A 57,326-nucleotide genomic window follows, 5' to 3' on the forward strand; every position below is an offset into this window, starting at 1 on the left:
ATTGGATGATCGGCCAGTGGCTATTGTGGAGAGTGAGAAAACCGCAATCATTGCCTCACAATATTTAACTCAGTTCACCTGGATGGCTTCAGGCCAGCTAAATGGTATCAATGAATATAAGATGCAACCGCTCAAAGGCCGAAAGGTTGTTTTGTTTCCAGATATCGGTTGTTTCAATCAGTGGAATGATAAGGCTCTGGAGCTGGCTCACATGGCTGATATAAGCGTTTCCACTCTATTGGAAGAGAATGCACCGGATCAGCACAAAGGATATGATATTGCTGATTATTTGATTGAGTACGATCTGAGAGATTTTTCACCCCATGGCTGGAATCCGTTCACTGGAGAGATCTTTGATGATAGAGGCTATCCAAAAAGCTGGGATGATGTGTAAGGATAGAGAAACATATCTGAAATGCCTTCAGAATGAGATCAATCGAGCTGAGAGGGCTTCAGTTGAAACTGGCCTTATATCACCTTTATTGGCTCTAAAAAAAGAATATAGACGAGTTTCACTAACACTAACAAAGCACCACACCAATGACAGAAAAAAAACTGGCTGATATTGCCAAATTCATACGAATGAGAAAGCAAGCAATCGAACATGAAACCGACTTCAACAAAGGTATGAACCATGCCTATCAGGATATTCTCTTTTTAGTGGAAGATATGCTGGCAGATCCTGAGTTCCCTATTGATAAAGTTTTAGACTAAACCCCAAGACCATGACCGCAAATAAACGACTCCCCGAACTTGAAACAATCATACTGGCACTGTTTGCCACATTAATTTTAATCGCAATAATCATTTAAAAACATAAAATCAGATGAATCTAACGGAAACCGAACAGTACAAAAGACTATCAAATTTACCGCAAAAAATCAGTTCTCTTGAATCCAAGCTGAAGAAAACACGAACTGAATATAACGAAGCTCTGAACGCAAAGGATGAAGCCAATCGGGATTTAGATAAGGCATACAAAGCAGGAAACAGCTCTGAAATTGACGAAGCAAAAAAGGCGGCACGTAATGCCACCAATACCGTTGAAGCCCTTCAGGAGCAAATACAGGACGCAAATAAGGAACTCGAAGAGGCAAACAAACAGCTTCAAGAAGTATCTGCCGATTATCGGAAAATTGTTGTCAAACAGGCGAACAAGGTATTAAAAAAGTTCCTTCCGGTTGTCGAAGAAATGGACGAACTCAATGCAGAGCTAAAAGAGATGTGTAAATGTGTTTCGTTTGGAAGCCTTAGTAAAAAACACCGTGTTGCACCCCCTGTTCCGTCTTTGAGTATTAGTAAGCAAACCGAAAAATTAAAAAAGAAAATACAATCATGGGATTCTGCTACCGGAAAATAACATTCAAGGAGTTACCGGAACCGATACGCACACCGCTTTTATTAGCTGTTGCGGAACTACCGGACTATGAAAAACTGCCGTTGATGCTCTTAGTTGAAGCGACACCGGATAACGCCACAATGACGAAGCAAAGCCGTGTAAATGGATTCTGTACACTGTCAGAACCTTATCTGATTGCCGTTGTTGTCAGACAGTTGAGCAAGACAATAAACACCCTATACCATGAATATGAACATTACGCTGTTCATCGTATGGCATTGAAAAAAATGGGATGGGATGAAATCACAAACGGCCATATTAAATTTGCTGAATCTATACTGGAACCCGACAGCGACAGAGCCGGAAAGCAAGGAATAGAAGCCTTTAAAAGCAAATATCCAGACCTGTTTAATGAAGGTGAAGCGTGTTCAATTCAATGGATGAAACAGAACGGATTCAGTGATTATAACGAAAACCAAACGAATCCGGCAGACTTTCTATCTGAACTGGATGAAAGTATTTCAATAATGAAAACCATAAACAAATCATAAAATGATGACACGAGAAAAATTTGAACAAACAAAATCAGAACTCCGATCAGGACTGGAGCAGATAGCGGATTCTGTTCGCAAAGGTGAACTAACCAAAGAGCAGGCGAAGCCATTTCGCAAAAACATTATTGATCTTTGGATGATGGAAGAACTCGGATATGAACATTACAAGATGTATGCCGGTATGCAGAGCCAGCTTGTCGAAATGGATCTACAAACAGCACAGGCACGGCAGGAGGCTTTAAATCTGCAAATTGAGATGCTACAAGCTGAACTGGCTGAAGTCAGGCGACATATTGAAGCAAGGCGACACTTAGGATAACCCCCATAAAATGGGCTATAAATAGTAATTACAATTATTTAAATAAATTTGTAATGGCAGATAAACGAAGCAGAAAGCGCAAAGCGTACACAGTAGACCAGGTTCTTTTGATAGGCTCTCACGCTCTTCAGGAGATGGAGCGGATACTTTTATCTGATGCAGATAATAACGAAAAGATCCGTTCAGCTAATGCAATCAGTACGCTTATAAACAGCTATCGAAGGTTAGTAGAAACTTCTGAAATTGTGGAGCGGATCGAAGCTCTCGAAAACAGACAGCTCAAAAAAGTAAGCTGATGAAATTTGATAAACGACTCGATAAGCTGGAAGCCATTGCACCGGATAGAGAATATCCTACTTATGGCGAATTGTTAAAGCTGGAAGCCACGTCAGGAACGAAGGAGAATAAGGAATTTTTGAACCTATACAATGAAAACCGATATGATGAATCTGAATAAAAGAATATCTGAACTTGAAGAGCTTCACGCACCAAAAAAGGATCTGCCTACTGCATGGATCGCCATTGCTGAAGGCGATGGATCTGTGAGCGCTTCACATATCAAACATGGAAAACATGAATTTGATAACGTTGATGACTTTGAAGCATTCAGAAAAGAAAAGGGAATTATTGAAGGCGACTTTATCGAAGTTGTTATCGTGAATGCTAAGGATTGCAAAGGAGAACCCCCGAAAGAGCTATAAATCATTATTTCATCTGGAGCCTCTCAGTTGGTAGCTGAGGGGCTTTTTTATTAGACCTATACCATTGCACCGGATGAGATCGAAGCTCTCAGGCCAAATATGAAAGCCGTTTCTGAGCCGTGAGGGGCATTTTTGCGAATATTGGTAATAGAGAGGCATATCCAAAAAAAATGAGCCAGCACCTTCACCACAAAGGAAACTGGCTCTCGAACAATTAACACTTTATTGATGTAGCACCACACCACAATCAATATAGTGAATATTGATAGGTGATATAAACCACCGTATCAATTCCTTTCAGGTTCATGGTAAAAATGGTAAAAATGGTAGTTCAACAAAACATATTATTTTTGCACTTACTGAAATCATGGTATTAATGGTAAAAATGGCGTTTCAACAAAACATTTAATTTTTCACCTTCACCACTCAGAACCGTTGATTTTGCTCACTTTTCAGTAACAAAAATGGTAACGCAAAAACTAAACCATTGAACACCAATGACTTACAGTTTTGATTGTGGGTTCAGGCAGATTCGAACTGCCGACCTCATCGATGTCAACGATGCGCTCTAACCAACTGAGCTATGAACCCAAGAATCCAAATATACAATACTCCGCATTTGAATAGCAAAAGAAATCACACCCAAATCTTTCGGCTGAGTGTAAAGCTTTGTATTTTTCAAGTCTTTGAAAATTTATAAACAAGTATGTCGAACAGAAGAGCAGCACGGGAATCAGCACTAAAATCCATTTATGCGGTAGAGGTAGGCAGCAGCCGCACGCAGGATGTTACTAAAAATATCATCAAGGCTGAATTGAAAGATGACACTGATTCCATCAAATTTGCAGAAAAATTACTCCTGGTTACAGTAGATCATGCACATGAGTACGATGAAATTATTCAGAATCATATCAACAATTGGAAAGTTAATCGCTTGGCCACGCTTGATAAACTCATATTAAGAATGGCCATTTCCGAGTTTTTATACTTCGAAGATATCCCCACAAAAGTGACCATAAATGAAGCTATTGAATTGGCAAAAGATTATTCAACCCGAAAAAGCGGTAATTTTGTTAACGGAATATTAGATGCTGTTCTCAACCAATTCAAAAAAGAAGGTAAAATTAAAAAGTCCGGAAGAGGTTTAATCGAAACCTCATAATTTATGAGTCAACAACTAATCGCAATTGGCGACATTCACGGATGCGTGGAATCCCTGAAGGCTCTTTGGAAAAAGCTTGAGTCTTATCCGGACGCCAAAATTATATTTATCGGAGATTATATTGATCGGGGGCCGGACTCTAAAGGGGTTGTAGACTTTCTTCTTCATGTAAAAAATGATCGTGATTGTGTATTTCTGAGAGGGAATCATGAGCAGATGCTGTTGGACTCTTTCAAATCAAAAAAAGATTACAACTGGATCATGAATGGCGGTAGCTCCACATTAGACTCCTACGGAGTGAATGACGCGGTGGATATCCCTGAAGCACATCTGGACTTTTACAGACAAACGGAACTCTATTACGATACTGAGGAGTACTTTTTTGTACATGCCGGTGTCCCGTCTCATCAACCAATACGAGAAACTCTTAAAACAGATGAGTTTAACGATTTCTTTTTATGGGGAAGGGAACATGTCGACTCTTTTGAGACGCCGTGGGAAAAAACTGTCGTGTTTGGGCACACACCGCGGCCGTATCCAATTCAGAAAAAGAAAATGATCGGTATTGACACCGGGTGTGTCTACGAAAAATTGGGTTATGGAAAATTAACTGCTGTTCTGCTACCCGAACGAACTTTTATACAACAAACTTCACTCGATATTTAGGTAAGGAATTTATGAATTTAAAATGTGGTATTGTCGGACTCCCAAACGTTGGAAAGTCCACACTTTTTAATGCGCTCAGTAATGCAGGAGCAGAATCCGCAAACTTTCCATTTTGTACGATTGATCCGAATGTGGGTTTGGTTACTGTTCCTGATGATCGCCTTGATAAATTGTCAGAATTGATTCAACCAAAACAGACGCTGCCTGCAACAATTGAGTTTGTTGATATTGCGGGGCTTGTTAAAGGAGCATCCGAAGGAAAAGGAAAGGGGAATGCATTTCTCTCTCATATTCGCGAGGTAGACCTGATTGTTCATGTTGTTCGATGTTTTGAAGACGATGACATTATCCACGTTGAAGGATCTGTAGATCCGGAGCGCGATATTCATATCATTGAAGACGAATTGATCCTGAAAGATCTTGAGTCTGTAGAGAAGCGTGTAGAAAATCTCAAAAAACAGTCGAAAAGTGGGGACAAGAAAATTGTAGCCGAGCTAGATATCGTTCAAAGACTGGCAAACCATCTGGAAGAAGGGAACAGTGCCCGTACCTTTGATGCAGATGAAGAGGATAGAAAAGCTTTCCGTGATCTCTCCCTGCTATCCGACAAACCGGTTCTCTACGCCTGCAATGTATCAGAAGATGAGATCAACACTGGAAATGATTATGTAGAGACGGTTCGATCCATAGCTTCTAAATTTGATGATGAGGTGGTGACATTTTGCGCAAAGATTGAAGCTGAAATTGCAGAGTTGGATGAAACTGAAAAAGAGATGTTTTTGGAAGAACTTGGTGTCGACTCCGCCGGTCTCGACCGTTTAATTCAGGCTGCATTCAAGAATCTTGGACTCATTACTTATTTCACGGCCGGAGAGAAAGAGGTTCGTGCCTGGACGATTAAAAAGGGTACAAAAGCTCCTCAGGCAGCCGGAGTGATTCACACCGATTTTGAAAAAGGATTTATCCGGGCTGAAACAATAGCTTATGACGATTATGTCTCTCTCGGGTCAGAGAAAGCCGCAAAAGAGGCCGGTAAAATGAGGCAGGAAGGGAAAGAGTATGTCGTTCAGGATGGCGATGTGATGCTCTTCCGTTTTAATGTGTAGATAAACTTACTAAATACAAATCCCGACTCTTTGTTGAGTTGGGATTTTTTGTATCAATCTACGATTACTTGCTCCGGTTCATCTTCAGTGATCTCAATCTCCAGAAACCTGAATCTGGTCGTATCCGCCGGAACTCTTTCAGGCTCAATCCGGTCGTGAACGATCCAGGCTTCCGGGTAATCTTCCTTAATCAGGCGTGAAAATTCAATTGCTTTCTCTCGATTTGAAAAGTCTCCGGCACGAACCCTATAATAAGGTTGACGGAAATGCACATACGCGTTGGGTTTATACCCATCAATGGTGCTATCTGCCCATGCAACAAAATGATCCCGGGTGGTATCGGCATGGACCACATCCCTGGTGGAGAGTATCTGCACTCGATATCCTGCATATCGATCCACCTGCTGCTCTTCAAATGTTACCTCGCGGGTAAACTGTTCCGGTAGATCGTGTTGTATCGTTGAAAACTGATCCGTTAATCGATTTCTGTTTAAGTAGAGCTGCTGTTCAAATTCATCCAGTTCCTCCAGGACAAACTCTTCAACCACCTCATTATCAATTTTCAGGTAGGGTGATCGTTCACCTCCGGCCGAGTCATCCGAATCAGAAACCGTTTCAGTCGTGGCGCAACTGACGGCGATCATCATTGCCAATAGTACGAGTCCAATATTTTTCATAATGCTAAATTCCGGCTGGGTGCCAGGTTGTCTTTTGCTCCTGAAACTCCAAAATCAAATATGGATTTTCATGGGTGTCATCACTCCAGTCATCAACAGGGTAGTGGTGAACTCTTTTAACGCTTATAGACGCATTTTCGTCAATAAGTTTCCGGATTTCTTTGTCCGTTATACAGTTTAACACTGCATTTACATCCATGTGTTTGGTCAGATGATCTAACATTTCTTTCCGGTAACCGGTTAAGATGTTCACTACGCCTCCGGGTACATCCGAAGAGTGCAGAACCTCTCCGAAGCTGACTGCAGAAAGTGGATAGCTTTCAGAAGCCAAAACCACACATGTGTTTCCACCTGCAATAACCGGTGCTATCAATGAAACAATAGATAAAAGTGGAGATTCGTCGGAAGAAATAACCGCAACAACACCTGTAGGTTCCGGGGAAGTGAAGTTAAAATGTTGACTTGCTACCGGATTAATACTGCCAAAAACCTGAGGATACTTATCCGTCCAGCCGGCAAAGTAGATTAATCTGTCTATTGATAATTCAACTTCTTTTTCTGCAGTTTTGGTCTTCATTCCACCTCTCTGAAGCTCATTCACAAACTGATCTTTGCGACCTTCCAGCATTTCGGCAATCCGATAGAGAATTTGTCCGCGGTTATAAGCCGATTTTTCGCTCCAGCCAGAAAATGCCGTACGTGCCGGAATCACTGCATCACGTACATCTTTCCGGGTGCAGCGACATGCGTTGGCAATGATATGATCATCAACATCTCGAATGGGATAAGTTCTCCCGGATTCACTCCTTGGAAACTTCCCGCCAACGTATGTTTTATAGGTTTTTAGTATTTCAATTCTGTCAGACATAGTAATATTTATTAAAAACTTATCGGTTGGCTGATAGACGAACATATGGGTAGAGGCCATGAAGGCCACCTTCTCGGCCAATTCCACTCTCTTTATATCCGCCAAATGGTGATGTTGGATCAAATTTGTTGTAGGTATTCGCCCAAACAACCCCAGAACGAATTTGTTGGCTCACTTTGAAAATCTTGGAACCTTTGTCAGTCCAAATACCTCCGGCAAGCCCATAAGGAGTATTATTTGCTTTCTCAACAGCTTCTTCAGGAGTTCGAAACGTTTGGATTGTAAGAACAGGTCCAAAGATCTCTTCCTGCACAATTCGATTACTTTGACCCACTCCTGTAAAAATAGTTGGTTTACAGAAAAATCCTTTCTCTGGCATTTCACAACTGCTTTGATGAATCGTGGCACCTTCCTGAACGCCAACCTCAAGATACTCTTGGATTTTGTTGTATTGCATGCGAGAGTTGATCGCCCCGATGTCTGTATTCTTGTCGAGTGGATCACCAACAATTAAGGTTTCCATTCTCTGTTTCAGTTTTGAAATCAATTTTTCTGAGATTCCTTCTTGCACCAGCAGGCGAGAACCGGCACAGCAAACATGCCCTTGGTTGAAAAAGATGGCATTAATAATTCCTTCTACAGCCTGATCAATTGAGGCATCCTCAAAAACAATATTCGGGCCTTTCCCGCCCAATTCGAGAGTAAATTTTTTGTCTGAACCGGCCAAAGATTTTTGAATTATCTTCCCAACCTCGGTAGAGCCCGTGAAAGCAATTTTACTCACATCGGGATGATCAACCAAAGCGGCACCTGTTGGACCTGCACCCGTGATTATGTTCACCACACCATCCGGTAAGCCTGCGTCCTTACAGATTTCGGCAAACTTCAATGCTGTCAACGGTGTGGTTTCAGCCGGTTTTAACACCACGGTGTTTCCTGCTGCAAGGGCAGGGGCAATTTTCCAGGATAGCATCAACAGCGGGAAATTCCATGGGATAATTTGACCGCAAACGCCTAACGGTTCGGCTTTGCGTCCCGGAAATGCATAATCAAGTTTATCTGCCCACCCTGCGTAATAGAAGAAATATGCTGCAGCAAGGGGAATATCTACATCGCGAGATTCCCGAATCGGCTTCCCGCCATCCATCGATTCAATAATGGCTAAATCCTTGGCGTGTTCTTGTATCATTCGGGCAATACGGAAAATGTATTTACCTCGATCTTTACCCGAAAGCTTACTCCAGGTCTTCTCATAAGCTCTATTGGCAGCTTTAACGGCACTATCCACATCTTCGGATGTGGCCTCTGTAAATTCAGCCAGCACCTCTTCCGTTGCAGGGTTGATGGTTTTCATCATCCGGCCTTTTTTTCCGGGCACAAACGCTCCATCAATAAAGAGATCATATCTCTCTTTCAGTTCTATATGATCGCTACTTTCCGGTGCAGGGCTGTATTGCCAGAACTCACTAAATTCCATTTTCAAATCTGCGTTTGGAGAGGTTGGTTTTTTCTCTCCATTCGAAGCATTCTCTGTTGTTTTCCGGTCCATTTCAAAAAAATTAATTTAAATTCTGATACGACTTAATCCGTTACAGTGTAATAAGATAGATCAATCAGTTGAGAAGTAATATGAGCTCTGATATACGCCTGTTTCCTGCTTTACAATTTGCATTAACAGATCGTTAGTCAGAGAGCTGGCCCCAAAACGGAACCACTCGGGTGTTAGCCATTTTGCTCCCAATGTTTCCTTAACCAATACAAGATATTGAAGCGCCTGTTTAGCTTTACGAATACCGCCGGCAGGTTTCATTCCGATCATTTTTCCGGTTGCTTGATAGTAATCCCGTATGGCTTCCAGCATAACGAGCGTTACCGGCTGTGTAGCGGCAGGTGAGATCTTACCTGTTGAGGTTTTAATGAAGTCGGCTCCTGCATACATGGCAATATCACTCGCTTTTCGAACATTTTCGTACGTTTCAAGTTCTCCTGTTTCAAGGATGACTTTCAGGTGCGCATCTCCGCAAGCATCTTTGATTGCCGCAATTTCATCAAAAATTAAATTGTAGTTGCCCTTCAAAAACTCGCCGCGTGAGATGACCATATCGATCTCATCAGCTCCCTCTTCTACAGCATATTTTGTGTCATCGAGCTTCACCTGTAACGGAGCCATACCGCTTGGAAACGCAGTGGCCACACTGGCTACATTAATTTCAGTTCCTTGTAGTGCTTTTTTAGCTGTAGAAACCATGTTTGGATAGACGCATATCGCTGCAACTGAAGGCAGTTCAGGCATTGGGGCATACGGAACCCGTGCTTTTCGGCAAAGTTGAACGACTTTCCCCTCTGAGTCTTTTCCCTCAAGCGTGGTGAGGTCAATCATACTCAATGCCAGCTTTAAAGCCTGCATTTTCGACTCTTTTTTTATACTTCTTTTATTGAGCCGGCTCACACGCTCTTCGACGCCTACTTTGTCGATGGAAACCGTTGTGTTAAAATCCGGAATAGTGTTTGTACTCATCAATTCATCATTCAATTCTTACAAAAATATCAGGATGTAAATGTAAGGATATTCAAGTCTGTCTGAAAGTAGAGGAGAAGAGTTCTTCCGGAAATAAAAAAACCCGGACTGAACAAAACAGTACCGGGTTTTAACGTGAATTCAGAAATCCATCAGATATTGGGGCCGGCTTGAAGAATCTCTTCGCTGGCCTGTTTGGCAAATTTTCTGAAATTATCCTTGAACATCTTCGCGAGCTCATTCGCCTTCTTGTCGTATGCTGCCTTATCCTTCCACGTCTCTTTAGGATTTAACACTTTATCAGGAACTCCCTCGATGTGAGTAGGAATTTGCAGCCCAAATACCGGTTCAGTAACAAAATCAACTCCATCAAGGTTACCTTCGAGTGCTTCGTTAAGCATCTTACGTGTATGAGAAAGTTTCATTCTGCTGCCTACACCATACATACCTCCGGTCCAACCGGTATTGACCAGCCAAACATTGGAGTCGTGCTTTCTGATTTTATCAGCAAGCAGTTCAGCATATACCGTTGCGTGAAGAGGTAAGAAAGGAGCTCCAAAACATGCAGAAAAAGTAGCCTGTGGTTCAGTTACCCCTCTTTCAGTGCCGGCAACTTTTGCCGTATATCCACTGATGAAGTGATACATTGCCTGTTCAGGTGTCAATTTCGAGATGGGAGGGAGTACTCCGAAAGCATCAGCAGTGAGAAATACAACATTTTTGGGATGTCCGCCTCTGCCGGTTTCACTTGAATTTGGAATAAAGCTTATCGGGTATGCACAACGTGTATTTTGTGTTAGGCTGTCGTCCGTAAAATCGGGGACCCGATTTTCATCTAAAACAACATTCTCCAGAATGGTACCGGGCATCTGGGTAGTTTGGTAGATTTCCGGCTCACCCTCTGGGGAGAGATTGATCGTCTTTGCATAACAGCCGCCCTCAATGTTAAAAACACCGTTATCACTCCAGCCATGTTCATCATCACCGATAAGGGTTTTGCTTGCATCAGCTGACAGAGTGGTTTTCCCGGTGCCTGACAATCCAAAAAATACCGTAGTATTTCCATTGTCATCCACATTAGCAGAACAGTGCATTGCCATGACGTTTTTCTTGGGCAATAAATAGTTCATGACAGCAAAAATTCCTTTTTTCACCTCGCCCGAGTAGAGAGTACCTCCAATTAATATCATCTTCTTCTCGAAATTGCAGAGAATAAAGGTACTGGATCGGGTTCCGTCAATTTCCGGGTCAGCGTGAAAGTTTGGAGCGGCTAAAACGGTGAATTCAGGTTCATGCGATTTTAGCTCCTCTTCAGAAGGATTGATAAACATATTGTGCGCAAACAATCCGTGATATGCAGCTTCACTTACTACTCGAACATTTAAACGGTATTCCGGGTCTGCTCCTGCAAAGAGGTCTTTTACATATAATTTTTTGCCGTCCAGATATTCAACCACTTTTTTGTGGAGGTTGTCAAAAATTTCTTCTGATATCGGCTGATTTACGGGCCCCCAGTCGATATCATCATTTATAGATGGCTGCTCAACCAGAAATTTATCTTTTGGTGAGCGGCCTGTATACTTACCGGTTTGCACCTGAAGTACCATTTTGTCGGTAAGTTGTGCCTCTCCGTTCGAAATTGCCTGCTCATACAGTTCAGATGGGTTCAAGTTCCACAGAGCCTGATCTGTATTTTTCAGCCCAAGATAGTCGAGTCCTACCTTGCTTTTAGGCTGCTTTTTGTAGTCAATGTTCATTTGAATGCTTTTTCTTTTAAAGATTTAGTACTTATTAAGAATTCGTTAGCAATTTGCAGCAATATATCTTCGATATAGCAGATCGCATGTCATGGTGCATAAAGGTAGGACTTTCCCCCCGTTTTTTGAAAAGAAAAGCGCTTCCAAAATCTATTTATAGAAAATCATCTGCTGAACTTAAATGGGTATTTCTATCGATTTCCTTACATTCATTTTTAAACAGTTATTCCAAACCTTTTTAAAACATTTATCAGGCCAACGTGAAATTTTCAGCCATTCAATTCAGTTGCACAGAAGAACCATCGCGTAACATTCAAAAAGCCGAAGAGATGATACGCAAAGCGGCTCATAATGGATCGGGTCTGATTGCACTTCAGGAGCTTTTCCATACAACCTACTTTTGCAGAGAAATTGATCAAGATTTTTTTTCCTGGGCTGAAGAGATTCCCGGCCCCATAACCCACAGATTCTCAAAATTAGCTAAAGAGCTGGGTGTTGTACTTTTAGTTCCGATGTTTGAAAAAAAAGCACCGGGCGTCTATTTCAACAGCATGGTTGTATTGGAAAAGGATGGGAGCATATTCGATTTGTATCGAAAAATGCACATTCCCGATGACCCGGGCTTTTACGAAAAATATTATTTCACACCGGGTGATAAAGGTTTTAAGGTAGTTGATACATCAGCCGGTAAGATTGGAACATTGATCTGCTGGGATCAATGGTTTCCGGAAGCAGCGAGACTGGCTTCAATGGCCGGGGCCGAATTATTGGTCTATCCAACTGCAATAGGAACACTTCCCGAAGAGAGTGATACAGACAAACAGGAGTTTATGGATGCCTGGCTTACGGTTCAAAGAAGTCATGCTATTGCAAATGGTTGTTATGTGGCCGGAATCAATCGGGTTGGAGTTGAGGGAGGGACCAAATTCTGGGGTAACTCCTTTGTGGCCGGCCCTTTTGGGCAGATCATTGCTCAAGCCGGAGAAGAGGAGGAGATACTAACGGTAGAGATAGATTTTGATGAAATTGAAAAACAGCGACAAACCTGGCCATTCTTCAGGGATAGAAGAATTGATGCTTATGGGGATCTTACTAAACGCTTTCTTTAAAAATTGAATGAGGTTTCCTGCCAGTCGGGCATGACCCTGTCCATTTTATTCTTTATCTTTTGAAGCTATTCAAATCGTTGAACAACGAACTGTAAACGTAATTAATCAGATTTAATGAGCTCATACGACCCCTCCGCAGTAGAAACACGCTGGCAACAATATTGGAAAGAGAACAAAACATTTAAAACACCGGAAGACCACGACAAACCCAAATATTATATTCTGGATATGTTTCCCTATCCAAGCGGTTCGGGCCTGCACGTTGGGCATCCGGAGGGATACACTGCTACTGATATTTTAGCTCGTTACAAAAGAATGAAGGGGTTTAATGTGTTACATCCAATTGGTTGGGACGCATTCGGTTTACCGGCTGAGCAGTATGCCATAAAAACCGGCACGCATCCGAGAGAAACCACCGAGAAAAATATCAACCGTTTCAGGGAACAGCTTCAAATGCTCGGTTTCTCCTACGACTGGGATCGGGAAGTAAATACAACTGATCCGGATTATTACAAATGGACTCAGTGGATTTTCTTGCAGCTCTATAATAAAGGGCTGGCGTATGAAGATGAAGTTCCGGTCAACTGGTGTCCTGAACTGGGTACGGTACTGGCCAACGAAGAGGTGATTGATGGGAAAAGTGAAGTGGGTGGGTTTCCGGTTATTCGGAAACCTATGCGGCAGTGGGTTCTGAAAATTACGGAGTATGCCGAACGTTTACTGGATGATCTGGATGATCTTGAGTGGCCCGATTCAACCAAAGAGATGCAGAGAAACTGGATCGGAAAATCAATTGGAGCTGAGATTGATTTTCAGATAAAGGAGTATGATGATAAAATTCGCGTATTTACTACTCGGCCTGATACAATATTTGGCGCCACTTACATGGTGCTGGCTCCGGAACACCACCTGGTGAATAAAATAACAACCGATGAACAACGCAAAGAGATCGATCAATACGTAGAAGAGGCTGCAAACAAATCGGATCTTGAGCGACAGGAAGTGAAAAACAAAACCGGCGTCTTTACCGGAGCGTATGCCATAAATCCTGTGAACGGTAAAGAGATTCCTATATGGGTGGCCGATTACGTGCTGGCCCACTATGGAACCGGAGCAATTATGGCCGTTCCGGCTCAGGATGAGCGGGATTGGGAATTTGCTGAAAAATTTGATCTGCCGATCATTCGAACCGTACAGCCGCCTGAAGATTTTGATGGAACAGCCTATACCGGAGAAGGTCCTGCAATAAACAGTGATTTCCTTAACGGAATGGAAATTGCAGAAGCAAAAGAGAAAATTACCGCATGGCTCGAAGAAAACGGTGTCGGTAAAAAAAGTGTGAATTTTAAATTGCGAGACTGGCTTTTTTCCCGCCAGCGGTATTGGGGCGAACCGTTTCCAATTATTCATGTGGATGGTAAACACAAGCCTCTGCCGGAATCTGAATTACCGGTAACTCTGCCCGAAGTGGATGATTTCCAACCGACAAAATCGGGTGAGCCTCCATTGGCACGTGCCAAGGATTGGGTTAAAACAACCGACCCGGAAACCGGTAAAGAAGCAATTCGTGAAACGAACACCATGCCTCAGTGGGCCGGATCCTGCTGGTACTACCTTCGCTACATTAGCCCCGAATTTGATGGTGGTCCGGTTGAAGAGAATGAAGAGAAGTACTGGATGCCGGTTGACCTCTATGTAGGAGGTGCCGAACACTCCGTTCTTCATCTACTCTATGCAAGGTTCTGGCACAAGGTGCTTTATGATTGCGGAGTCGTCTCCACGAAAGAACCATTTAAAAAATTGGTACACCAGGGGATGATTTTGGGAGAAATGGAGTACACCGCATTTGAGAAAGACGGAAAAACCATCTCTGCCGATGATGCCGAGGGGCTCGACGAGGTGTTACGTATTCCTTTATCAGAATCGGATGTGGAGAAGAGAGGTGACCGCTTTGTGATGAAGGGTACTGAGATTACAGTTGAAGCGCGTGCCCACAAAATGTCAAAATCCCGCGGTAATGTTATCAACCCGGATGATGTAGTGGACCAATACGGAGCGGACTCACTCAGGCTTTATGAGATGTTTATGGGTCCACTTGAACAGGTGAAACCCTGGAGTACAAAAGGAGTTGAGGGCGTCAATCGTTTCCTAAACCGATCATGGAGACTGTTTCTTGGTGAAGGGGAAGTGGAACAGCTGAACATAACGGATGTAGAACCGACTCTTGATCAGCTCAAAACTCTTCACGAAGCGATTAAAAAAGTGACTGAAGATATTGAGGCTATGCGTTTCAATACGGCCATTTCGGCTTTGATGATTTTCGTAAATGAAGCAAATCAATGGGATTCTGTTCCAAAGAGCATTGCGGAAGCTTACGTTCTCTTGTTATCTCCGTTTGCACCGCATATTGCAGAAGAGTTGTGGAGTAAGCTGGGACATAAAGAGAGCCTGGCATACGCTGAGTGGCCTGAACTTAATGAAGAGTACCTCAAAAGCGATACGATTGATTATCCCGTTCAGGTAAACGGTAAAGTTCGCGAACAGATTCAGGTGCCTGCAGATAAAGCCAAGGATAAAGAATTTGTGATTGGACTGGCCAAGCAGCAGGAGAAAGTTCAGAAATACCTGGACGGCTCCACTATAGTGAAAGAGATCTTCGTTCCGGGACGAATTGTGAACCTCGTTGTAAAACCAAACTAATATTGTGGAGAATCTCACCTGGGATCAATTTGAGCAAGTTGAGTTTCGAGTTGGAACGATTCTCAAAGCGGAGAATTTCCCCGAAGCTCATAAACCTGCCTATCTTCTCCAGGTTGATTTTGGGCCCGATATCGGAGTTAAAAAATCGAGTGCACAAATTACAGATTTATATAGCACTCAGGAACTGATTGGCAAACAGGTGATTGCTGTTGTAAACTTTCCACCCAAACAGATCGGCCCTGTCATGTCGGAGTGTCTGGTAACCGGTTTTTATCGAGAGGACGGAAGTGTGGTATTAGCTGTTCCTGATAAACATGTTGAAAAAGGTGCACGTTTGGGTTAATCCGCCTAAACATGTTTTTTACATACGATCATTTTTGATAGTTTAAGGTATGAAAAAGTTCGTACTCTCAGGCGAAGATCTTAATCCCGCCGATTATACCATCGATTATGAAAATCTGCTAAATAGAGCTCAAAATGAAGCTGTCATGCATGATAGTGGCCCGGCTCTTTTGGTAGCAGGAGCGGGTACCGGTAAAACAAGGACGTTGGTATATCGTGTTGCCAGACTCGTAGAGAGTGGAGTGGATCCATCCGAAATACTTCTTCTTACCTTTACAAGACGATCTGCAAATGAAATGCTGCGTAGAGCTAGCCAAATTCTGGATGAGAGATGTCAAAGGGTAGAGGGAGGGACATTTCATCACTATTGCAGTAAGTTATTGCATCAATATTCAGAGGCAATAGGGTACCCCGAAAATTTTACAATTATCGATACATCGGACGCTATGGATGCTATTCATATGGTACGAAGCCGCATGGACCTCTCTGTGGGAAAAAAGAGATTTCCTAAAAAGTCGACGCTCTACGCTATGATCAGTAGTTCGATCAATAAACAGAGATCCATCAGAGAAACTGTGGAAGATGAATATCCTCAGTTTTCAAGTTATATAGAAAAAATTGAAGAAGTATCTTCTAACTACCATGTCTACAAGGAGATAAACTTCGTCATGGACTTCGATGATCTCCTCGTTAAGACCCGAGATCTGTTGAAAAACAATCAGGATCTTCGCCAAAGAATCTCATCTAAAAATCGCCATGTAATGGTGGATGAGTATCAGGACACCAACGCACTTCAGGCAGAGTTAACTCAGTTATTTAGCAGTTATCATAACAATGTAATGGCCGTTGGGGATGATGCTCAAAGTATCTATTCGTTTAGAGGCGCCGATCATAAAAATATGATGCGTTTTCCTGAACTTTTTGGAGGTACAAAAGTCATCAAGCTTGAGGAGAATTATCGCTCCACACAGAAAATTCTGGACGTTGCCAATCGCGTATTGGAGGAGGCAAAAGAGAAGTTTGAGAAAAAACTCTTCACAAAAAATGAAGAAGGGGATCTGCCGGGGCTTGTGAAAGCGGCAAACATGAATGATCAAAGCCGGTTTTTGACTCAAATGATCCTGAATTTGCGCGAACAAGCTCATGAATTGAGTGACATTGCCGTTCTGTTCAGGAATGGGCGGGATTCATTTGACCTTGAGGTAATGCTGAACAAAAAAGAGATTCCATACATCAAATATGGCGGGCAAAAATTCACGGAGGCGGCACATGTTAAAGATGTATTGGCACACCTGAGAGTCCTTCTCAATCCTAAAGATTCGATTTCCTGGAACCGGATATTAATGCTGATTGATGGGATTGGGCCAAAAACTGCAGAGGAGCTCTTTTCGTGGTCAAACCGATCTGAGAATCCATTCCGCCCGGAGAACGCACCGAACATTAGTGAGCGATACCTGACACAGCTAAAAGCCCTCGGGGATCTATTTGCAAAGTTAAAGCAGTTGTCCGGTTCGGTTCCCGAACAACTTCAGGCAGTAGTCGACTACTACGCAATTTTTTGCAAAAAACGATTTGACGATCATCCTAAACGAATGAAAGACCTGGAAACATTTGTGGATATTTCGGGGACCTACAGAAACCTGGAAACGATGATTGAAGAGATCGCTCTTGATCCAATTGAAGCAACAGCTATTGAAACGGAAGCTGCTCAAAAAGATGAAAGTCCTTTGATTTTAAGTACTATTCATTCAGCAAAAGGACTCGAGTGGAAGACCGTTTTTCTAATTCAGTGCCTTGACGGAATTCTCCCATCCGGTTATGCATTGGATGATGATGAGCAGCTCGATGAAGAAGTTCGCCTGCTCTATGTTGCAGTTACTCGGGCTAAAGAGAATCTATTCATAACATATCCCGCACTGTTTCAAAGCAGATACGGGGATTACTTTTCCAATCCATCCCGTTTTATTGAAAACATTTCGGATGATTTAATGGAGCCGTGGCTCCTTGTTGAGGAGCAAAACTCTGTTCAAAAGCAGATAGAAGAGGAGGGAGCTCAATTAGAGAATTAAAGCTTCTTCAGTTGTTTTCGCTGCTTGTTAATGTCGGCAATCAACCATAATACAGGGTAAACCGGAACAAAAACAGCCAAAGAAAAAAAGATGATTTGCCTGTGTGCAGGTCGCTTTACTGAACAAATTCCGGCTACTCCGGCCATCCAGAAAACGAAGAACAGAAATGAAATAAACGCGACAATAATGGAGCCGACAAAACCGAATGTATTGTATAAAGTTTCAAGCATTAGCTTACGATAAAAATCCTTAACTTTCGTTGCGTTAAAATAAACAATTAATACAGAATATGAACCCGACAGTTTCAATCGTTGGCCGCCCCAATGTAGGAAAATCTACACTATTTAACCGTTTGATCGGGAGAAGAAAAGCCATTGTGCATGATGACTATGGTGTAACCCGCGACAGACACTATGGAGAGAGTTTTTGGAACGGACGAAATTTCACCGTCGTCGACACAGGCGGGTATTTACCCAACGAAGATGATGTAATAACAGCCGGAATTCGCGAACAGGTGCACCTTGCAATGGACGAATCGGATGTGATTCTCTTTGTTGTAGACACAGAAAGTGGCATTAGTTCGCTGGACCAATCTGTTGCCTCCATGCTTCGAAAACAGGAAAAACCGGTATTTCTTGTCGTCAACAAGGCAGATAATGAACAGAAGATGATGGAAGCCTACGAGTTTTACAGCTTGGGGTTCGATGAAATTTACCCGGTATCTGCAATTAGCGGAACCGGAACCGGAGATTTGCTCGACAAAGTAGTAGAGCAGCTGCCTCCTGAAGAGACCGAAAGTAAAGAGCCGGACTTTCCAAAAATTGCATTTGTCGGTCGGCCAAATGTTGGGAAAAGCAGCCTGATGAACTCTCTGCTAAAAAGTGATCGTTGCCTGGTGACGGACATACCCGGGACTACCCGCGACTCCATCAACAGCAAACTGGAATACGATGGAAAGAACTACATCATTGTCGATACTGCCGGCCTTCGTAAAAAAGCTAAGGTGAAAGAGAACGTAGAGTTTTACAGTACAGTTCGTACAAATAGAGCCATAAAAGAAGCAGATGTAGTAGTGCTTATGCTGGATGCAACTCAAGGATTTGATGACCAGGATAAGCGAATTCTGAGGGAGGCTGAAAACTTTAACAAAGGAATTGTAATCGCTCTCAATAAATGGGATATCGTTCCTGATAAGGATACAAACGTTCTTAAGGAGTTTCAGCAGTACATTTACAGCAAAGTTCCAACGATGAAGTATGTTCCTATCATCTCTATATCAGCCTTAACAGGTCAGCGGATTGAGCGCGTTATCAAAACGGCAGAAAAGGTGATAGAGGAACGGAGAAAACAAATCTCCACTCCACAACTGAACGATTTTATAGAAGCAATGTTGAAGGAGAGAGCCTTGCCCGTTAAGCGTGGGAGAAAGCTCAAAATTCAATATGCCGTTCAGGTGAAAAGTAACCCTCCGGTATTTAAATTTTTCATGAACAATCCGCAGGAGTTACCACCAAACTACAGACGTTTTATTGAGAGTAAATTACGTGAAGAGTATGGGTTTGAGGGAGTGCCGATTACGATGGTATTTCGTCAAAAATAACCCTTATATTTAATCAATAATCTTTTGAACTCGATTGCTCAAAGGCTTATTTTCAGTTCAAAATTAGTATCAGAAATTCATAAACGTGCATTGACATGCAGAAAAATCTTGATCAACCGGCAGCAAACCCGTTAACGGACGATTTTAAGCGCGAAAGAAAGCTTTCATTTTTGGAGAAGCTCTACATTCCGGAAATTTTGAAAGGGTTGAAGTATTCGTTCAAACAGATGTTTGCTCCAACATTTACGATGAAATACCCTGAAGAAAAATGGAATCCGCCAGCATCATTCAGAGGTCGTCCCGTTTTGGTTGAAGATAACGGAAGAGAACGCTGCGTAGCCTGCGGACTCTGTGCACGGGCTTGTCCGCCGTTGGCCATCAGCATGCAGGCAAATGAAGATGCCGAAGATCCAAAAGAGCGCTATCCCGATTTCTTTGAAATAAACATGCTTCGCTGCATCTACTGTGGATATTGTGAAGAAGTTTGCCCGGAAGAGGCGATTGTAATGAGTAAGGATTATGATATTGTTTTCGAATCACGTGAAGATGCTGTTTATGATAAAGAACGTCTGCTGGTTGCTAAAGAAGACCTGGAAGACCGGTTAGAATTCCTTCGCAATTATAAAAACAGACAGTTTGGACAGTTCTGGGATTTCCAGGAAGAGAACAACATTCACTCTGTTCGAGATCGTGATACAGACTGGAACACTGGACTCTCTTTAGTGGATATGCTCGAACAACAGAAGAAAAATGACGCTACGGAAGCATCCAAAAACTGGTCTGTTTAGTTTTCTCACTTATGATGACTGATCAGGAAGTAACCCAGAAACAGTACGAAAAGCTGCTTGAAGATGTAGGTTATCTCGGAGATGAGGCCGAAGCACTTCAATATGTTATAGACAGAGTACCGCATTCTGAAGACCCGCCTGAAGGAAGATCTATCTATTCTACGCTAAAACTGATAGATCATGCACAGGTAAATTACTTTCGTCCGATTATTGAACAGATTTTTGCCCAAAATAGACTTCTCGATCTTTCCGAATTAGAAGAGTACGAAGATACGTTTGAAGAGGAGGACAAAGAAGAGAGAGACATACAAAAAGCTCTCAGAAAAATCGTTAAACATCGGGCAGCACTGTTAAATGTAGTCAAGAAAATTCCTCTGATCGACTGGGAGCGCGGCGTTAAAAATAGACAGGGCCATATCATTACACTCTACGATTTTGTACAAGGTATGATTCGTGAAGAGAGGAAACACCTGAAAGAAATTGCCGACCTGATTCTCGTGTATCAGAATGAAAAGATGGCACAAAAGGAGATTAACGCGAAAGCAAATCAACGAAAATCGAACTGAGAGGGATTGTGTGGAGTGATATTTTACTGATCCTTGCATCAGCATTTTGCGCCACCTACGCAACGTTTTCAATCAGAGATCGCCATCGTGATGTACGAAATGTTTTTATTATTTCATTTACCTCTGTAATACTTTATCAGATACACCTCTTTATAGACTATCAATATATTACTGTTGTAAACGAACTCTTACTTCTGACCGTCTTTACCTCTCTCTTAAGTATTCTTTTATTGACAATACGAAAGTTAAAGCCGGCCTTTGCCAGGTACCCTTATGTCATCTCATTTTTCCCATTTATAATTGTATTACTCTATCCGCTTATAGCAGGGGAGATCGCCATCATATACCTTGTTATACAGCTATTACAGGCTGCAGCACTGATTTCTCTGCTTTTGATCATCATTAGCCATATGGATACCAATCAGGCAAAAATGCTTACCATAATAACATTTTTCCTTTTACTGGCATCCGGTATTTTTTATTGGTTTAAAGAAATGGTTGCCGTTGATAAATGGTTGTGGCAAACATTAACTGCTATAGCTATGAGTACTGGTATTTATGCATTCTCTCATTTCTATAAAGACAATGAACAAATGAAAAATTATGACCCCAATTACTAAAACAATAGCTACAAATTTTACTTTACAGGACACAAACGGTGAAAAAGTAGAATTAAAGGAACTAACAAAAGACGGTAAAGTATTGCTCTTATTTTTCCCACTGGCTTTTTCGAATACCTGTACGGATGAACTGTGCCAGATAAGGGACAACATGAAAATGTATAACTCTTTGGATGCAAATGTAGTGGGAATAAGTGTAGACAGTTTCTTTACACTTAAAGAATTCAAAAAAGCAAACAATCTGAACTTTACTCTGCTCAGTGATTTTAATAAAGTGGTCTCGCAAAGTTACGACTGTCTGTATGAAGATTTTTACGGTATGAAGGGCGTTTCAAAAAGGGGAGCGTTTGTCATTAATCGTGATATGGAAATTGAATATGCAGAAGTTCTCGATGACGCTTCAGATCTTCCTGATTTCAAAAGTATAAGCCAAGTATTAAAATAGATATAAGTAACTTTACGATCGAATCAAAAGAGCCATCTTTAAAAGGGTGGCTATTTTTGTAGGAGAGAGTATCAATACATAAGATGAAGGCTTAATTGCATTAACTTTACATAATATATATTATACGACAATGCATATATTCCAATATCGTAATCATTTATTTTTTACCTTAAATCTCGTTAAAATCTTTGCCTACACCTTACTACTGCTATGAAGATATTCATTGTTGAAGATGACCGGGTTCTCCAACTGATGCTAAAAAAAATGGTTGAACGGTTAGGACATTCCATCTCCGGCACAGCTATATCAGGATCGGATGCAATTGAAAGTATCCTCACATCAAAACCCGACCTCATTCTCATGGATATTCAGCTAAAACATGGATATTCAGCTAAAAGATGAAATCGATGGTATTCAGGTTATTGATGAAGTTTATAAAACTGTTGAGATCCCTGTTATCTACATCACGGGGAATTCAGATCAGAAATATAAAATACGTGCTCAGCAATTTGGTTTTATCGACTATCTGATCAAACCTGTTTCTTTCGAAGTCCTTACAGAGTCAATTTCGAAAGCAAACAATTAGTCCAGAACAATATCTACATCAAAACTTCCGTCTTTCTCGCAGCTAATGCGAATTTTATCTAAAACAGCATCTACCGGTATTGCATCCTCAAAACGCACCTCACCATCTACCTCTTTAGGCCTTTTCTCCATCCTGGAGATATCGATAATGATCAGAAATAGATTTTTTCGTCCTGAGAACTTACTGTTTAGGATTTCATTGACCTCACCGGCCTTAAAAAGATGAATGTAATTTTTTTCTTTCAACTCATCGGGGACAAATTTACCCGCTGATATTAATGAGGGCCATTTTCTTGCCGATACGATATAAAATAAAAGATCTGATTTCATAATGAGTCGTCTGTTTTTGCGATGTGTAAAATTGCGTCTCCTTTGTGAACTACGGGATTATAATTTAACCCAATAACTCTGCCTTCGAACTTACTGATAACCTTAACGGATTCATTTCCATAAGGATCAGTGATTCTGCCAAGCAACTGACGTTTTGTTATATGTTCACCCAAGATGATTTTAGGTTGAAAAAGCCCGGCAATTCGAGCTCTTACCCAGCTTGATTTCTGATAAATTTCAAATTTCTGAGGAGCAGGTGCTTTACTTATCATACCCAAATGTTTCATAAGGCGCTGCGTCCCCTGGATCGCCTCGTTTACACCAAATTCGTCTATTCGCAATGACTCCCCGGTCTCAAATACAAGAATCTGTTTCCCTTTTTTGTAGGCAGCTTTCCGAAAAGATTTATCGATTAAACTTGAATGAAGTATTACAGGTGGTGAAAAAGCTTTGGCTAGTTCAACATTTTCATCTATTTCAAAAGAGCATCGAATCTGAGGGAAATTGGAACGACTTGCTCCACCCGTATGAAAATCAATTCCATAATCAATTTTAGGAATGATCTCATTCATAATATTATAAGCCACCAAATTTGCAAGCGAACCTCCTTTTGAACCGGGAAAGCTTCGGTTGATATCTTTCCCGTCAGGAACTCCACGAACATTTTGTATAAATCCGTAAACATTCATCAATGGAATGGCAATCACAGAACCGGCTTCCGGTTTTAACAGGTTTTTGGTGAGCATTCGCCTGACAATCTCAATACCATTGATTTCATCCCCGTGTAAACCTCCTGAAATCAGTAACGTCGGGCCTTTTTGTTCTCCCCTGATGACTCTTACAGGCAAATCTATACTGGTGTATGTGGGAAGCTTTGCAATGGACAGATTTATAAGTTTATCCTCTCCCCTTGCAATTTTTGTCCCGTTAATTTCAATAATATCAGACATCTGAATTGTATTTTTTGCTCTTACGCCTTTTTGACTGCTCAATTCGCTTAACAACAAAGTTGATCACTTCTGTGGCTATATCTTTATTTGTGGTTTTTTCAATTCCTTCCAGCCCCGGTGATGAGTTAACCTCAAGCACTAAAGGACCTCGCTCGGATTGAAGCATATCAACTCCTGCAATTGAGAGTCCCATTGCTTTAGCTGCTGTTAAGGCAACCTTTCGCTCCTCCTTTGTCAGTTTGATGAGTGTTCCTGTTCCACCTTGATGTAAATTGGATCGGAACTCTCCCTCTTTACCCTGCCGTTTCATCGCCCCAACAACCTTGTTGTCTATCACAAACGCGCGTAAATCTGCACCTTTTGCCTCTTCTATAAACTCCTGAACTATCACACGAGCCTTCATGCTATGAAAAGCTTCAATAATCGATTCCGCTGCTTTTTTTGTCGGTGCAAGCACCACACCGTACCCTTGAGTTCCCTCCAATAGTTTTACGATAAGAGGAGCTCCGCCAACACTGTCTATAATTTTCTTGACCTCTTTACTGTAATTCGTAAAAACAGTTTTAGGCATACCGATATCTGCCCGGGCAAGTATCTGTAAACTTCTCAATTTATCCCTGGATCGAACAAGTGCCTGCGATTCCACCGCAGTCGGAACGTTCATCATCTCAAATTGACGAACAACCGCTGCACCGTAAAAAGTTACAGAAGCTCCGATTCGAGGAATAACCGCGTCCACATTTTTTACTCTTTCACCTTTATAATAGATCGATGGTTTATCCTGTTCAATAACAATGTCACACTTCAAGTGATCCAGAATAACGGCTTCGTGCCCTTTATTCTCGATCGCCTCCACTAATCGTTTTGTTGAATAGAGTGAGCGGTTTCTTGAAAGAATGACAATTTTATAAATCGGGTGCTGCATGGGAACCTAAGCCTCTTTTGGTGTGAGATAAATTTTAGATACATCGACTAAAAATTTGTCGGTAAGGAATTTACGACCAATTAATACAGGGAATTTCATCTCTGAACGATCGGTTAATGTCAACTCCATTATTCGTAGTTTACCAAAGAATTTCACTTTCCTTTTAATCGTGTATCTCCTTTCGATTTGACCATTTGAACTTTTTACACTTCTGATAGAATGGATTGGGCAACTGTACGGAGAGTCCTCATATTCAGGATGGTTGGGGTCCAAAACATTAAATCGAACCCACTGACTATCATTCTTGTCAAACGTTTCTATATGATGACAGTGCAAACTAGATGTATAAGCACCGGTATCAATTTTTGCATCGAGATTGTAGATAGAGAACTCCGGAAAGTCGATTTTCTCTATTCTGCCAATGATCGGTTTTGTGCGATTATTTTTCAATATTTTCCTTTTTTTGGTGGACCAAAAATAAGACCTTTTAACCTGTATTGCATTCTTATTTTATACTCATAATAACCCTCAACTGAACATCCTTTTTGAATGAAATTGAAACCATCTCTCATTCTCGACCCCAATCGTTGTAAAAGTAATATTGCCAGAATTACACAGAAAGCGAAAGATCACGGTTTGGATTTTCGCCCCCATTTTAAAACACACCAATCGAAAGAAGTGGGCCGATGGTTTAGAAATGAAGGAATTAACGGAATTACTGTATCCTCCGTTGATATGGCGAAATATTTTACGGAGGATGGCTGGAGTGATATAACTATTGCCTTTCCATTCTATTCCGGGATGATTGAAGGACTAAAAGAGCTTGAATCAACAACCAAACTAAGGCTTTTTCTAAATGATGAACAGGATATTCAACGACTCAATAGAGAACTAAATAATCCATTCAAAATATACATTGAGATAGATGCCGGTTATGGTCGAAGCGGAGTTTCTCATAACGATTATGGAAAAATAGAATATCTGATGAAAGCTGCAGAGGAAGGTGAGCTTTCCAAGTTCCACGGCTTTTATATTCACGATGGCGGAACATATAAAGCACGAAGTATTGAAGAAATAAAATCACTCATACTAGACTCTCACTCTGCATTAAAAACGTTGAAAGAGAGATACCCCGATGCAGCAACATCACTTGGCGACACCCCTTCTGCCAGTGTTTTAAAGAGTTTTGAGGGAATTGATGAAATCACACCGGGTAATTTAGTCTTTTACGACTGGATGCAGGTTCAGATTGGAAGCTGCCGTGCAGATGATGTAGCCGTTTGGGTTGAAGTACCCTTTGCTCAAGAGATTTCCGGCAATAAAGCAATTGTACACAGCGGAGCTGTACACTTTTCTAAAGATTATATTCTCTATAATGAGCGGAAAAATTTCGGCCAGGTTGTCCATCCCGACTCAGAAAAATTAATTCCCAAGGAAAACTGTTTTCTCTCTGCCCTATCCCAAGAGCATGGAACCGTGTCCGGATTTAGCAAAGAGTCTATCCAAGAGAACGGCTCCATACGGGTTCTGCCGATTCACTCCTGTCTGACAGCAAACCTTTTTGACAAATACATCACCCCCGACGGAAAAACGATCGAGAAAAGAGTGTTATCATGATGAATGAGCTTGAAATAGAGGAGAAATACTCAAAATTTTGGCCACTGGTCGCAACCATCAGCGGCTTGGTAGCTATTGTGCTTTTTACCTTCTATCTGACTGTAGACGAAGTATTGATAGAGGGATATTTACGATTGACTGCTTTTTCATTCTTTGCGTTAACTGTTCTCAGTCTGTTTAAAGTAAAAGATGGTAAAGTGATGATTCAGTTTGAGAAAGATGAAGACAGCATAGCCATAAGATACATTGTCCGAAATAGATTAGTCTACGAAGAGGCATTCCCGCTTTCCGATATTGAGGAGATAAAAGTGGATCAAATGCCGAACAAATCACTCTACAACGACTTTGCGAAGAAAGATCGAACTGTTCGATTAAAGAAAAGAAAATCGGATGGCTGGTTATACCTGGCTCAGCTGCACGGACGAGTTATTCCGTTGACAGAAAATAACGCTTTAAAAGTGAAGGACTTTTTTATATCCGCTATGGAAAAAGCTAAAAATTAATTCCATTGTTCAGGGGGTCCGGATCATCCGTGAACGCTTGTTTCCAGAATATATACGCTCCTAAAACAAGCCCTTTGAGGATAAAGAAGGAAAACACGATAATAAGGCCGATATCCTGGAAGATCAGGATTAAGATTAAGTAGACTAAAATCAACAACAGGCGAGCTTTATATTTTTTAACGGAGTCCCGGTCAAACCTTGGGATTTTATCAAACGGAATGGTGCTCACCATCAAAAATGAGAGCAGTATAACTACAGGAATGAGAACACTGATAACCCCCTGCTCAAACCCATCAAACAGGTGAAGTTTGTTGGAAAATGTGAGGTAAAAACCGGAGAACATGACCGCTTGTGCCGGTATCGGCAAACCACGAAAATAGACTGCATTTTCGGCATATTTCGATTCTACATTGTACCTCGCCAGCCGGATGGCACCGCAAATGGGCGGCAGTGCACTCAATAAAATTCCAATGATCGCGAGTTCATTGAGAGCAAATGTATAAATTAAAAATCCCGGAGCAACCCCAAATGAAACCACATCGCTGATGGAATCGAGCTCCATGCCAAACTCACTGGTTGCATTGGCCAGGCGGGCCATGAAACCGTCTAATGCGTCAAAAAGTCCTGCAAAAACAATGAGCCAGGCACCGAATCTCAGGTTCCCATCCGCTATTAGAATAATGGCTAAAAATCCACAAAACAGGTTCATCAATGTGAAAAAGCTCGGTACCACGATTCGTGGAATAGGCTTTATCTTTCGTTTTTTTTGCCTCTTACCTTTCTTGAACCTCAGTTTCTGGATCGGATATTTCATAATCAGTTAATTTTACCGATGATTGATTCTCCGGCCACGGTTTTATCACCAATCTTTACTTGAATATCAACATTTTTGGGAAGCAGAAGATCCATTCTGGATCCAAATTTCATGATACCAAATCTCTCTCCCGCTTTTAAGGTATCTCCTTCATCTATGTGATACACGATTCGTCGAGCCAGGAACCCGGTAATCTGTTTAAACATCATTTTCATACCAGAAGAATGACGCACTCCAAAATGAGCCCGTTCGTTCATTTCTGAAGCGTGATCCTCCCATGCCATCAAATATTTCCCGGGATAGTACTTCAGGTACTCCAGCTTCCCGGATATCGGATTTCTGTTGACATGGACATTCAACGGTGATAGAAAAATGCTAACCTGTGTCACAGGCTCACCTACGTATTCATTTTCCTCTACATCCTGAATGAGAACTACTTTCCCGTCTGCAGGTGAAATAATCAGGGAGTCGTCGTTTGGAGTAATTCTGTCCGGATCACGAAAAAAGTAGAGAACCAGTCCGCAAAGTGCCACCAACAACGGATACACAATGTACCCCAGCCAAACCGGAGCAAATGTGAGTACGTAGATGACAAGTAAACTGAATCCGAATACAACGGTAATTGTAGGAAATCCTTCCTTTGCGAGCATTGGTTATTAGCCTCCGAAAGTTCGTAGAATATCGTTAAATGTGACAAGAATGAATATGCCGATGAGTAGAATAAAGCCAAGTTGCTGCAATCCCATTCGCACTTTTGGAGAGGGTTCGCGACGAGTGATGCCCTCGTATAGAAGAAACATGAAATGGCCTCCGTCCAGTGCCGGTATTGGCAGCATATTCATAATAGCAAGTGTGATGCTCAAAAACGCGGTGATATTCCAGAACCCGAGCCAGCCGCCACGGTCGGTTGCCTCGCGGGTAATATTGGCGATGGCTACAGGTCCGCCCAGGTTGTCTCTTACCGAAATATCACCGGAAAACATTTTACCCAAACCCTGAACAATACCAAATAGTGCATCATTAGATCGGGAAACACCTTCACCTAAAGCTCCGGCAAAAGAGTACTCTACCCTTTCTACCCGAAATACATTTGTAAAATCGGGGGATGCTATACCAATCTGACCAGTATTTGGATCAGGTGTAACATTCACTTCTATCTGCTCTCCATCTCTTTCGATTAAAAAGTTCAGAGAAGATTCTGAAGACTGAATTTTTTCTACCACTTGGACCCAATAATCTACCGGCTCTCCATCTACAGCAACAATTTTATCACCGCCTTTTAAACCGGCTTGTTCGGCAGGTGATCCTTCTTGAACTGAAGAAATTGTACTGGGTAAATAGTGTTCTTGAGAGATAAATCCGTCTTTACTAACTAAATCTAAAAAATTCGGCGGTGTCGGAATTTCCATTCTCTCACCATTCCGTTCAATCAAAAAAGTAACATTTCGTTCAGTTAGTGCCGATGGATTAAGTAGCTGACGGAAATGCTCTACCTCTCTCCCATTCACACCAATGAGCCTGTCACCGGTCCGTAGGCCGATATCATAAGCAACGGATTGTTCACTCACGTAGGCACCCTTCATGGAATCAATAGGAATTACGGAATCTCCGTAACTGAGAGCAATTCCTGCATAGATAAGGATGGCCAGAATAACATTAAAGATTACTCCGGCTGTAATCACAATCATTCGCTGCCAGACAGGCTTTGCCCTGAATTCGTCAGGTTGCACCTCTTGGTCCACAAATTCAGTCTCCATAGACTCATCCAGCATTCCGGCAATACTTACGTATCCGCCTAGCGGTGTTGCACCGATCACATATTCAGTGTCCCCTTTTTTGAATCCGAATATTTTAGGCGGGAAACCAATAGAAAATTTATCAACTCTCATGCCAAAGAACTTAGCAGCAAGAAAATGGCCCAGTTCATGTATAGTTACAAGAATAAAAATTGCAGCTATAAAAATGAGAATGGTACTCGAAAAACTTAAAATCCAATCCATAAAATCTATTGTAGTAAAGTGCGTGCAAACTCACGCGTTTGCTTGTCAACCAACCGTAACGTTTCGGGAATCAGTTCCTTGTTCGATTGAATACTGTTTAAAGATTCTTCAATAATTAATGGGATGTCAATATAACGAATTTCATTGTTCAAAAAGCGTTCTACAGCAATTTCATTTGCGGCATTCAAGATAGCCGGAGCAAATCCACCGGTTTTTGAAGCAGTGATGGCCAACTCTAAACATGGGAATTTTTTGTAATCTACCGGTTCAAATTCCATATTTATTGTTGATGAGAAATCCAGTGTAGCATTGGGGTAATCCACTCGGTCGGGGTATGTCAATGCGTATAAAATTGGGACTTTCATATCCGGAGGGCCCAGTTGTGCTTTAGATGAACCGTCAATAAACTCCACAATAGAGTGAATAATACTTTGCGGATGAATAACCGGATGAATCTTGTCTACAGGTAAATCAAAGAGCCATTTTGCTTCAATGATTTCAAGACCTTTATTCATCATAGTTGCCGAATCAACAGTAATTTTAGAACCCATCTCCCAGTTGGGGTGCCTCAGGGCATCTTTAACTGTAACACTCTTAAGCTCTTCAACGGTGTGACTCCTAAAGGGGCCGCCGCTTGCCGTAATGATGATTTTCTGTATTGATTCGGACTTTTCTCCCACGATGGATTGTAACATGGCCGAATGCTCGGAATCAACTGGTATCAGGTTTCCTTCTTTGAACCCCGGGAGTTTATTGAGGATCTCACCTCCTACAACCAATGACTCTTTATTTGCCAGTGCCACTCGCTTACCTCGTTCCAATGCTTTGTAGGTTGGTATAAATCCGGAAAACCCCACAAGACTATTCAGAAGGATGTCGTAATCTGCGTCTATCGTCAGATCTTCAAGAGACTGGGCATTAAAAAAAACGGAAACCGGATTGTAAGTCAGCAACGATAGGAACTCTTCTCTGTTTGACTCATCACACAGAACCAGGTAGTCCGGTTTAAGGAGGTTAGCCTGTTGTGCAAGCTTTTGAAAATTCTGATTCGCCGTCAATATCGAAACTGTAAACAGTTCCGGTTTTTCGAGCACTATTTCTATTGCCTGAGAACCAATAGAACCGGTTGATCCGAGTATCGCTATATTTTGTTGCTTCAAGTACTATCTCTTCGTTTATCTGTTGTGCTAAAATAGAGAATGTTAGTGAAAGTACGGAGCCGAAATCTCCTTTGCGGTTTTATACATTAACGCATGTGCCTCAACTGTTTGAAGAATAGTAGGTGCATACCCGCCCGATAATAGAAGAGCCAGTGGAATCTCTTTCTGTGTGACAGTTTCAATTACGAGACGCTCCCTCTCCTCTAAACCTCGAGTGGTAAGTGATAATCTTCCAAAATGATCATCCTCCAGCGGATCAATTCCAGCCAGATAGAAGATTAGATCAGGTGTAAACTTTTCGAATACCTTATCCAGAGAGTCGCCCAAAGATTGAATATATTCCCGGTCTCCGGTTTTATCAGGAAGGCCAACATCTAAACTGGAAGGCGGTTTTACAAACGGATAATTTTTCTCTCCATGAATGGAAAATGTAAAAACGTTGGGTTCATCTTCAAAAATTGCGGCATTCCCATTTCCCTGGTGTACATCAACATCAATGATCATCACCTTATTTACCCACTTAGATTGACGCAGGACTTTGATGGCAACAGCCACGTCATTATACACACAAAAGCCTTCTCCGTGATCGGGCATCGCGTGATGGGTACCGCCAGCCAAATTACCGGCAATACCGTCCTGAAGTGCCATCAAACCGGTATTAATCGTTCCCTGAACGGCAAGACGAGACCGAATAGCCAACTCTTTGCTCCAAGGTAATCCCATTCTTCGAATCTCTTTTTTTGTAAGGTCTCCTGTCCAGACTCCATGACCATATCGCTGGGTGTGAACCGTATATAGATTTGCAAAATCAACCATCGACGGTTCAACGATATCTGTTTCTTTAAAAACGTTATTATTGATCAGATAGTCGCGTAATCCCGAAAATTTCTTCATCGGGAACACATGATCTTTAGGTAGTGGAGCAACATAGCCCGGAGAGTAACTAATTCTCAAAATGAACTGTAATTTACGATTCGTTAATTTTTATAAGACCTAACATACGTCCGGCACTGTCTCGTTCTCTTCTGTACGAGTAAAATTTAGGATCGTCGATGGTACATTCTGTAGAAATTTCGATATGCTTTTGATCAATACCTGCATTTAAAAGCTGCCATAAAATGAACCCTTTTAAATCTACATGTGGCTTTTTGTATGAGTTTCGATCCACGAAACGTTCCGGGAATTTACTTGCAACCTCCTCACCAACTTCAAAATTTTTCAGAGAAATACATGGACTGATGTAGATTCGAATATTCTCCGGGTTTGCTCCGAGCTTCTCCATCGTCTTAATTCCTTTCGGCACAATCCCCTCGGCTGCTCCTTTCCAGCCTGCATGGAAAGCACCAATCACTCCATTTTCTTGATCTGCGGCTAAAATCGCAGCACAGTCTGCCACCCGGATTCCCAGCGCCAAGCCTGTTCTGTTTGTTACAAAACCATCTGTTCCATCATAAATTCCCGGACTCGAAATGTTAAGAATCTCCGTTTGATGAACCTGATTTGCAATCGCCAGCCGTTGATAGTCCCAGTCAATCTCCTTGAATAGAAATTCAAAATTTTGATCAACTTCCTCTTTTGAGGCATTCGTATTATAACCAAGGTTTAAACCGGGTACCCTGCTTTCAGAATTGAAAGCTTCTCTGTTTGAAAGAGAGAATAGAGCTGAGATTGACGAATTCGAATCAAAAATATATGGGTAGTATAATTTCATGTCATCCACTTAATCTATTGACAAGCAGGGTTTTAACTTCTTCAAAAGGAAAACTTTTACCCGTCCATATTTCAAACGAACGATTCCCTTGATGGATGAGCATATCCAATCCGTCAACCACCTCTGCACCAACCCCTTTCGCTTGTTTCAAGAAAGTAGTTTCAAGCGGATTGTATACAAGATCGTAACAGACATTCCCTGACAGGTGCTGAACATCCCTCTCATCAACCGGTGAGTTCTGAACGTTTGGATGCATTCCAAGTGGTGTGGTGTTCACGATCAGTGCTGCATCATCTGCATAGGCCTGCCATTCACTGTAACCTACTGTTTTTGAATATAGTGCGTTCGATTGAACACCTGCACGTTGCGGATTCCTTGACACATAGATCACCTCTTCCATCCCAAGAGTTTCCAGTCCAATACGAACGGCTTTCGATGCCCCGCCGGTTCCAAAAACAATGGCAACTCCGCCTTCGAGCTCATCGATATAGTTCAGCAAAGGTGCGGTAAAACCGTGGATATCCGTATTGTGACCAATTAACCGGGATCCGGATTTTGCAATGGTATTAATGACTCCGGCCTGAATTGCATAATCGTCTAAAACGTCAACAGTATTTGCAAACTGCTCTTTATAGGGTATGGTGATATTACACCCTAAAAACTTATCCTTGTTCAGCCAGGAGACAAATTCAGCGAATTCATTAGGCAGCAGGTTTAGAGCCAAGTAGTTGGCCTCAATATTGTGATAATCAAGTGCATATTGATGCATAGCCGGGGAAAGGGAATGTTCAACTGGATGTCCAACCACAAAGAAATGTGGTTTTTTTGAGAACTCCGATTTCTTAAACTCTGTAAGTGTGTAAGCCATGCAGAAAAATAAAATATTGACAAAAAAAAAGCGCCTCAACAGTAGTCAAGGCGCAATTTCATTGAGTCGTAGCAGTAACTTATGCAGTTACTTCTTTCGTCTCTTCTTCGGTCTCATCTTTAAAAGTGCCTGATTCGGCTAACTCTTTAAACTTATCGAGATCTTTTTTCAATTGAGCCGGCAGACCTTCAATAAAGTTTGCAAGATCTTCTTCGGCATCACCAAAGAACGTTCTGTAATCCAATGAGAAATCAACTCGTGTTCTTTCGCCGTTATCTAACGGTGTGAAACGAATTGTTCCGGTTTGATTCAGATTTCCATTAATCGTAATCCAAGCAAATCGTGTATTTCTTAAATTATCGATAATATTTGTAGTCCATTGAAACTCCTCGTTCCCGATCTTGGTTGTATATTCAAACGTCTGAGAGTTAATTTTTTCAATGTTGTCAATTCGCTCGAGAAATTTAGTAAACTGACAAGGGTTGGATAGCAATTCGTAAACTTTGGCTAAAGGTAAGTCTACTTCGATTCTTTCGTGCGCCATAGGTATGATAAAGCTTCAGAAATGAAAAGTTATAATTCAGAATTGGTGTTGTTTGGGACGTGTATAGAAGACATCCACAATGCAATAAATTTACGCATATTTTGATTAAGCTTCAATTGATTTTAAAAATAAATAGTATAAATTATCATCTTCGGCCTTATACGTTTCTTCCCCTTCTGTTTATCGTATGCACGCTTTGTTCACTCACTCCCCATCGGGCAGACGCTCAGATAAATCTATTTGGGAAGTATCAAAATTATAATGCTGTTCAAACTACGGGTGAACACTCTTTTTTGGCAGGCAGAAATAGACTGCGCTTTCAGTTCAACCAAAATTTTACTTCCGGTAACATTATTGGTGAAGCAGATTTAGTACACAACTATCTTTCCGGTGAGCTTGATACGGAATTGCTGGTACGAGAGATCTACTTCGAAAAATATTATGATAATAGCGATCTGCGTATTGGTCGGCAGTTAATAAACTGGGGAAGAACCACCGGCGGTTTCGTTACAGACATCATTTCACCAACAGATTTAAGAGAGTTTCTAACGTTAAGTCCGGAAGATTTTCGATTGGGTGTTACCGCTATTGATTTCCGTCGTTATTTCTCCGCAAATTCACTTCAGTTCATTTTTAGCCCGATTCCTGAATATGATCGTATTCCCGATCAGGAGTCCAGATGGTTTCCGCTCCAGCCGGCCCCCTCCCCTGTACCCTATTCAGTTATTGGACCTGAAAGAGATTTCACCATCACGTACGTTCAGGCAGCCACCCGGTTTTCGTGGCGTTCTCGCTCTTCTTTTGATTTGGATGCTATGCTGTTATACTGGCACCACCCAATACCTGCCTTTGCTTTGGAAATTACCCCCTTAAACTTCCAGACGTTGCCATCAGTTGCACTTAGGGAAAGTTACAGAAATTCGCCTATAGGTGGTTTTTCTTTTGAGTATTTATTTGATGGAAACTGGAAATTTCAGACAGAAAGTTTATTCGTTTATGAACGCCTGTTTACATTTCTGCCCGTATCAGTTAATCGTCTGGAAGATGCCCTTGAAGATCTTCCAACTGCAATTCAGGTATTACAGGAGTTTGAGGTAAGAGATGATGGGTATCTGCTTAAAAAACCCTGGCTGCACTCAATGATTGGCGTTGAAACGGATCAATTGGGCACAAATTTTAGTCTCCAATTCTACCTTGAAAAGATTTTCAACTACGAAGAGCGCATTCTTCCACAAGAATACTTTCCGTACGCTACACTATTTGCTGCGCGGCCATTCCTAAGAGATCGCCTTCAGGTAACAGCTCTCAGCAGATATAACTTTTACGCCAAAGATTTCTGGTTTCAGCTTCAGGGTACATATGAAATTTCCGACGGTTTTGAAGCCACCGTAGGTACTAACTTGTTTGGCGGAGAAGCGATCACCCCTTTCTACGGTCATTTCACCTTTAATCAGTTCAGGGAAAACAGCTTCATTTTTTCCAGAATAGCCGTCTATTTCTAAAACTTAAAGGAATTCGGCTGACCAAATTTGGGTTCAGTCAGCAGAGATAAATAACCATTCATCAAACTATTTAAATCCAACTCATTGAAACGCTTCGGAGAATTTATACTTGCTTACCCAAAATCTGTTCTTTTTGGACTTATGTTGGTTCTGTTTATTTCAATTTTTCCGGCCTCAAATATACGCACGGATTTTAACCTCGAAGGTTTCTATCCACAAAGTGATCCGGTAATAGCAGATTATGAGCAGCTTGAAAATGAATTTGGACGGGATGATAATACAATTATAGTAGGATTTCGTCACGACTCCCTGTTCAGTAAACGTGTCCTGACGGACATCAGGGAGATTTCGAATCGTTTTAAGGAGATGGATCATATTGAAGAGGTTCTCTCTATTCTCGATGCCCGGGAAATTAAAAGCGTGAACGGTCAGCTCACATTCAATTCTTATGTTGATTTGGATGTTATGAGCGAATCAGAGCTCCAACAATTAGAGTCCGAACTTCTTTTAGACCCGTTTATCACAGGTTCACTCTTGGGGGCTTCCGGAAAAGCGACAGCCATTGTTCTACGGATTGATGATGCGGAAAACACGTTTTTCAACAGAAATATTATTATTAATTCACTGAATAACATTCTGGAAGAGTACTCCAGCCGATATGAGTTTCATACGTCAGGAATTCCCTACTTCCGTAATCAATATGTGAATTTACTGAATGGGGAGATCGTGATGTACATCGCAATTTCCTCTATTCTCATCATATTTCTTCTTTGGTACATCTACAGAACCATATGGGGTGTCCTATTCCCAATGGTCATCGTTTGGTCAACACTTCTGCTAACCGTTGCAATTATTCAACTTACAGGCGGTTATCTCGAAATTATGAGCAGTACCATTGCACCGATCCTTCTTTGTGTAGGTGTAGCCGATGCCATACATATGATCTCAAAGTATGATGATGCAAGAGAGGCCGGTTTGGCAAAACGAAAGTCAATTATTGAAATGGTGCAAACATTGGGCAGCGCAACATTTTTAACAAGCCTGACAACCGCCATAGGATTTGCCACTCTTCTCACAAGTACTGTCATGCCTATGAGAAGATTTGGACTCTACACAGCAATCGGGGTCTTAACGGCCTATGTTATTACCATTTTCTTCCTGCCTGTCATCCTCTCAAAGGTGAAGCAAAAACGTGTTTTTGATGAGAAGTCGGGCACATTCTACCCGCTGCTTCAAAAATGGCTTCACAAAATTTCTGCACTCAACAGAATGAACTACAGAAAAGTCGTTCTGATTGGGCTTCTTATTACGATTGCCTTTTCAGCCGGGATTGCCAAAATAGATGTAAACGGTAAAGTATTTGATGATGTAAGTGAGGATACGGAATTGATGCAGGATAGCCGGTTTTTTACCGATAACCTCGCCCCTCAGTTTCCCATGGAATTTTTGATCAATACCGGTAATCCAGATGGAGTACTCTCTGCAGATCTGCTGCAAAGAGTTCAGCAATTTGAAGAGATCCTATTAAGCTATTCCGAAATTCATCGCGTTATAGGGTTACACACTCTCATGAAAGAAGTTCATAGAGTCCTCTCCGAAAAAGATCAAATTGAAAACCGCTTATTACCGCTCCCGGAAGATGACCGGGCAATTGCTCAGTACACTCTTCTGCTCGAAATCAATGAGGCAGACGAACTCTACAATCTTACTGATTTTGATTACAGTAAACTCAGGCTGACAACATTAACGGAAGATGCCGGTTCAAAGCGAATCAATGAAATCAGAGATGAATTTAAAAGCGAAATGGAAAGGTTGTTCCCCAACGAGGAGATCATTATTACGGGTACAACAATCTTAAGTGCAGATCTTACGGATAAAATTGTCTACTCCCTTGCCTGGAGTATTTTACTCGCAGTTTTTGTGATTACATTGATAATGGCTGCGCTATTTAAAAGTTTTAAAATGGCTTTTATTGCCCTGGTACCCAACCTCATACCTTTACTGATTGTAGGCGGAGTTATGGGGTTTGCCGGTGTTGATATCAAACCTTCAACTGCCGTTATCTTTACGATAGCACTGGGTATTGCTGTGGATGACTCTATTCACTACCTCGCTCGTTTCAGAATAGAGTATTTACGAAGAAAAGCACTTCTGCCCTCCCTCACAGCAACTACTGTACGAACAGGACGGGCAATCATCGTTACCAGTTTAATACTCATTGCCGGTTTTGGAACTTTGATATCAAGTGCATTCACCTCTACCGCTATGATGGGTATTTTAGTCTGTACAACAATTTTCGGTGCATTGATGGCCGACCTGTTTGTTCTGCCATCCCTCTTCTATTGGCTGAAACCCAAACTCAACATTTAAAGCTTTTCTCTTTTAATTCTTTGAAGAATAAGCTGATGAATTTCATCAGGCGGCAAGGTTCCGTCAATAGTTTCAAACCGGACCTGTTTTGAAAGTTCATCATAACCGCGTATCACTTTATGAAAAAACTCACTTCCTGCTCTCTCCATTCTGTCTTTATCATTTCCGTCTGTTCTGTGATCTGCAGTTTCAAGGTCTATTTTCAGATAAAAAGTGACATCCGGAACTGTATTATGTGTGGCTACCTTATTGAGTATCTCGATCTGCTCCAGTGAGACAGAGTTTCGGCCATATCCCTGATATGCGGTAGTTGAGTCAAAAAATCTGTCCAGAATTACAATTTCGCCTTTTTTTAATCGCGGTAAGATCTCTTCAGCGATTAGCTGGGAACGAGCTGCTGAAAATAAAAGCAGTTCTGTTACCGGATCCATCTCTGTCGTCTCATGAAGCAACAAATTCCGAACCTTCTCGGATAGTTCTGTTCCGCCGGGCTCACGAAATATTGAAAACTCTATGCCCTCTTGTTCAAAATGCTTTTTTAACAGATCTATTTGTGTTGATTTTCCACAGCCGTCTATTCCTTCAAATGATATGAGCACAGTTACAAAATTGGTTTAGTTAAAATCGTCCATCAGGGTAACCGGTTCCTTCGGCATTACAATCGACATCGCTATATAAGCAAGAACGGCGGTTCCCGAACTCATCAGAAAAGCAACAACAAACAGTATTCGAACAATCGTAGAGTTCATGCCCAAATACTTAGCCAAACCGCCACAAACACCGGCTATTTTGGTATCGGTGCGGGATTTCATGAGTTTGTTTTCAGATGTAACAGAGTAGTCGGTTTTTCTTTTCGTTCGGGTTTGTTTCTTACGCTCTTTATCAGAGTAGAGAAACTGATCCAGTTTGTCGTAGGTCTGTTGAACCTGTTCATCTTCCACAGCTTGCTCAATCTTTTTTTTCTGCCCCGACTTTTTAAACATTGTCAGCAAAGTGATTGCTAAAAGAGCTCCTCCCACATACGGCATAAATTGGATTAAACCGACCATAAACGGAGATGAGGTAAACCCTATGAGTTCTGTGGCCACTGTATGGCCAACATATGCAAATGCGGCAAAAATCATGGCTAAACCCGTAATCGTTCGGATATTCCATATTCCGGGTGTGGGTTTCTGTTCGTTCTCTTCAAGGAAGGAGTGCAATGTACTCTGCAGTTCCTGATCAGATACTGCAACGGAAGAATCGATATGTGAAGTTTTCGTACTCATAATTCCGGCTGTGATGGATTCATTTTTTTATCGGTACGAATTTCCCGGTTTCATGTTACATTGAATTAAAATATTCATCAATTCAGCCAATGGAACTCTACTCCTACTCAATTATTCTGCTATTGGTAATCAGTTTATCCAATTGAACATCATGTTTACCTGTTGGTAATAAAGTATCCGAAATTTGAACGTCAAACAGAAGGCCTATTTTGGGTGCCGAAATTTCTTTCAGAAAGCGATCATAATATCCCTTTCCATACCCTATTCTGTTTCGTTTTACATCTCCTGCAAGCATCGGTACAAATACGATATCTATATCTTGGGCTTGAACTTCATGAACTGTAATCGGCTCGGGAACACCCCAATCATTCGTATGGAGATCCTTTAGAGAATGAATTTCTGAATGAATTAAGATTCCATTCTCTTTCATTACCGGAACAATGACTTGTTTGCCTATCTCAAATGAATACTCAATCAGCGGATAGGTATCCACTTCATTTCGGTCTGTCATCGAAGTAAAAATATGGATGGTATTGGCTTTTCTGTACTCTTTCAGGTTGATAATTCGATCATAGATCACCCGATTTGCCTCAACCATGTAATCCTTCGTCAGGTTTGAACGAATGGAGTGGTATTTTTTACGAACTTCTTTCTTCTGCTCACTAAGATTCGGGTGACTCATAAATAGATCAGTTTATGTGTATCTGAATCTTCATTTTTGAGCTCGTTCAATAATTTATCAAATAGATCTAAGCCATATTTATTCAGAAAATAGATAAATGCAATCTCTCTCTCCTGTAAATTCCCACCGGGATAGAGGTTCGATTTGATTTTGGAAATACGGTCAATTTGGGTTTTTTCCTGCTGTTTTAATGACCGGTAGATTTTTCCCTTCAGCTTGTCGAGCTCTGTAAAATATATAGCACTGGCCTTTCCTGCACTATTTTTCAGAGTCGGATCAATCTCACCAATCACCTCTTTTTTTTGATCAGTCAGTTCATTTACTTTCTGTTTCCATTCACCAAAAATTGCTTCGATATCAGGTTTATCACTTTTTTCAATAAACTGAGACTCTAAATCTTCAATTCGCTGATGGTACTCTTCAAGTGTAAAAGGAAGCTTATCAAAGATCCTGTCGACAGCCGACTCTACAATCGTGGCACTAAAACGTGGCAAAATTTGAGGCATTTTCTGTTTAAATAATTCATAAACGCCTTTCATCTGGGCGTAGTAGGCAACCTCTCCCGGGCCGGCAACATAGCTGATAACCGGAAGAAGCCTATCCTGGAGTACCGGGCGTAAAAATACATTTGGTGAAAACCGATTCGGATGACTCTTAATTTTTTCAATCAGTTCGTCTGAGGTCCATTGTTCGCCTGTCTCTTCTACACTCCAGGTTCCGTCGGTAACTTTTAACTTTGCACGGTGATTATTATCCGTTATGTAAAACAGATTGCTTTCCGTGAGGTGAACCTGGCCGTGATAACCCTCATTTTCAAGTTGATCAGTTGTTTCTGAGAGCGATTGATAGATCTCTTTCTGATTTTTCACACTTTGTACAAGAACATCTGCAACTTGATTTTTAACTAAATCGGAATTGCTGCCTGCCAAAACCAAGCCATGTTTTCCGAATAGTTTCATCATAAGCATTCCAAACGATTCAGATACAGTGCGAGAAGAATTGTAACATTCATCCAGTAATTTCCACAAATCATCACTGAAGTCTGTTTCAAATAGCCGGTCATTAACGCATTGTCTGAAAGAGTCGATAACATCACCTAAAGGGAGTTCACCGCTTCTGATTTCACTCATTTCGAAATTAACTTTGCATGAACTCAGGTCATCCTGATTCAATAAGCCAATTTCAGAAATCTCTTCGGCATCATGATCTTCATCTGCAAGCCAAAAAACCGGAATAACCGGACGGTTTAAGAGCTTTTCATACTTTTCTGCTGTAATGATCGCACTTAATGTTTTATAGATTGTATATAACGGTCCACCGTAAAGGGTAAGTTGCTGGCCTGTCACAACAACAAGTGAATTGCTCTCCTTTAACCTATTAATATTGTGAAGGCTCTTTGCACTCGCACCGAACTTTTTGTTGAAATCCGTCAGAAATTCGGTGGCAACCTCTCGATTTCCCAAAAACTGAAAATCATTCGCTCTCTCTTGTAAAGCCTTATCATCAAAAGGAGGTGATTCAAAAAATTTTAAAATTTTGTTCTGCTGTTGGCAGTAATTTTTAAACAGATCAGAGAATGGAAGTTTTGATACAGCGTATGGTTTAATCTGCACTTTAGCCCTTCAATTTTTGAATTTGATCCCGAAGCTTAGCTGCTTTCTCGTAGTTCTCCGTTTCAATAGCTGTTTGGAGTTCCTGCTCAAGCTTCTCCATTCGCGACATTTCGGGTTGCCCCGCCTGGTCTTCGGCTTTTTTACGTTTGCCTTTGCCTTTCGTTGCCGTTGCCGGAGATTCCTCTTCAGTTACAATTCCGGCTTCATCCAAAACTTCAGTATTCACAAATATGGGAGCTCCAAAACGAATAGCCAGTGCTATAGCATCACTGGGACGGGCATCCAATTCAAGTCCTTCATCTTCGTTTCCTGCACAATGTATTTGGGCAAAAAAAGTGCCTTCACTTAAATCGTTAATCACCACTTTTTCTACCTTGGAATGAAAACTTTGCACCAAACTTTTGAGGAGATCGTGGGTCATCGGGCGTGGAGGTTTGATACTCTCCAGTTCAAGGGCAATTGCCTGGGCTTCAAATGTTCCGATGATAATTGGTAACCGGCGATTGCCATTTGCTTCCGAGAGTATCAGCGCATAAGCTCCCCCGCTGCTTGGACTCGTCGACAACCCCAATATGTCCATTTTTACTGTCTGCAAATCTTTCTCCTTATTTTTTAGATATCTGTATCTTCAAGCCTTACCTTATTTAAAGGTAACTAATTTAAAATTTCATTTAAATTGTTTGTTTAAAAACCATCCACAGTCATAAACACGTTTTGTCACTAATCATTCCTGTTAAAAAACATATCTGGAAAATAGCCTCTATCGGTATGGGGTTGATCATCTCCATTATGGTGATCCACATTATGCAGTTTTTAAACTATACCCTCTATCAAACACCCGATGGTGTGGATTTAACTCTACAGCAAAACTACACCGATTTTATTCTTAACAATCCACAGTTTTTGGCAGGTGTTCTTTTCAGTAATATAACGGGCAGTTTTACTGGGGGCGCCATCGCCAAACTTACACACTACTCTGTAAGCATATTGATGGCCGGCTGGGTTGGCTTTGTGTTGATGATGTTGGAGGTGTTCAACCTTCTATCTGTTGAATACCCCGTTTGGTTTTGGATATTAACAGTAGCTCTGTACATTCCTTCAGCATGGGCCGGAGCATACTTTGTCAGTACATTTCAACATAAATAAAGAGGTAAATCTTGAAAGTAGACATTAAAGAGAAAAGGAATCCTAAAACCGGCAATCCAATGACCGTGATTTCGGATATCATACACAACCCGCAGCACATTGAAAAACTGGCAAAAAAACTTAAAAGTAGCTGTGGTGCCGGAGGACATGTTGAGGGAAAGTCTATTATTATTCAGGGATCACATTCCGAAAAAGTAAAAAAGATTCTCTCCAAAGAAGGATTTACGTTTTAGCCTTAGAAAAACAGATATTAATTCAATAAACTTCGTGAAGTTTTTTTACATTGCTTCAGAAAATGGAATTTAATGCGTAGTGCTTTGGAAAAAGATACTAAGAAAATACTGCTTGTAGAGGATGATGGCGTTCAGCAGGTCATCATGGAGAGATTTATCAATAAACTGGGACACACGGTTTTGGCAACCGTTTCTGAGGGAGCTGCAGCTGTGGAATCTGCATTAAAACTCAAAGGTGTCGATTTAATCATCATGGACATCAAGTTGGGAGATGAACTGGACGGTATTGATGCGATGAAAGAGATTCGTAAAAAATCAGACGTCAAAGTCATCTACATAACCGGCAATACTGATGAAATCACTAAAAACAGAGCCGCCGAGACTGCACATGAAGCGTTTATTTCCAAACCAATAACACCAGAAAATTTAGAGAGGGCCATTTCCAAAGCCTTCAGCGCTTAACTCAGCCCGATATCGTTTCTCCTGATTGAGCCTGAAGTCTGAATGAGGCTGACAGGTATGACTTATAAAACAGTTCTCAAATCTTTACTAATTCTACTGCTTTGCTATTCTCCTGCCGGTGCACAGAATCTATTTTCTGATTCTGCCAAAAAGATAACGGAAACTTCCGATTCATTAAAAGTTGGTGTTGTACTCAGTGGTGGTGGTGCACGAGGAATTGCTCACATCGGTGTATTGAAAGCATTGGAAGATGCCGGTGTACGGATTGATTTTATTACCGGTACCAGCATGGGAAGTCTCATTGGAGGGCTATACGCAATTGGCTACACCGCAGATCAGCTTTCTGAGTTGGCTCGAACCAGTAATTTTATTGAACTTTTTACCGAAAATCCAAATCGACGGTATATATCAAATTACGAGAAAGGATTTGACGAGAGAACAATATTGTCGGTTCCAATTAGTGAGAGAGGACTTTCCCTTCCATCCGGATTGATTACGGGTCAAAATGTATACTCCTATTTATCCAGACTTGCCTGGGTTGCACACGGTACCGAAGATTTTATGGACTTTCCCATTCCCTATGCTGCCGTGGGTACAAATATAGAAACCGGAGAAGCCGTAGTTTTTACATCCGGGTATTTACCGGATGCAATTCGAGCCAGTATCTCTATTCCTTCAGCTTTTATACCTCATGAAATTGATGGAGAGTATTATATCGATGGAGGCCTGGCTCGAAATTTACCGGTACAGGAGGCAATTGATATGGGGGCAAACTTCACGATTGCAGTGGATGTTACAACCCCCTTAGAACCAATAGACAGCCTTAGGACCTTGACGGATATTATGAATCAGTCCGTGCAGTACAGAATCAATGAACGTGTACAAGAGCAACGTAAACTTGCCGATCTGGTCATTGAAATAACTGAAGCTGATCAATTTTCTGTTATCGATTTTGATAAGGTTGAAGCATTGATAAAAATTGGCGAGAAGTATGGAAAGCAGTATCTCGAAAAATTCCAAGAAGTTGCCAATTTACAGTCGGGCCCGCACCAGCCCCGGACTAATTTATCCCCCCCTACTCCACTGCCTATTCAAAACTTAATCATTGAAGGTAATAGTCTGTTTGATGACGATTTCATCGCCAGAAAACTTGAGTTTGAACCCGGTGCACGCTTAAGCCCTGAACTGATTGATGAAAAGATAAGTAAGCTTTACAGTTCAAGATACATTGAACAGGTAACCTATCGTATTAAACCGGACTCTTCGTACTACTACAATCTTCATATCAATATTCGTGAAAACCGGCGAAATGACTTTAGGGTTGGTCTCAGATATGAAACACAGACCATGGCATCCATCCTTTTTGAAGCGTCTTTTCAGGACGTATTTCATGCCGGCTCTATTAACAGACTTGAGGCCAGACTTGGGGATCAAATGTTGATTGGCGGAGATTATATCTACTATGGTGCTCTCGGTTCGCGTTTTGCAGCCCTCACCTCCATCCAATATCATAGAGAAAATATTGATTGGTATGTTGATCAGAATCGGGTCTCTCAATTCAGAAATCATACCTTAAGAGGAGAAATATCGGCCGGAAACTACTTCAGCACCAACCATCTCTTCGCGTTTGGTATTCGAAAGGATTTTATTTTCAGAAGAAATGAAATTAATCCGGATCAGATAACCGCAGAACAGACCGATTACCATGCTTTCTTTTTTAAATACCATTACGACTATTTTAATCGTAAATCGTACCCGAATAGTGGTCAAAAAATCGTAGCAAATCTCTACCACAGCCACAACACATTTTTCAGCCCGATCGACTTCTCTTCCGGACGATTTTTCTGGGAGGGATACTATCAGGTAACCAATTCGTTTAGTATTCGCAATTCCCTTTATGCCGGTTATACCTATGGAAATGAGATACCCTGGGATTACTGGAACACCACAAACCGATACATTCAGGATATCGGATATTTACACTTTGGAGGAATAGAACGGTACGAAGTTTCTAACCCGCATATTCAGGCTGCTTCTATAGGTTTTCAATTTGAGCCTTTTTACCACAGATTTTTGAATATCGATTTTCAAGCCGGTCGTTTTCCTGAAGAGTTCAATTTTGATCTAACTAATGGTGACATTGAGTTTGGAGCTTCAGTATCTTTAGGTGCCTTGACTATTGTAGGGCCTATAAAGGCTATCTTGTCAACGGGCACAGTCAACTCATTTAAAGCAGAATTACAAATAGGTTATCAATTTTGAGAAACGAAGCAGACGTTAGAGAACAGATTCATATCATAGAAAAAGAGCTCAACCAAGAGCCGGATAACGCCGGTTTACATCACGATTTAGGTGTAGGATACTATCTGCTTGGAGAGTATGATGAGGCAATCAGCCATTTGCAAACTGCCGCGGAGCTGGTTCCGGACCGTGCAGATTACCTATTTAATTTAGCAAACGCTCACAGTGAAAATGACGAACCGGATCTGGCTGTTGATCTATATCTGAGAGCTCTTGATATTAAACCGAATCATATCCCATCTTTGAACAATCTGGCAGACTGCTATGAAGCGCTGGGAAAATTTGACGAAGCTCATGAACTGTTCCACTACCTTACGCGGTTAGATATTGAAAATGCGCTCTCCCACTTTAATCTCGGGAATTTCTTCCTGCGTCAGAATCAACACATTGAAGCGGCTAAATGTTATGAAGAGGCTCTGAAGAGAGATAAGGAATTTACAGACGCTTACCACAACATCGCCTGGATACTGTTTCAGGCAGGTGCTTTTGAAGAGTCTTTGGAATATGCAGAGAAGGGCTTAAAAGTTGAACCGGACCACAAAGAGTTAATGGATCTTAAAACGGAACTTCAGTCAAAATTCTGATCTAAATTACTGTTAAATCCCGATCCACAATACGGCTTCTATTTTGTTGTGCTGTTTCACGGTCAAGCTCCATGGCAAAACGGGCAGCCATCCGCTGATCAAAACCCGAACGAACACCTTTTTTCGGCAGCGATTGAAGTGCAAGATGAACTCTTCTTCCAATCATTGCCTCTCTTTTCAGCTCTGGAGTCAAATCCATCAGCGATTCGAAAGATTGAAGTTCTGCTCTGCTCAGTTGATTTTCACTGTAATCGAGAAGAAATGAAGTAATTTGGGTGTCTTCAGACTTAGAAATCATAAAAGGAGTATAAATTTCTGTTAAGCGTTCAGAAATTCATACTCCTATTTATCTAAATTGTTTCCGGCTTCACGTAACTGCCAATGATTTCTTGGAGTTGCTGGCGTCCACGGTTAATTCTGGACTTTACAGTACCCATGGCAGTGTCTGTAATTTCAGCAATTTCTTCATAGGTAAGCTGTTGTATATCCCTGAGAATTACAGCTTCCCTGAAATCATCATTCAACTGCTGCAGAGCTTTTTCGAGCTCCTGAACGCTTAACTTCAGGTGAAGCTCTTCATCCTGCAGAATCACAGTATCCTGAATTTGCATTTCCCGATCATCAGGATCAGACTCATCGGCATGGATAGAAATTAAACTCATTCGCTGCTTTTTCTTGTACATGCTTTTAGCCAGGTTCAGAGCAATGGTGTACATCCAGGTCGAGAGTTTTGCAATTCTCTCGTAAGATTGACGGCTGCGGTAAACTCGAAGAAATGTCTCTTGTACCAAGTCTTCACAGTCTTCATGATTGTGAGTGTATCGGTAAAGGAAATTGTGCAGTCTGTCTTTGTATCGATCTACGATGATGTTGAACGCTTCCATTACACCAGCCTGCAGGTGCTCCATTACATCTTCGTCCGACATTTGTCTCAGTTCGTATACGCTTGCACTTTTCATAGTATTAACTCCTTTTATGTTGCTAGTTTACCGCAACACCGGGTTAATACTGATGAGTACTACCCGATGATACGCTTAAGCATGAGGAGAAATATCGATGAGGTATCTAAAGTGCTGAAACCTTTTGACGCCCGATCTGCATCGAGCAAGGCTTCGAATATCCGGGGCATTTCTGCCAGTCTGAATTGTGAAGCCTCCCGCCACTGGGCATTAAAAATGTAACTGTTTTTAATTCCCAGCTCAGATTGAACCTGATTTTTGTTCAACCCTTTTTCGGTCAGCCGACATATTCGCCAGATATTGCTAAACACCATGTAAAAGAACCCCAACGTTTTAATTACTTCTCCAACGCTGTAGTTCTTTTGTTGCAACATCTGTTCCGATATGCCAAGAGCTTTTTCTAAATTTCGCTCTATCACCGCCTCTTTGAGCTCTATGACCGTATAATCGCGATATGAGCCGGAAATTTTTTTTATGTGCTCCTTTTCAATACGCTCACCGGTGTCCACAAAAGTGCACACTTTTTCTATTTCTGTGGACAGTAGCTTTAGATTTGGCCCCACCATTTGAGCCAGAATCTGGGTGGCAGCAGGATGAATCTCTCTCTTGTGAATATTTTTTGTCCAGTCAGAGATCCAGTCGGGAAGCTGATAATCTGCCACTTCTTCGAACTCATACTCTGCTACCAGATTATTCTTATTGAGTTCCTTGCCAAGACCGGTTCGTTTATCGGGAAATTTTGAATCTATCAGGCAGAGTACACAGGATGGATTAGGTTGTTTAACATAAGCTGTAAAATCATTTAGAGTTCCATCATCGGTCTTGTCGCCCAGTTTGGTAAAATCCTTCACAATTACAACACGGCGTTCTGCCATCATCGGAAAACTTCTGGCAATTCCAAGTACCTGAGCCGGAGTAGAGTCATTACCGTAAATTAGATCGAAATTAAAATCCTTCTGCTCCGGCGGTACCAGTTTCTCAATCTCCTCCTGCAGAAGATCTTTGAAAAAATCCTCCTCTCCATATAGGTAATAAATCGGGCGAATATTCGATCCGCTTTTTAGCTCACGAAACGCTTCTCTGAATAGATCGATACTGGATTTATATCTAGCCAAGCCTGAAAAGTATTTTAATTATGTAGGTTCAGAATTGAATGTTTAAAGTATGAAAAACCCCCGACAATTATGAGGCTTTACCAAACGAATTAAACCGCTTTGAAAGCCATTCAATCGTATCCACTCCGTCGGGTTTCCACCATATATCAGGTTTTTGCGCCTTCCACAATTCATCAATTTCAAACTCAGTACGATCAAAGAGTGATTGAGGTAAAATACCGGAACTTGTATAGACCGATTGAAGCCCATTACTATATTTGTTTACAATGTCCAGCAGTGTCTTTTCATCTCCCTTGATCCAATGCAGGATAAATCTATCCTCCGGCCGTTTATCGGTCTCTTCTATTAAAAAGTTATCAAGCCACGCCTGTTCTATGCCTACGGCCTTATTGGTTGCATACCGGTAAAAAAGATCATTTTCCGGGTTATTGTGTTGTGGGTTCTTCAACCAGAAAGATTCAACATAATCTGTAAAATGGCATTTCTGACTATTTAAACTGAATGGAGCAACTACAATTCCAACCGACCGGCAACCTGTTCCGCCATAACGAAAAACAGCCTCTGTCAAATCCTTCATTGTTCTTTCACTATGATCGGTAATATATGCTATAGAATAGTGCGCGGTTCGCATCAATCGTGGCGTATTTTCATCCGCAATACCATAGTTCTGCAGGGAATGGATTACTTCTGTTACACTCTCCTCAGACCCGGCAAAAATAACGGCATCCGATTGTTGATCACGAAAATCCTGCAATTTTGTTGAGTAGTTCCTTTCACCCGGCACACCTTGTTCGTCAAGTGTTTGAATAAGTGTGGGCAGCAACCACGGATCTTTTCTTGAGAGTTTTCCCCTGTAATTCAATCCCGTCAATGTAACAGCAAGCAGATCCTGCAAACCCACCAGCGGCAGATTTCCGGCGTGTAAACACAGAACTGTTTTATCCGAAGAGAATGGCAAAGGGGCCCCGCTATGTTCAACCCATTTTTTCAGATTCTCTTCTGTAAGCGAATTTTTTAGGTGAAGGATTTGATGTTTGATGTCGTGGAAACTAAACAATTTCTCATCTACCGTTCGATCAATTGCCTGCTTCAAGCTATTGTTATCGGGTTGCAGCCAACTCTGAACGGCATCAGCAACCTTTTTGATATGAGTTGTATCTGCGATCACTCAACCTCCTGCTCTACCAGAAAATTACAGCCTCTAAGGTCATTGTCATTCCATCTTCCAAGTACTTTAAACATCCCGTTTTCGTTCATCACGCCTCTGTCGTCGGTCAAAATAAATGAACATGAATAGAGATTTGCCAAATCGATGATACCGATTTTACCTTCTTCTCCGGGCGGGCATGATCTTTCCGGATTTTTCGGATCCCGAATGATAATTTTCACCCATTCGGGAGGTTGAAACCACTCTCCTCCAATGGCGTATGACTGGCTGAGCAGTTCACACATACCATATTCGGAGTGAATTTGTTTTAAAGGAATTTTGAACCCATCTGACAAACTACCTCTCAATTCACTTTTAGTGATGGCTCGTCGATGTGTTTTCATCCCGCCCGTCTCGATAATTTGAACTGTCTCCGGCAGTGAATCGGAATGAAGATCGATCAAATCCATTAAACCAAAGGCAGCTCCAAACAGAATCACATTTCGGTGTTCATTGTCCAATTCCAGAAACAGATCCTTTTTTAATGGTTTCCCTAACGGTAAAAAACGACTTAAACCTGTGGGATCCTGCTCAATGAGATGGTTCAGCATCCAGATTAAAGATGAATGAGAATTTTCAGCATAGCCCGGTGTATAGCATAGAACTGTGGTTTTATCCTTGGGAAAATACCGGTAGAACTCTTTCTCAATTACGGTTCTGTAGAGATCAGCACTCTTCAGATGATGCTCGCTCCTCTCCATATTGGATGTACCGCTGCTTTGGAAAATAACATCAGGGGCACCTTGAAAACTCTTTATTGCTCTCTCTTTAAAAACACGGATTGGAATAAGAGGAATGTGTGAAATATCCTGTTCTGAATGAAGGTTCTCTTTAATTCCAAAAACTTCGCAAAATGTACGGTAAATTGGATTGTTTGTACGCTGAAAATTAAAAACAGAGAGTGCTCTTGAATTAAAAGAGACGGAAGAATCAAGAATCTTATGTTCTATGTTTGAACTCATGAGTAGAAATTTCTCACTACAAACAACAACTGTCGAGTTTAACGGTGCCCCCGTAGATTGTATCCGGTTCCATCTTTTCAGAAATTTTTCCACCTACCCGAATAAATAGCTTTCCACTTTCGGAAACTGACGGCTCGGTACAGCTTTCAGTAGAAAATGGGATCATGGTTAATGGGTCGTTCTCTTCACCGATAAGGAGTTCAAACTCCCCGATCTTTACTTTATCTCCATTCTCATTTGAAAGAAGGATATAATCGGGAAAGATAAGAGAGAGATATTTATTAGGAGTTGCCTGAATGGATATAAGTCCGGCCCAGTCCGATGCCGGGTCAATATAGGTGGTGTCATTTTCTGTTGATGGAGTTTCAACCGAAATATGAATTTCATCAAACATAACACAAATTCCATCCGTCACTTCCACTTTTATGCTCATATTTGACTGTGAAACCTGTTGCCCGATAAGTTCGATCGGCATCCACAGCATTATGACAATCAGTGGAAGTAACTGTTTCATGACACTCTATCTAATCCTTTATGACCGATATCTGTGCGGTAGTAGCAACCGTCGAAATGAATCTTCTTCACATTTTTATATGCGTGGTCGATCGCCTGTTTTAACGTTGAACCTCGTCCTACAATGTTGAGAACCCGTCCGCCATTTGTGATTACATCATCACCATCCTGTTTTGTGCCGGCGTGAAAAACAATAGACTCATCATCCACTTCATTCAGACCGGTAATGGTTTTACCTTTTTCATAAGCACCCGGATATCCTTCGCTGGCCAAAACAACACAACATCGATAATCACCATCAAGCTGAATGGATAACTCATCCAGACGCTGTTCAGTTGTTGATATCATCAGATTAAGGAGATCATTCTCAAGTGTTGGCATAATCACCTGGCACTCCGGATCACCAAAGCGGCAGTTATATTCAACCACTTTGGGGCCATTTTCGGTAATCATTAATCCCACATAGAGAATCCCCTGGTAGGCAGACTCCTCAAGCTGCATTCCGGTGATCGTTCGTTCAATAATTTCGACTTTCACCCTTTCCAGCATATCATCAGTTAAAACCGGTGCGGGTGAATAAGCGCCCATTCCACCGGTATTAAGGCCTGTGTCTCCATCTCCAATTCGTTTATGATCCTGGGCATTATGAAGAATGTGGGATGAATGCCCGTCTGAAATAACAAAAACAGACGCCTCTTCACCTTCCATAAACTCTTCGATCACCAGTTTACTGGCCGCATCCTGCAGTTTAGAGTCATGTTTCAGTGTATTGAGTCTCTTTTTAACCTCTTCTTCACTGTCGCAAATAAATACTCCTTTGCCGGCAGCCAATCCATCGGCTTTTAAAACGATGGGATATGAATCTTTTGATTGAACAAAGGTCAGTGCATCATCAAATTCATCGGCTGAAAATACCGCATAATCTGCAGTAGGAACATCATATTTTACCATAAACTCCTTGGCAAACTGCTTGCTTCCCTCCAATAAGGCTGCTTTCTTTTGAGGACCAAATACGGCTATCCCCTCCTTTTCCAGAAAGTCTACGATGCCGTTCACAAGCGGTACTTCAGGGCCAACGACAACCAGATCGATAGAGTGATCTTTACAAAATTCGACAACTTTAGGAAAATCGCCAGTGTCCAACTTTACGTTTAAACCACACTGTGCGGTTCCGGGATTTCCCGGTGCTATATAAAGAGTTCCAAGATTGGGAGATTTTTTAAGTTTCCATGCAATTGCATGTTCTCTCCCGCCGCTGCCAATCAGAAGTACGTTGTAATTTGTATCCATCTAATTTTTGGAAAGTTTTTCTGCAATAGACATAATTTCACTGAAACTGTCGGCTTTTAGACTGGCACCGCCAATTAACCCACCATCAACATCATTTTGTGAAAGAAGCTCTTCTGCATTGGCAGGTTTCATGCTGCCTCCATACAAAATTCTGACTTTATCAGCTGCCTCATCACTCCACTTATTTGAAATAAATGATCGAATAAACTGATGCATCTCCTGCGCCTGTTCAGGTGTAGCTGTTTCGCCAGTGCCAATAGCCCATACCGGCTCGTACGCTACCACAAAATTTTCTGCATGAGATTCATTGACGAGGCTCAGAATATTTGAGAGCTGTTTCTGAACAACGGCTTTCTGGTCTCCCTGCTGGCGCTGATCAAATTTTTCTCCAACGCATAGAATAGGCTTCATTCCTTCATTCAGCACTTTTCTAACTTTTTTGGCAATGAAATCATCTGTCTCATTGAAATATTCGCGACGTTCGGAGTGGCCAAGAATCACATACTCACATGTCAACTCTTTCAGCATCGAAACGCTGATCTCTCCTGTGTAGGCTCCGTTATTTTCGGTATACACATTTTGAGCTCCGGCCTTGAAAAAGGTGTCCCTGAAGCTTTTTACTACAAACGGCAATGAGACGAATGGCGGGCAGATAAGTGCTTCCTGAGAAAACTCTTTTCCTTCCCACTTGGCTACCATTTCATCGGCCAAGACTTTTGCCTCCGTTGGTCCGGCGTTCATTTTCCAGTTTCCGGCAATCAGTGTTTTACGCATAATATTTATGATGGATTTTGTGAAGTAATATTTTGCAAACCCCGAACAACTTCCCGGAATTCATCACCAACATATCGGCGGATGATGGTTCCGTCTGTGTCGACCAGGAATCGAGTAGGCACCCTGCTGATGTTGAATCGTTCAATCAGCTCTTCGGTATCAAAAGAGTTTGGCTGTACCAAATGCCAATAGAGATCTCGCTCCGTAAAGAAAGCTTCAACTGCAATCGGGCTGGTTGCAATCGGCACGGTTATGATGTCTAACCCGAAGTTACTGTAAATTTGATAGATCGCAACGGTTCGATCAAACTGTTGCTGATAGAGCCTGTTGTCGAAGCGGGTAAATTCGATGATATAAGGAGACCCGCTAAGATTTTCTCCCGAAATCAATTCCCCGGAAATGGTCTCAAATGTAAAGTTTGGAAACGGTGAGCCGGGAGCTAAAAATTCAATATCGTACCCGATATTTTCAGCCCACTCCATGGCCAAAGGCACATCTGAGAATGACTCTTTAAACCGGTTCAGATAGTCGGATGCCTCCTGAGTTCTTGAACTATCGTAAAGAAGCTCAATTCGGTCCATTTGAATCGTCATCTTATCATTCCGGTCCGGTGAAAGATTCTCAACCCGATTCAAAAACGAAAGTGCACGGTCCAGGCCTTCCGTTTCCGTATAGTAATCAATCATGACGGAACGACCGTTAGTGCGAAGTTTATTTTGAGCACCCATTAAATTTTCGGCTCTTTCCACCATCAGAGAATCATTCCAGCCGCTCAAAATAGAAACAGACATATTACCCGCTAATTCTGAAGCTAACGTACCGGGGTTCTCTTGATAGATCTGCCAATAGAGGTCACTCCAGTTTTGGAGCTCTATGGTAACGCTATCGTCGGAAACGGCACCTATATTGATGTATTGAGCCACTCGGTTGAAATTTCGTTCAATTCTCTGGAACGTTCTCAGAACATCATTTTCGGCAGAAGATATCTCTGCGGTTTCGTTTACATTTGGGAGTTGTGCGTTAATTGTAACCGAATCTCCATCCGCAAAAACGACATTTAAAATTCCAAAGGTATTCTGGTTTCGGCTAACCACAACCGGGTACAGATCTCTGCGTTCAAATGTAGCTTTACCGGAAAAATAACCTTCTTCATCCGTTTGGGCGTAGAATAACGTATCTCTTACTTGTTCACCGGATCTTTGAAACGATACGATCAGTTCGATATCGCTATAGTCGCCCGACGAATCCACATTTTCATCAACCGTGATTCGTCCGCTAATAAAAGCTTCATTCAGATCGGAATCAGAGCCTGAGCACCCGATCATCAATGTAATCGCAAATAGTAGTAAACTAACTGCCTTAAATTTCATTTATGCTGTTTTAATAAATTGAATAATTATAGATGTGATCACCTAAGCATTTATGCTTCAAGTTTTTCTGAAACTCTTTCCCTAACCTGTTTTGGATTTGCTTTACCCTTAGATTGTTTCATTACCTGCCCGATAAAAAAGCCAATCAGTGCCTTTTTGCCATCTTTATAACGCTGAACCTCATCGGGATTATTTTCAATCACTTCATCGATAATTGGATCGATAAACCCGGAGTCCGATACCTGAATCAAATTCATCTCTTTTGCAAGCTCTTCGGCAGATTTATCTGAATTGAGCATTTCATTAAAAATCTCCTGCATTGCTGATGAATTAACCTTGTCGTCCTGTTTTAGTTGAACCAGCTCAGCCAGTCTGGATTCAGTTATTGTAAAATCCCGAATTGAAATACTCTGATCATTCAAGACTCTCAAAACTTCTGTTAATACAACATTCGCCACCGCCTTTGGATCGTTCAGATACTGAAGAGTCTTCTCGTAGTAGTCTGCCAACTGCCGGGTTTCGGTTAGTGTGTATGCTACATCATTGGAGAGGCCGAGCTCATCCATAAATCTTTTGAATCTAACACTTGGAAGTTCCGGCAGATCCTTTTTGATATCATCTAACAGCTCATCAGTGACAATAACCGGCGGCAGATCAGGTTCCGGAAAGTAGCGGTAGTCGTGAGCCTCTTCCTTGCTCCTCATTTTACGTGTTTCCAGCTTGTTCGCATCCCATAACAGGGTTTGCTGCACGACTTCTCCACCGGATTCCACAAGTTCAATTTGACGTTCAATTTCGTACGCAATGGCTCGCTCTACATTCCGAAAAGAGTTCATGTTCTTAAGCTCTGTACGGGTGCCAAACTCCTCTTGCCCTCTTGGACGAATCGACACGTTTGCATCACATCGCAAACTGCCCTCCTCCATGTTACCGTCACAAATCTCAAGATATTGAACAATCTGTTTAATCTTTGTCAGGTAGGCATAAGCCTCCTGCGGAGTTCGAATATCCGGCTCTGATACAATTTCAATCAATGGTGTACCGGCCCGGTTCAGATCAACCAGGGTATGGTACGGATCCTGATCATGAATGGATTTACCGGCATCCTCCTCCATGTGTATTCGGGTAATGCCAATTTTTTTGCTGTACTCTTCCAATTCAATTTCTATTCCACCGTCATAGCAGATCGGAGTATCATACTGAGAAATCTGATAACCTTTAGGCAGATCGGGGTAGAAGTAATTTTTCCTGGCAAAAATGGACTTTTTAGCTACCTTGCACTCCGTAGCCAATCCCATTTTGATGATATATCGTACCAGATTTTCATTGAGTACAGGCAGTGTGCCGGGATGTCCCAGGCAAAGTGGTGTAACCTGCGTGTTGGGAGCTGAACCGTACTCTGCAGAAACCGCTGCAAATGCTTTACTTTTTGTTAAGAGCTGGGCATGCACTTCAAGCCCGATAACCGCTTCGTACTTCTTGTTTGAAATTGTGGACATTTCGCTGATTAAAATTACTAAAACTCTTTATGCCTGAAGATATGAAAGTATAAAGACAATGTAACAAGGAATTCCGCCCCTCACCATTTCCATCACCTGCACTCAAGGCAATCCTGTGCCTGCCATTATATCATTAGATTATTTTGTCAATAGCTTCTCAAACTTCAAATTGTTCAAATTTATTTGTTAATTGAATTAACTTCTAATCCCAAAGGAGGTAGGTATGATTATTCTTAAGCGAATTTTACTACTCATCTTTTCTATTCCCCTTCTATTAAGCATACCTTTGGAAGCCCAGGAAAGACAGGGGCATTACATGCATATCGACTACCTGAATATTGACAGAGAGCAGGAGAGCGAGTTTTTGCAACAAATAAATTCCACATTTATCCCGATTCAGAAAACTCGAATTGAGGGCGATAATATTGAAAGCTGGTCTGTTTATCGCGTCACCTATCCGGGCTCACAAAACTCCTTCTACAACTATGTGGTTATTACCATCAGCAACGAACTATCAAGATTTGAAGATATTCTCGATCAATACGCCGACAATTTTTCCCAACGGGAGATTCAGCGGATATCCGAGAACTACAGGAAGTTTTTTACACCCAATCATTCTGAACTCTGGAGAATCAGAAACAGTGTAGTAAAAAGCAGCGAATTTAACCCAAGCCGATATATTGTCATGAACTATATGAGTGTTGGGCTCGGTTATGAGTATGAATATCAAATGTTTGAAGATGAAATAGCCAGGCCGCTCCATGAAGCACGTATGGATCGCGATCAAATGAATGGGTGGGAACTGAACGAGCTGATCGTTCCCGGCGGACTCGATTACGGATATAATTTCTCAACTATCGACTATTTTGATAAGCTGGAACATATCGAGTTTGGTTTTACGGATGAGCTGATTCGCCACGCTCATCCAAATACAAATATCAATGAGTTTTTTGATAATATTTACCGCACCCGGGAATTGGTAAAACGGGAAGTGTGGGAGCTTGTTGAAGCACTTTGATGAATCAATAGCTCAATTAAAAGGAGATGCCGTATAGTTGTTGCGTTATACAGTGAATGCTTCCCTGCCCCCACACAAGATCCGCGCACTCAATACCTACAACATCTCTGCCGGGATAAAACTCCCTGAATAGTTCCAATGCTTCATCATCATGTCTCTCATCATATAGCGGAACCAATACCACACCGTTTGCTACATAAAAGTTGGCGTAACTGGCCGGTACGTATTCAGATCCGTCAACAGTGGTGCCTTTAATTTTTGTTTGCGGCAATGGAAGTGTGACGATATGAAGCGGTTGCCCATGTTGATCGACCGCCCCTTTCAATATCTCATAATTCTCTTTCAGAATTGCATAGTTCACATCATCCGGATCATCTGAAAGCATGGTGAGGATCGTATTTCTATTTAAAAACCGTGAGAGATCATCAATATGGCCATCCGTATCATCCCCCTGCAGGCCTCTCTTTAACCAGATTATTTTTTCCATTCCCAGATAATGTTTTAAGTGAGATTCAATATCACTTTTTGAAAGTTTAGGATTTCTA

Annotated in this window: 66 protein-coding genes and 1 tRNA gene (2 of these 67 cut by a window edge); 32 read left to right on the top strand and 35 right to left on the bottom strand. The window is 41.6% G+C overall.

The genetic code is table 11. The annotated features are described in order from the left end of the window. The 8 genes from BG260_RS07600 to BG260_RS07625 all read left to right on the top strand — a co-directional run. Positions 1-394, top strand: the final stretch of a protein-coding gene (locus BG260_RS07600) for a DUF6371 domain-containing protein (RefSeq protein ID WP_069131365.1). Its footprint begins 578 nt before the window's first position; only the last 394 of its 972 coding nucleotides appear in the window; the start codon falls outside the window, past its left edge; it ends in the stop codon at positions 392-394. 146 nt (positions 395-540) lie between these two features. Continuing rightward, positions 541-714 (top strand): hypothetical protein, encoded by a 174-nt coding sequence (locus tag BG260_RS14160; RefSeq protein ID WP_176719455.1) that lies wholly within the window; start codon positions 541-543, stop codon positions 712-714. A 112-nt stretch (positions 715-826) separates the two neighbouring features. Then, entirely contained in the window at positions 827-1,360 is a 534-nt protein-coding gene (locus BG260_RS07605; protein ID WP_069131366.1) for a hypothetical protein, read from the top strand. Beyond that, positions 1,336-1,890 carry a hypothetical protein gene (locus BG260_RS07610; RefSeq protein ID WP_069131367.1) on the top strand — a complete coding sequence of 185 codons (555 nt, stop codon included), beginning with the start codon at positions 1,336-1,338 and terminating at the stop codon, positions 1,888-1,890. The genes BG260_RS07605 and BG260_RS07610 overlap by 25 nt, the downstream gene beginning before the upstream one ends. Before the next feature lies 1 nt (position 1,891). Further along, positions 1,892-2,212 (top strand): hypothetical protein, encoded by a 321-nt coding sequence (locus tag BG260_RS07615; protein ID WP_069131368.1) that lies wholly within the window; start codon positions 1,892-1,894, stop codon positions 2,210-2,212. Positions 2,213-2,265: 53 nt separating this feature from the next. After that, positions 2,266-2,508, top strand: a complete 243-nt coding sequence (locus BG260_RS07620; RefSeq protein ID WP_069131369.1) for a hypothetical protein — start codon at positions 2,266-2,268, stop codon at positions 2,506-2,508. Further along, positions 2,508-2,669, top strand: a complete 162-nt coding sequence (locus BG260_RS14165; RefSeq protein WP_176719456.1) for a hypothetical protein — start codon at positions 2,508-2,510, stop codon at positions 2,667-2,669. The genes BG260_RS07620 and BG260_RS14165 overlap by 1 nt, the downstream gene beginning before the upstream one ends. After that, positions 2,653-2,913, top strand: a complete 261-nt coding sequence (locus tag BG260_RS07625) for a hypothetical protein (protein ID WP_141691540.1) — start codon at positions 2,653-2,655, stop codon at positions 2,911-2,913. The genes BG260_RS14165 and BG260_RS07625 overlap by 17 nt, the downstream gene beginning before the upstream one ends. 517 nt (positions 2,914-3,430) lie before the next feature. On the opposite strand, the gene BG260_RS07635 is transcribed toward BG260_RS07625, so the two are convergent. Continuing rightward, positions 3,431-3,504: transfer RNA gene (locus tag BG260_RS07635), tRNA-Val, on the bottom strand. 115 nt (positions 3,505-3,619) lie between these two features. On the opposite strand from BG260_RS07635, the gene nusB reads away from it, so the two are divergent. Genes nusB through ychF form a run of 3 tightly spaced genes read left to right on the top strand, consistent with a single transcriptional unit; the run spans position 3,620 to position 5,847 of the window. Beyond that, on the top strand, positions 3,620-4,075 hold the full coding sequence (nusB, locus tag BG260_RS07640) for a transcription antitermination factor NusB (RefSeq protein WP_069131372.1): 456 nt from the start codon (positions 3,620-3,622) through the stop codon (positions 4,073-4,075). Positions 4,076-4,078: 3 nt separating this feature from the next. Beyond that, on the top strand, positions 4,079-4,741 hold the full coding sequence (locus tag BG260_RS07645) for a metallophosphoesterase family protein (RefSeq protein WP_069131373.1): 663 nt from the start codon (positions 4,079-4,081) through the stop codon (positions 4,739-4,741). 11 nt (positions 4,742-4,752) lie between these two features. Further along, positions 4,753-5,847, top strand: coding sequence for a redox-regulated ATPase YchF (gene ychF, locus BG260_RS07650; RefSeq protein ID WP_069131374.1), 1,095 nt, complete (start codon positions 4,753-4,755; stop codon positions 5,845-5,847). 53 nt (positions 5,848-5,900) lie between these two features. Here ychF and BG260_RS07655 read toward each other — a convergent pair whose 3' ends face one another. From BG260_RS07655 to pckA, 5 genes are all read right to left on the bottom strand, one after another. After that, positions 5,901-6,524, bottom strand: coding sequence for an SPOR domain-containing protein (locus tag BG260_RS07655; protein WP_083750165.1), 624 nt, complete (start codon positions 6,522-6,524; stop codon positions 5,901-5,903). Positions 6,525-6,528: 4 nt separating this feature from the next. Beyond that, complete coding sequence (locus tag BG260_RS07660) at positions 6,529-7,392, bottom strand: aldehyde dehydrogenase family protein (protein ID WP_069131376.1); 864 nt, start codon at positions 7,390-7,392, stop codon at positions 6,529-6,531. 19 nt (positions 7,393-7,411) lie between these two features. After that, a complete protein-coding gene (locus BG260_RS07665) occupies positions 7,412-8,941 on the bottom strand; it encodes an aldehyde dehydrogenase family protein (protein WP_083750166.1) in 1,530 nt (509 codons plus the stop codon). Positions 8,942-9,001: 60 nt separating this feature from the next. Beyond that, the gene (gene deoC / locus BG260_RS07670) at positions 9,002-9,910 is read right to left on the bottom strand and encodes a deoxyribose-phosphate aldolase (protein WP_069131451.1); all 909 of its coding nucleotides are present in this window, start codon (positions 9,908-9,910) and stop codon (positions 9,002-9,004) included. 152 nt (positions 9,911-10,062) lie between these two features. Then, on the bottom strand, positions 10,063-11,667 hold the full coding sequence (gene pckA / locus BG260_RS07675; RefSeq protein WP_069131377.1) for a phosphoenolpyruvate carboxykinase (ATP): 1,605 nt from the start codon (positions 11,665-11,667) through the stop codon (positions 10,063-10,065). A 260-nt stretch (positions 11,668-11,927) separates the two neighbouring features. On the opposite strand from pckA, the gene BG260_RS07680 reads away from it, so the two are divergent. From BG260_RS07680 to BG260_RS07695, 4 genes are all read left to right on the top strand, one after another. After that, on the top strand, positions 11,928-12,776 hold the full coding sequence (locus BG260_RS07680) for a carbon-nitrogen hydrolase (RefSeq protein WP_069131378.1): 849 nt from the start codon (positions 11,928-11,930) through the stop codon (positions 12,774-12,776). 114 nt (positions 12,777-12,890) lie between these two features. Then, entirely contained in the window at positions 12,891-15,476 is a 2,586-nt protein-coding gene (leuS, locus tag BG260_RS07685) for a leucine--tRNA ligase (protein ID WP_069131379.1), read from the top strand. A 4-nt stretch (positions 15,477-15,480) separates the two neighbouring features. Further along, entirely contained in the window at positions 15,481-15,819 is a 339-nt protein-coding gene (locus BG260_RS07690) for a tRNA-binding protein (protein ID WP_069131380.1), read from the top strand. Positions 15,820-15,868: 49 nt separating this feature from the next. Further along, on the top strand, positions 15,869-17,887 hold the full coding sequence (locus BG260_RS07695) for an ATP-dependent helicase (RefSeq protein ID WP_069131381.1): 2,019 nt from the start codon (positions 15,869-15,871) through the stop codon (positions 17,885-17,887). On the opposite strand, the gene BG260_RS07700 is transcribed toward BG260_RS07695, so the two are convergent. Further along, positions 17,884-18,117: a hypothetical protein gene (locus tag BG260_RS07700; protein WP_069131452.1), complete on the bottom strand. Its 234-nt coding sequence runs from the start codon at positions 18,115-18,117 to the stop codon at positions 17,884-17,886. The genes BG260_RS07695 and BG260_RS07700 overlap by 4 nt on opposite strands. A 59-nt stretch (positions 18,118-18,176) precedes the next feature. Here BG260_RS07700 and der point away from each other — a divergent pair, with 59 nt between their 5' ends. The 7 genes from der to BG260_RS14465 all read left to right on the top strand — a co-directional run bounded on the left by der (position 18,177) and on the right by BG260_RS14465 (position 22,492). Beyond that, on the top strand, positions 18,177-19,487 hold the full coding sequence (gene der / locus BG260_RS07705; protein WP_069131382.1) for a ribosome biogenesis GTPase Der: 1,311 nt from the start codon (positions 18,177-18,179) through the stop codon (positions 19,485-19,487). A gap of 95 nt (positions 19,488-19,582) precedes the next feature. Next, positions 19,583-20,275, top strand: coding sequence for a NuoI/complex I 23 kDa subunit family protein (locus tag BG260_RS07710; protein WP_069131383.1), 693 nt, complete (start codon positions 19,583-19,585; stop codon positions 20,273-20,275). An 11-nt stretch (positions 20,276-20,286) separates the two neighbouring features. Continuing rightward, complete coding sequence (locus BG260_RS07715; protein WP_245683927.1) at positions 20,287-20,841, top strand: hypothetical protein; 555 nt, start codon at positions 20,287-20,289, stop codon at positions 20,839-20,841. Between the two features lie 8 nt (positions 20,842-20,849). Beyond that, on the top strand, positions 20,850-21,461 hold the full coding sequence (locus BG260_RS07720; protein ID WP_069131385.1) for a hypothetical protein: 612 nt from the start codon (positions 20,850-20,852) through the stop codon (positions 21,459-21,461). Next, complete coding sequence (locus BG260_RS07725; protein WP_069131386.1) at positions 21,445-21,906, top strand: redoxin domain-containing protein; 462 nt, start codon at positions 21,445-21,447, stop codon at positions 21,904-21,906. Before BG260_RS07720 ends, BG260_RS07725 begins: the two co-directional genes overlap by 17 nt. Positions 21,907-22,116: 210 nt before the next feature. Next, positions 22,117-22,308, top strand: coding sequence for a response regulator (locus BG260_RS14460; RefSeq protein WP_281179589.1), 192 nt, complete (start codon positions 22,117-22,119; stop codon positions 22,306-22,308). Then, the gene (locus BG260_RS14465; protein WP_281179590.1) at positions 22,286-22,492 is read left to right on the top strand and encodes a response regulator; all 207 of its coding nucleotides are present in this window, start codon (positions 22,286-22,288) and stop codon (positions 22,490-22,492) included. Before BG260_RS14460 ends, BG260_RS14465 begins: the two co-directional genes overlap by 23 nt. Here the strand turns inward: BG260_RS14465 and BG260_RS07735 are convergent. From BG260_RS07735 to BG260_RS07750, 4 genes are read right to left on the bottom strand one after another with little or no spacing between them, the layout of a single operon-like run. Further along, positions 22,489-22,821: a DUF952 domain-containing protein gene (locus tag BG260_RS07735; protein ID WP_069131387.1), complete on the bottom strand. Its 333-nt coding sequence runs from the start codon at positions 22,819-22,821 to the stop codon at positions 22,489-22,491. The genes BG260_RS14465 and BG260_RS07735 overlap by 4 nt on opposite strands. After that, on the bottom strand, positions 22,818-23,771 hold the full coding sequence (locus tag BG260_RS07740; RefSeq protein ID WP_069131388.1) for a succinylglutamate desuccinylase/aspartoacylase family protein: 954 nt from the start codon (positions 23,769-23,771) through the stop codon (positions 22,818-22,820). Before BG260_RS07740 ends, BG260_RS07735 begins: the two co-directional genes overlap by 4 nt. Next, positions 23,764-24,696, bottom strand: coding sequence for a 30S ribosomal protein S6--L-glutamate ligase (gene rimK, locus BG260_RS07745; RefSeq protein WP_069131389.1), 933 nt, complete (start codon positions 24,694-24,696; stop codon positions 23,764-23,766). Before rimK ends, BG260_RS07740 begins: the two co-directional genes overlap by 8 nt. A 6-nt stretch (positions 24,697-24,702) precedes the next feature. Continuing rightward, on the bottom strand, positions 24,703-25,146 hold the full coding sequence (locus BG260_RS07750; protein WP_083750168.1) for an ATP-dependent zinc protease family protein: 444 nt from the start codon (positions 25,144-25,146) through the stop codon (positions 24,703-24,705). Between the two features lie 99 nt (positions 25,147-25,245). On the opposite strand from BG260_RS07750, the gene BG260_RS07755 reads away from it, so the two are divergent. Beyond that, positions 25,246-26,313, top strand: coding sequence for an alanine racemase (locus BG260_RS07755; RefSeq protein ID WP_069131390.1), 1,068 nt, complete (start codon positions 25,246-25,248; stop codon positions 26,311-26,313). Beyond that, positions 26,310-26,816: a hypothetical protein gene (locus tag BG260_RS07760; protein ID WP_069131391.1), complete on the top strand. Its 507-nt coding sequence runs from the start codon at positions 26,310-26,312 to the stop codon at positions 26,814-26,816. Before BG260_RS07755 ends, BG260_RS07760 begins: the two co-directional genes overlap by 4 nt. Here the strand turns inward: BG260_RS07760 and pssA are convergent. From pssA to BG260_RS07800, 8 genes are all read right to left on the bottom strand, one after another. Beyond that, positions 26,806-27,630 (bottom strand): CDP-diacylglycerol--serine O-phosphatidyltransferase, encoded by an 825-nt coding sequence (pssA, locus tag BG260_RS07765; protein ID WP_069131392.1) that lies wholly within the window; start codon positions 27,628-27,630, stop codon positions 26,806-26,808. The two genes, BG260_RS07760 and pssA, sit on opposite strands and share 11 nt — an antisense overlap. 2 nt (positions 27,631-27,632) lie before the next feature. Beyond that, a complete protein-coding gene (locus BG260_RS07770) occupies positions 27,633-28,280 on the bottom strand; it encodes a phosphatidylserine decarboxylase family protein (protein ID WP_069131393.1) in 648 nt (215 codons plus the stop codon). Between the two features lie 6 nt (positions 28,281-28,286). Beyond that, on the bottom strand, positions 28,287-29,630 hold the full coding sequence (gene rseP / locus BG260_RS07775) for an RIP metalloprotease RseP (RefSeq protein ID WP_069131394.1): 1,344 nt from the start codon (positions 29,628-29,630) through the stop codon (positions 28,287-28,289). A gap of 5 nt (positions 29,631-29,635) precedes the next feature. Continuing rightward, positions 29,636-30,790 carry a 1-deoxy-D-xylulose-5-phosphate reductoisomerase gene (dxr, locus tag BG260_RS07780; RefSeq protein WP_069131395.1) on the bottom strand — a complete coding sequence of 385 codons (1,155 nt, stop codon included), beginning with the start codon at positions 30,788-30,790 and terminating at the stop codon, positions 29,636-29,638. A 42-nt stretch (positions 30,791-30,832) separates the two neighbouring features. Further along, entirely contained in the window at positions 30,833-31,744 is a 912-nt protein-coding gene (locus tag BG260_RS07785) for a histone deacetylase family protein (protein ID WP_069131396.1), read from the bottom strand. A gap of 13 nt (positions 31,745-31,757) precedes the next feature. After that, on the bottom strand, positions 31,758-32,501 hold the full coding sequence (gene pgeF, locus BG260_RS07790) for a peptidoglycan editing factor PgeF (protein ID WP_069131397.1): 744 nt from the start codon (positions 32,499-32,501) through the stop codon (positions 31,758-31,760). A 1-nt stretch (position 32,502) separates the two neighbouring features. Then, positions 32,503-33,369 carry a shikimate dehydrogenase gene (aroE, locus tag BG260_RS07795; RefSeq protein ID WP_083750169.1) on the bottom strand — a complete coding sequence of 289 codons (867 nt, stop codon included), beginning with the start codon at positions 33,367-33,369 and terminating at the stop codon, positions 32,503-32,505. A 79-nt stretch (positions 33,370-33,448) separates the two neighbouring features. Next, complete coding sequence (locus BG260_RS07800) at positions 33,449-33,913, bottom strand: SRPBCC family protein (RefSeq protein ID WP_069131398.1); 465 nt, start codon at positions 33,911-33,913, stop codon at positions 33,449-33,451. A gap of 293 nt (positions 33,914-34,206) precedes the next feature. Here BG260_RS07800 and BG260_RS07805 point away from each other — a divergent pair, with 293 nt between their 5' ends. Together BG260_RS07805 and BG260_RS07810 are read left to right on the top strand one after the other, a co-directional pair. Next, on the top strand, positions 34,207-35,415 hold the full coding sequence (locus BG260_RS07805; RefSeq protein WP_069131399.1) for a hypothetical protein: 1,209 nt from the start codon (positions 34,207-34,209) through the stop codon (positions 35,413-35,415). Positions 35,416-35,499: 84 nt separating this feature from the next. Next, positions 35,500-37,785, top strand: a complete 2,286-nt coding sequence (locus BG260_RS07810; protein WP_069131400.1) for an efflux RND transporter permease subunit — start codon at positions 35,500-35,502, stop codon at positions 37,783-37,785. On the opposite strand, the gene tmk is transcribed toward BG260_RS07810, so the two are convergent. From tmk to BG260_RS07835, 5 genes are all read right to left on the bottom strand, one after another. Continuing rightward, entirely contained in the window at positions 37,782-38,384 is a 603-nt protein-coding gene (gene tmk, locus BG260_RS07815; protein WP_069131401.1) for a dTMP kinase, read from the bottom strand. The two genes, BG260_RS07810 and tmk, sit on opposite strands and share 4 nt — an antisense overlap. Positions 38,385-38,399: 15 nt before the next feature. Further along, positions 38,400-39,053 (bottom strand): PspC domain-containing protein, encoded by a 654-nt coding sequence (locus BG260_RS14360; protein WP_245683928.1) that lies wholly within the window; start codon positions 39,051-39,053, stop codon positions 38,400-38,402. A gap of 103 nt (positions 39,054-39,156) precedes the next feature. After that, positions 39,157-39,735: a 5-formyltetrahydrofolate cyclo-ligase gene (locus tag BG260_RS07825; protein ID WP_069131402.1), complete on the bottom strand. Its 579-nt coding sequence runs from the start codon at positions 39,733-39,735 to the stop codon at positions 39,157-39,159. Further along, complete coding sequence (bshC, locus tag BG260_RS07830; RefSeq protein WP_069131403.1) at positions 39,732-41,348, bottom strand: bacillithiol biosynthesis cysteine-adding enzyme BshC; 1,617 nt, start codon at positions 41,346-41,348, stop codon at positions 39,732-39,734. Before bshC ends, BG260_RS07825 begins: the two co-directional genes overlap by 4 nt. 1 nt (position 41,349) lies before the next feature. Further along, positions 41,350-41,943: a bifunctional nuclease family protein gene (locus BG260_RS07835; protein WP_069131404.1), complete on the bottom strand. Its 594-nt coding sequence runs from the start codon at positions 41,941-41,943 to the stop codon at positions 41,350-41,352. A gap of 119 nt (positions 41,944-42,062) precedes the next feature. Between BG260_RS07835 and BG260_RS07840 the strand changes: the two genes are divergently transcribed. The 5 genes from BG260_RS07840 to BG260_RS07860 all read left to right on the top strand — a co-directional run bounded on the left by BG260_RS07840 (position 42,063) and on the right by BG260_RS07860 (position 46,074). Further along, positions 42,063-42,494 (top strand): hypothetical protein, encoded by a 432-nt coding sequence (locus tag BG260_RS07840; RefSeq protein ID WP_141691542.1) that lies wholly within the window; start codon positions 42,063-42,065, stop codon positions 42,492-42,494. 11 nt (positions 42,495-42,505) lie between these two features. After that, positions 42,506-42,727 (top strand): translation initiation factor, encoded by a 222-nt coding sequence (locus BG260_RS07845; RefSeq protein ID WP_069131406.1) that lies wholly within the window; start codon positions 42,506-42,508, stop codon positions 42,725-42,727. Positions 42,728-42,811: 84 nt separating this feature from the next. Then, positions 42,812-43,189 carry a response regulator gene (locus tag BG260_RS07850; protein ID WP_176719457.1) on the top strand — a complete coding sequence of 126 codons (378 nt, stop codon included), beginning with the start codon at positions 42,812-42,814 and terminating at the stop codon, positions 43,187-43,189. Positions 43,190-43,246: 57 nt separating this feature from the next. Then, a complete protein-coding gene (locus tag BG260_RS07855) occupies positions 43,247-45,451 on the top strand; it encodes a patatin-like phospholipase family protein (RefSeq protein WP_069131408.1) in 2,205 nt (734 codons plus the stop codon). Beyond that, entirely contained in the window at positions 45,448-46,074 is a 627-nt protein-coding gene (locus BG260_RS07860) for a tetratricopeptide repeat protein (protein ID WP_069131409.1), read from the top strand. Before BG260_RS07855 ends, BG260_RS07860 begins: the two co-directional genes overlap by 4 nt. A gap of 1 nt (position 46,075) precedes the next feature. Here BG260_RS07860 and BG260_RS07865 read toward each other — a convergent pair whose 3' ends face one another. The 10 genes from BG260_RS07865 to gatB form a co-directional block, all read right to left on the bottom strand. Beyond that, positions 46,076-46,372: a hypothetical protein gene (locus BG260_RS07865; RefSeq protein WP_069131410.1), complete on the bottom strand. Its 297-nt coding sequence runs from the start codon at positions 46,370-46,372 to the stop codon at positions 46,076-46,078. A gap of 52 nt (positions 46,373-46,424) precedes the next feature. Further along, positions 46,425-47,033, bottom strand: a complete 609-nt coding sequence (locus BG260_RS07870; protein WP_069131411.1) for a sigma-70 family RNA polymerase sigma factor — start codon at positions 47,031-47,033, stop codon at positions 46,425-46,427. Between the two features lie 59 nt (positions 47,034-47,092). Further along, a complete protein-coding gene (gene holA, locus BG260_RS07875; RefSeq protein WP_069131412.1) occupies positions 47,093-48,148 on the bottom strand; it encodes a DNA polymerase III subunit delta in 1,056 nt (351 codons plus the stop codon). A gap of 67 nt (positions 48,149-48,215) precedes the next feature. Beyond that, positions 48,216-49,316: an aldehyde dehydrogenase family protein gene (locus BG260_RS07880; RefSeq protein WP_083750171.1), complete on the bottom strand. Its 1,101-nt coding sequence runs from the start codon at positions 49,314-49,316 to the stop codon at positions 48,216-48,218. Further along, positions 49,313-50,317, bottom strand: coding sequence for a LuxE/PaaK family acyltransferase (locus BG260_RS07885; protein ID WP_069131413.1), 1,005 nt, complete (start codon positions 50,315-50,317; stop codon positions 49,313-49,315). The genes BG260_RS07880 and BG260_RS07885 overlap by 4 nt, the downstream gene beginning before the upstream one ends. A 16-nt stretch (positions 50,318-50,333) precedes the next feature. After that, the gene (locus tag BG260_RS07890) at positions 50,334-50,831 is read right to left on the bottom strand and encodes a hypothetical protein (protein WP_069131414.1); all 498 of its coding nucleotides are present in this window, start codon (positions 50,829-50,831) and stop codon (positions 50,334-50,336) included. Continuing rightward, a complete protein-coding gene (purD, locus tag BG260_RS07895; RefSeq protein WP_069131415.1) occupies positions 50,828-52,120 on the bottom strand; it encodes a phosphoribosylamine--glycine ligase in 1,293 nt (430 codons plus the stop codon). Before purD ends, BG260_RS07890 begins: the two co-directional genes overlap by 4 nt. Beyond that, entirely contained in the window at positions 52,121-52,894 is a 774-nt protein-coding gene (gene tpiA, locus BG260_RS07900; RefSeq protein WP_069131416.1) for a triose-phosphate isomerase, read from the bottom strand. It lies immediately after the preceding gene. A gap of 5 nt (positions 52,895-52,899) precedes the next feature. After that, entirely contained in the window at positions 52,900-54,264 is a 1,365-nt protein-coding gene (locus BG260_RS07905) for a TlpA family protein disulfide reductase (RefSeq protein WP_069131417.1), read from the bottom strand. Between the two features lie 50 nt (positions 54,265-54,314). Then, complete coding sequence (gene gatB / locus BG260_RS07910; protein ID WP_069131419.1) at positions 54,315-55,763, bottom strand: Asp-tRNA(Asn)/Glu-tRNA(Gln) amidotransferase subunit GatB; 1,449 nt, start codon at positions 55,761-55,763, stop codon at positions 54,315-54,317. A gap of 223 nt (positions 55,764-55,986) precedes the next feature. On the opposite strand from gatB, the gene BG260_RS07915 reads away from it, so the two are divergent. Further along, the gene (locus BG260_RS07915) at positions 55,987-56,781 is read left to right on the top strand and encodes a hypothetical protein (RefSeq protein ID WP_141691544.1); all 795 of its coding nucleotides are present in this window, start codon (positions 55,987-55,989) and stop codon (positions 56,779-56,781) included. Positions 56,782-56,797: 16 nt separating this feature from the next. Here BG260_RS07915 and BG260_RS07920 read toward each other — a convergent pair whose 3' ends face one another. Beyond that, positions 56,798-57,326, bottom strand: the final stretch of a protein-coding gene (locus BG260_RS07920; protein ID WP_069131424.1) for an agmatine deiminase family protein. Its footprint extends 533 nt past the window's final position; 529 of the gene's 1,062 nt are visible here — the last part of the coding sequence; its start codon lies off the right edge, out of view; it ends in the stop codon at positions 56,798-56,800.

The organism is Rhodohalobacter halophilus, from assembly GCF_001715195.1.
Lineage (GTDB): Bacteria > Bacteroidota > Rhodothermia > Balneolales > Balneolaceae > Rhodohalobacter > Rhodohalobacter halophilus.

Excerpts from the sequence above, each read along its gene's own strand:
- nusB (WP_069131372.1), top strand. The coding sequence starts at position 3,620 with ATGTCGAACAGAAGAGCAGCACGGGAATCAGCACTAAAATCCATTTAT.
- BG260_RS07870 (WP_069131411.1), bottom strand. The coding sequence starts at position 47,033 with ATGAAAAGTGCAAGCGTATACGAACTGAGACAAATGTCGGACGAAGAT.
- BG260_RS14460 (WP_281179589.1), top strand. The coding sequence starts at position 22,117 with ATGAAGATATTCATTGTTGAAGATGACCGGGTTCTCCAACTGATGCTA.
- BG260_RS07740 (WP_069131388.1), bottom strand. The coding sequence starts at position 23,771 with ATGTCTGATATTATTGAAATTAACGGGACAAAAATTGCAAGGGGAGAG.
- gatB (WP_069131419.1), bottom strand. The coding sequence starts at position 55,763 with ATGTCCACAATTTCAAACAAGAAGTACGAAGCGGTTATCGGGCTTGAA.
- rseP (WP_069131394.1), bottom strand. The coding sequence starts at position 29,630 with ATGGATTGGATTTTAAGTTTTTCGAGTACCATTCTCATTTTTATAGCT.
- BG260_RS07735 (WP_069131387.1), bottom strand. The coding sequence starts at position 22,821 with ATGAAATCAGATCTTTTATTTTATATCGTATCGGCAAGAAAATGGCCC.
- BG260_RS07655 (WP_083750165.1), bottom strand. The coding sequence starts at position 6,524 with ATGAAAAATATTGGACTCGTACTATTGGCAATGATGATCGCCGTCAGT.
- BG260_RS14360 (WP_245683928.1), bottom strand. The coding sequence starts at position 39,053 with ATGAGTACGAAAACTTCACATATCGATTCTTCCGTTGCAGTATCTGAT.
- BG260_RS07855 (WP_069131408.1), top strand. The coding sequence starts at position 43,247 with ATGACTTATAAAACAGTTCTCAAATCTTTACTAATTCTACTGCTTTGC.
- BG260_RS07700 (WP_069131452.1), bottom strand. The coding sequence starts at position 18,117 with ATGCTTGAAACTTTATACAATACATTCGGTTTTGTCGGCTCCATTATT.
- aroE (WP_083750169.1), bottom strand. The coding sequence starts at position 33,369 with ATGGCTTACACACTTACAGAGTTTAAGAAATCGGAGTTCTCAAAAAAA.
- der (WP_069131382.1), top strand. The coding sequence starts at position 18,177 with ATGAACCCGACAGTTTCAATCGTTGGCCGCCCCAATGTAGGAAAATCT.
- pssA (WP_069131392.1), bottom strand. The coding sequence starts at position 27,630 with ATGAAATATCCGATCCAGAAACTGAGGTTCAAGAAAGGTAAGAGGCAA.
- ychF (WP_069131374.1), top strand. The coding sequence starts at position 4,753 with ATGAATTTAAAATGTGGTATTGTCGGACTCCCAAACGTTGGAAAGTCC.
- pckA (WP_069131377.1), bottom strand. The coding sequence starts at position 11,667 with ATGAACATTGACTACAAAAAGCAGCCTAAAAGCAAGGTAGGACTCGAC.
- BG260_RS07625 (WP_141691540.1), top strand. The coding sequence starts at position 2,653 with ATGATGAATCTGAATAAAAGAATATCTGAACTTGAAGAGCTTCACGCA.
- pgeF (WP_069131397.1), bottom strand. The coding sequence starts at position 32,501 with ATGAAATTATACTACCCATATATTTTTGATTCGAATTCGTCAATCTCA.
- BG260_RS07825 (WP_069131402.1), bottom strand. The coding sequence starts at position 39,735 with ATGAGTCACCCGAATCTTAGTGAGCAGAAGAAAGAAGTTCGTAAAAAA.
- BG260_RS07770 (WP_069131393.1), bottom strand. The coding sequence starts at position 28,280 with ATGCTCGCAAAGGAAGGATTTCCTACAATTACCGTTGTATTCGGATTC.
- BG260_RS07620 (WP_069131369.1), top strand. The coding sequence starts at position 2,266 with ATGGCAGATAAACGAAGCAGAAAGCGCAAAGCGTACACAGTAGACCAG.
- BG260_RS07905 (WP_069131417.1), bottom strand. The coding sequence starts at position 54,264 with ATGAAATTTAAGGCAGTTAGTTTACTACTATTTGCGATTACATTGATG.
- BG260_RS07605 (WP_069131366.1), top strand. The coding sequence starts at position 827 with ATGAATCTAACGGAAACCGAACAGTACAAAAGACTATCAAATTTACCG.
- BG260_RS07710 (WP_069131383.1), top strand. The coding sequence starts at position 19,583 with ATGCAGAAAAATCTTGATCAACCGGCAGCAAACCCGTTAACGGACGAT.
- BG260_RS07755 (WP_069131390.1), top strand. The coding sequence starts at position 25,246 with ATGAAATTGAAACCATCTCTCATTCTCGACCCCAATCGTTGTAAAAGT.
- BG260_RS14160 (WP_176719455.1), top strand. The coding sequence starts at position 541 with ATGACAGAAAAAAAACTGGCTGATATTGCCAAATTCATACGAATGAGA.
- BG260_RS07645 (WP_069131373.1), top strand. The coding sequence starts at position 4,079 with ATGAGTCAACAACTAATCGCAATTGGCGACATTCACGGATGCGTGGAA.
- BG260_RS07610 (WP_069131367.1), top strand. The coding sequence starts at position 1,336 with ATGGGATTCTGCTACCGGAAAATAACATTCAAGGAGTTACCGGAACCG.
- rimK (WP_069131389.1), bottom strand. The coding sequence starts at position 24,696 with ATGCAGCACCCGATTTATAAAATTGTCATTCTTTCAAGAAACCGCTCA.
- BG260_RS07615 (WP_069131368.1), top strand. The coding sequence starts at position 1,892 with ATGATGACACGAGAAAAATTTGAACAAACAAAATCAGAACTCCGATCA.
- BG260_RS07760 (WP_069131391.1), top strand. The coding sequence starts at position 26,310 with ATGATGAATGAGCTTGAAATAGAGGAGAAATACTCAAAATTTTGGCCA.
- BG260_RS07725 (WP_069131386.1), top strand. The coding sequence starts at position 21,445 with ATGACCCCAATTACTAAAACAATAGCTACAAATTTTACTTTACAGGAC.
- deoC (WP_069131451.1), bottom strand. The coding sequence starts at position 9,910 with ATGAGTACAAACACTATTCCGGATTTTAACACAACGGTTTCCATCGAC.
- BG260_RS07665 (WP_083750166.1), bottom strand. The coding sequence starts at position 8,941 with ATGGACCGGAAAACAACAGAGAATGCTTCGAATGGAGAGAAAAAACCA.
- BG260_RS14165 (WP_176719456.1), top strand. The coding sequence starts at position 2,508 with ATGAAATTTGATAAACGACTCGATAAGCTGGAAGCCATTGCACCGGAT.
- BG260_RS07915 (WP_141691544.1), top strand. The coding sequence starts at position 55,987 with ATGATTATTCTTAAGCGAATTTTACTACTCATCTTTTCTATTCCCCTT.
- purD (WP_069131415.1), bottom strand. The coding sequence starts at position 52,120 with ATGGATACAAATTACAACGTACTTCTGATTGGCAGCGGCGGGAGAGAA.
- BG260_RS07865 (WP_069131410.1), bottom strand. The coding sequence starts at position 46,372 with ATGATTTCTAAGTCTGAAGACACCCAAATTACTTCATTTCTTCTCGAT.
- BG260_RS07800 (WP_069131398.1), bottom strand. The coding sequence starts at position 33,913 with ATGGCGCACGAAAGAATCGAAGTAGACTTACCTTTAGCCAAAGTTTAC.
- BG260_RS07885 (WP_069131413.1), bottom strand. The coding sequence starts at position 50,317 with ATGAGTTCAAACATAGAACATAAGATTCTTGATTCTTCCGTCTCTTTT.
- BG260_RS14465 (WP_281179590.1), top strand. The coding sequence starts at position 22,286 with ATGGATATTCAGCTAAAAGATGAAATCGATGGTATTCAGGTTATTGAT.
- tpiA (WP_069131416.1), bottom strand. The coding sequence starts at position 52,894 with ATGCGTAAAACACTGATTGCCGGAAACTGGAAAATGAACGCCGGACCA.
- BG260_RS07660 (WP_069131376.1), bottom strand. The coding sequence starts at position 7,392 with ATGTCTGACAGAATTGAAATACTAAAAACCTATAAAACATACGTTGGC.
- leuS (WP_069131379.1), top strand. The coding sequence starts at position 12,891 with ATGAGCTCATACGACCCCTCCGCAGTAGAAACACGCTGGCAACAATAT.
- BG260_RS07715 (WP_245683927.1), top strand. The coding sequence starts at position 20,287 with ATGATGACTGATCAGGAAGTAACCCAGAAACAGTACGAAAAGCTGCTT.
- BG260_RS07890 (WP_069131414.1), bottom strand. The coding sequence starts at position 50,831 with ATGAAACAGTTACTTCCACTGATTGTCATAATGCTGTGGATGCCGATC.
- BG260_RS07695 (WP_069131381.1), top strand. The coding sequence starts at position 15,869 with ATGAAAAAGTTCGTACTCTCAGGCGAAGATCTTAATCCCGCCGATTAT.